Source organism: Lysinibacillus sp. NPDC058147 (assembly GCF_042884205.1).
Classification (GTDB): domain Bacteria; phylum Bacillota; class Bacilli; order Bacillales_A; family Planococcaceae; genus Lysinibacillus.
This window is the reverse complement of sequence record NZ_JBHVUJ010000017.1, coordinates 1-45,416: the sequence shown is the minus strand read 5'-3', so window position 1 is coordinate 45,416 and position 45,416 is coordinate 1. Positions and strand designations below refer to the sequence as shown.

The 45,416-nt window shown below is 37.3% G+C and carries 31 protein-coding genes, 1 rRNA gene and 1 riboswitch; of the genes, 24 read left to right on the top strand and 8 right to left on the bottom strand.

The genetic code is table 11. The annotated features are described in order from the left end of the window. Positions 1–88 (top strand): 5S ribosomal RNA (gene rrf, locus ACFVT8_RS24180); the annotation flags it as partial. Positions 89–264: 176 nt separating this feature from the next. Here rrf and chrR read toward each other — a convergent pair. Beyond that, entirely contained in the window at positions 265–996 is a 732-nt protein-coding gene (gene chrR / locus ACFVT8_RS24175) for a class II chromate reductase ChrR (protein WP_387086318.1), read from the bottom strand. 284 nt (positions 997–1,280) lie between these two features. Here chrR and scpC point away from each other — a divergent pair, with 284 nt between their 5' ends. Then, positions 1,281–2,801 carry a succinyl-CoA:acetate CoA-transferase ScpC gene (gene scpC, locus ACFVT8_RS24170; protein WP_387086315.1) on the top strand — a complete coding sequence of 507 codons (1,521 nt, stop codon included), beginning with the start codon at positions 1,281–1,283 and terminating at the stop codon, positions 2,799–2,801. An 804-nt stretch (positions 2,802–3,605) separates the two neighbouring features. Here scpC and ACFVT8_RS24165 read toward each other — a convergent pair. Then, positions 3,606–5,087, bottom strand: coding sequence for a DASS family sodium-coupled anion symporter (locus ACFVT8_RS24165; protein ID WP_387086312.1), 1,482 nt, complete (start codon positions 5,085–5,087; stop codon positions 3,606–3,608). A gap of 183 nt (positions 5,088–5,270) precedes the next feature. Further along, positions 5,271–5,900, bottom strand: coding sequence for a glycerol-3-phosphate acyltransferase (locus ACFVT8_RS24160; RefSeq protein WP_387086309.1), 630 nt, complete (start codon positions 5,898–5,900; stop codon positions 5,271–5,273). A 367-nt stretch (positions 5,901–6,267) separates the two neighbouring features. Further along, positions 6,268–6,381: riboswitch (SAM riboswitch) on the top strand. 117 nt (positions 6,382–6,498) lie between these two features. Between ACFVT8_RS24160 and ACFVT8_RS24155 the strand changes: the two genes are divergently transcribed. The 3 genes from ACFVT8_RS24155 to ACFVT8_RS24145 all read left to right on the top strand — a co-directional run bounded on the left by ACFVT8_RS24155 (position 6,499) and on the right by ACFVT8_RS24145 (position 10,169). Next, the gene (locus ACFVT8_RS24155; RefSeq protein ID WP_387086306.1) at positions 6,499–7,800 is read left to right on the top strand and encodes an O-acetylhomoserine aminocarboxypropyltransferase/cysteine synthase family protein; all 1,302 of its coding nucleotides are present in this window, start codon (positions 6,499–6,501) and stop codon (positions 7,798–7,800) included. Positions 7,801–8,195: 395 nt separating this feature from the next. Continuing rightward, the gene (locus ACFVT8_RS24150; RefSeq protein ID WP_387086303.1) at positions 8,196–8,582 is read left to right on the top strand and encodes a hypothetical protein; all 387 of its coding nucleotides are present in this window, start codon (positions 8,196–8,198) and stop codon (positions 8,580–8,582) included. Positions 8,583–9,182: 600 nt separating this feature from the next. Then, positions 9,183–10,169 carry a homoserine dehydrogenase gene (locus tag ACFVT8_RS24145; RefSeq protein ID WP_387086300.1) on the top strand — a complete coding sequence of 329 codons (987 nt, stop codon included), beginning with the start codon at positions 9,183–9,185 and terminating at the stop codon, positions 10,167–10,169. Between the two features lie 58 nt (positions 10,170–10,227). Here ACFVT8_RS24145 and ACFVT8_RS24140 read toward each other — a convergent pair whose 3' ends face one another. Continuing rightward, on the bottom strand, positions 10,228–10,458 hold the full coding sequence (locus tag ACFVT8_RS24140) for a MerR family transcriptional regulator (protein ID WP_049667308.1): 231 nt from the start codon (positions 10,456–10,458) through the stop codon (positions 10,228–10,230). Positions 10,459–10,957: 499 nt separating this feature from the next. Here ACFVT8_RS24140 and ACFVT8_RS24135 point away from each other — a divergent pair, with 499 nt between their 5' ends. The 3 genes from ACFVT8_RS24135 to ACFVT8_RS24125 are packed head-to-tail and all read left to right on the top strand — an operon-like array spanning position 10,958 to position 13,992. Beyond that, complete coding sequence (locus ACFVT8_RS24135; protein ID WP_387086297.1) at positions 10,958–11,650, top strand: response regulator transcription factor; 693 nt, start codon at positions 10,958–10,960, stop codon at positions 11,648–11,650. After that, on the top strand, positions 11,628–11,783 hold the full coding sequence (locus ACFVT8_RS24130; protein ID WP_249076186.1) for a hypothetical protein: 156 nt from the start codon (positions 11,628–11,630) through the stop codon (positions 11,781–11,783). The genes ACFVT8_RS24135 and ACFVT8_RS24130 overlap by 23 nt, the downstream gene beginning before the upstream one ends. Positions 11,784–11,799: 16 nt before the next feature. Then, positions 11,800–13,992 (top strand): histidine kinase dimerization/phospho-acceptor domain-containing protein, encoded by a 2,193-nt coding sequence (locus tag ACFVT8_RS24125; protein WP_387086292.1) that lies wholly within the window; start codon positions 11,800–11,802, stop codon positions 13,990–13,992. A 308-nt stretch (positions 13,993–14,300) separates the two neighbouring features. On the opposite strand, the gene ACFVT8_RS24120 is transcribed toward ACFVT8_RS24125, so the two are convergent. Further along, the gene (locus ACFVT8_RS24120) at positions 14,301–15,449 is read right to left on the bottom strand and encodes an acyl-CoA dehydrogenase family protein (protein WP_387086289.1); all 1,149 of its coding nucleotides are present in this window, start codon (positions 15,447–15,449) and stop codon (positions 14,301–14,303) included. 248 nt (positions 15,450–15,697) lie between these two features. Here ACFVT8_RS24120 and ACFVT8_RS24115 point away from each other — a divergent pair, with 248 nt between their 5' ends. The 4 genes from ACFVT8_RS24115 (at position 15,698) to ACFVT8_RS24100 (ending at position 20,562) form a co-directional block, all read left to right on the top strand. Continuing rightward, positions 15,698–16,777, top strand: a complete 1,080-nt coding sequence (locus tag ACFVT8_RS24115) for a metallophosphoesterase (RefSeq protein WP_387086286.1) — start codon at positions 15,698–15,700, stop codon at positions 16,775–16,777. A 125-nt stretch (positions 16,778–16,902) separates the two neighbouring features. Then, entirely contained in the window at positions 16,903–17,736 is an 834-nt protein-coding gene (locus ACFVT8_RS24110; protein ID WP_387086283.1) for an undecaprenyl-diphosphate phosphatase, read from the top strand. 255 nt (positions 17,737–17,991) lie between these two features. Beyond that, complete coding sequence (locus ACFVT8_RS24105) at positions 17,992–19,284, top strand: protoglobin domain-containing protein (protein ID WP_387086280.1); 1,293 nt, start codon at positions 17,992–17,994, stop codon at positions 19,282–19,284. 315 nt (positions 19,285–19,599) lie between these two features. Further along, on the top strand, positions 19,600–20,562 hold the full coding sequence (locus ACFVT8_RS24100; protein ID WP_387086277.1) for a 2-hydroxyacid dehydrogenase: 963 nt from the start codon (positions 19,600–19,602) through the stop codon (positions 20,560–20,562). A gap of 145 nt (positions 20,563–20,707) precedes the next feature. Here the strand turns inward: ACFVT8_RS24100 and ACFVT8_RS24095 are convergent, their stop codons facing one another. Continuing rightward, on the bottom strand, positions 20,708–21,508 hold the full coding sequence (locus tag ACFVT8_RS24095; protein WP_387086274.1) for a TIGR00266 family protein: 801 nt from the start codon (positions 21,506–21,508) through the stop codon (positions 20,708–20,710). Between the two features lie 400 nt (positions 21,509–21,908). Here ACFVT8_RS24095 and ACFVT8_RS24090 point away from each other — a divergent pair, with 400 nt between their 5' ends. From ACFVT8_RS24090 to ACFVT8_RS24070, 5 genes are all read left to right on the top strand, one after another. Next, a complete protein-coding gene (locus tag ACFVT8_RS24090; protein ID WP_387086271.1) occupies positions 21,909–23,387 on the top strand; it encodes an aldehyde dehydrogenase family protein in 1,479 nt (492 codons plus the stop codon). A gap of 26 nt (positions 23,388–23,413) precedes the next feature. Next, positions 23,414–24,586, top strand: a complete 1,173-nt coding sequence (locus tag ACFVT8_RS24085; RefSeq protein ID WP_387086268.1) for a saccharopine dehydrogenase family protein — start codon at positions 23,414–23,416, stop codon at positions 24,584–24,586. A 10-nt stretch (positions 24,587–24,596) separates the two neighbouring features. Then, positions 24,597–25,790, top strand: coding sequence for an acyl-CoA dehydrogenase family protein (locus ACFVT8_RS24080; protein ID WP_387086265.1), 1,194 nt, complete (start codon positions 24,597–24,599; stop codon positions 25,788–25,790). 267 nt (positions 25,791–26,057) lie between these two features. Beyond that, a complete protein-coding gene (locus tag ACFVT8_RS24075) occupies positions 26,058–29,288 on the top strand; it encodes a collagenase (RefSeq protein WP_387086262.1) in 3,231 nt (1,076 codons plus the stop codon). 136 nt (positions 29,289–29,424) lie between these two features. Beyond that, positions 29,425–31,518, top strand: a complete 2,094-nt coding sequence (locus ACFVT8_RS24070; protein WP_387086259.1) for a beta-propeller domain-containing protein — start codon at positions 29,425–29,427, stop codon at positions 31,516–31,518. A 359-nt stretch (positions 31,519–31,877) separates the two neighbouring features. Here ACFVT8_RS24070 and ACFVT8_RS24065 read toward each other — a convergent pair whose 3' ends face one another. Next, positions 31,878–33,284 (bottom strand): polysaccharide deacetylase family protein, encoded by a 1,407-nt coding sequence (locus tag ACFVT8_RS24065; protein WP_387086256.1) that lies wholly within the window; start codon positions 33,282–33,284, stop codon positions 31,878–31,880. A 453-nt stretch (positions 33,285–33,737) separates the two neighbouring features. On the opposite strand from ACFVT8_RS24065, the gene ACFVT8_RS24060 reads away from it, so the two are divergent. After that, entirely contained in the window at positions 33,738–34,490 is a 753-nt protein-coding gene (locus tag ACFVT8_RS24060; protein ID WP_387086253.1) for a threonine/serine exporter family protein, read from the top strand. A gap of 12 nt (positions 34,491–34,502) precedes the next feature. Further along, positions 34,503–34,970: a threonine/serine exporter family protein gene (locus ACFVT8_RS24055; RefSeq protein ID WP_387086250.1), complete on the top strand. Its 468-nt coding sequence runs from the start codon at positions 34,503–34,505 to the stop codon at positions 34,968–34,970. A gap of 51 nt (positions 34,971–35,021) precedes the next feature. Here the strand turns inward: ACFVT8_RS24055 and ACFVT8_RS24050 are convergent, their stop codons facing one another. After that, complete coding sequence (locus ACFVT8_RS24050) at positions 35,022–37,043, bottom strand: EAL domain-containing protein (protein ID WP_387086247.1); 2,022 nt, start codon at positions 37,041–37,043, stop codon at positions 35,022–35,024. A gap of 941 nt (positions 37,044–37,984) precedes the next feature. On the opposite strand from ACFVT8_RS24050, the gene ACFVT8_RS24045 reads away from it, so the two are divergent. The 5 genes from ACFVT8_RS24045 to ACFVT8_RS24025 all read left to right on the top strand — a co-directional run bounded on the left by ACFVT8_RS24045 (position 37,985) and on the right by ACFVT8_RS24025 (position 44,606). Then, complete coding sequence (locus ACFVT8_RS24045; RefSeq protein ID WP_387086244.1) at positions 37,985–39,706, top strand: ABC transporter ATP-binding protein; 1,722 nt, start codon at positions 37,985–37,987, stop codon at positions 39,704–39,706. Then, a complete protein-coding gene (locus tag ACFVT8_RS24040) occupies positions 39,706–41,538 on the top strand; it encodes an ABC transporter ATP-binding protein (RefSeq protein WP_387086241.1) in 1,833 nt (610 codons plus the stop codon). The genes ACFVT8_RS24045 and ACFVT8_RS24040 overlap by 1 nt, the downstream gene beginning before the upstream one ends. A 544-nt stretch (positions 41,539–42,082) precedes the next feature. Beyond that, the gene (locus ACFVT8_RS24035) at positions 42,083–42,949 is read left to right on the top strand and encodes a GNAT family N-acetyltransferase (RefSeq protein WP_387224333.1); all 867 of its coding nucleotides are present in this window, start codon (positions 42,083–42,085) and stop codon (positions 42,947–42,949) included. 713 nt (positions 42,950–43,662) lie between these two features. Then, positions 43,663–44,232 (top strand): S-layer homology domain-containing protein, encoded by a 570-nt coding sequence (locus ACFVT8_RS24030; RefSeq protein WP_387086235.1) that lies wholly within the window; start codon positions 43,663–43,665, stop codon positions 44,230–44,232. Continuing rightward, complete coding sequence (locus ACFVT8_RS24025; protein ID WP_387086232.1) at positions 44,226–44,606, top strand: hypothetical protein; 381 nt, start codon at positions 44,226–44,228, stop codon at positions 44,604–44,606. Before ACFVT8_RS24030 ends, ACFVT8_RS24025 begins: the two co-directional genes overlap by 7 nt. The last annotated feature ends 810 nt before the right edge of the window (positions 44,607–45,416 follow it).

Sequence of the window (45,416 nt, the reverse complement as noted above, 5' to 3'; positions counted from 1 at the left end):
CCGTTCCCATACCGAACACGGAAGTTAAGCTCTTTAGCGCCGATGGTAGTTGGGGGCTTCCCCCTGTGAGAGTAGGACGTCGCTAGGCACTTAGAAAAGTCGAGGATTTATTCCTCGGCTTTTTTGTTTGCAATTTTTTAGTAAGTTGCCGAGTTATAAGTGATAATTTCCCATAATGATCATCGTACAATCCAATCAAACAAAATATAAAAAAAGTGGAGTTACTATCATAAGATAGTAACTCCACGCGGCTTGTTCATGAAGTTATTTCCAATTAAAACCCTTTTTCGCTAAGAAATCTTTGATATGAGGACGGCGCTGTTCAATTAAAAAATCAGCCATTTGCTTTGTCCAGTTATCAATTTTCCGATTGGATGAGCGAGAATTGTAGTATGCTTCCATCGTATCGTTGTAAGCTGGTAAAAGCTCCTCATATTTTTCTGTATTGTATTCATTTTCATGTAATACTGCTGCGACAGGTAAACGAGGTTTTACTTCATTGCGACGAGCAGGAACCCCAATTGTTAAGCCGAATAGTGGGAAAACATAGTCAGGTAGATTGAATAATTCGTTAATTTCTTCAAGCTCATTACGCACCCCTCCAATGTAACAAATTCCATATCCCATAGATTCCGCGGCAACGACAAAGTTTTGCGCGAATAATGATACATCGGCTACTCCAACTAGTACGTTTTCTGCCGAGTCAGCTACAATGTCTACACCTTCTAATTTACCTGCTGATTGAAGACGTTTGAAATCTACACAAAAGACAAAGGCACCTCCAGAAGTTTCGTATTGACGAGGATTACCAGAGAGCAATCCTAATTTTTCTTTTTTCTCCGCATCTGTTACCCAAATTACACTATAAGCTTGTACAAAATGTGATGTAGCAGCCATTTGTGCAGTAGCAATTAATTCTTCAATAATTTCTTTTGAAATCGGATTTCCATCATAAATACGAACCGAAGAGTGGTTCCGTAATAGTTCTTTAACCATTTATAAAATCTCCTTTTCCCCTTTAAATATATCAAGAGCATATCACGCTTCGTCTTCAAAATCGAATTTTTTTGATGTTGAAGTTATTTTCAGATAATTTATAAATGCATAAAATCTCTCGTATAATAAAATATTTCGTTAGTTATAGATTAAAAATTCTAAATAGTTTAAAATTATGTATGGACGGTTTATTTGGTTAGATTTCTAATAATTGGATGGCTATACCAGGGGGTTAAACCGAGTAATTAGTTAAATAAAAATAAAGTGGGACGGAGGAATAAGGGATGACAGAAAAGTTGGCGAAAAAGCTTCGTAATGAACAGCTACGGAGCAAGGTTGTAACAGCGGAAGAAGCAGCATCTTGGATTAAGGATGGTATGGTACTTGGGATGAGCGGATTTACACGTGCTGGTGATGTTAAAGTGGTACCTCTTGCACTTGTAGAGAAAGCAAAAAAAGAGAGCTTCCAGGTAGATGTATATACAGGTGCATCACTTGGCCCAGAAGTTGACCAATACTTAGCGGAAGCGGGCGTTATTCGTAAACGTGGGCCTTTCCAAGCGGATGCTGGTATTCGTAACAAAATCAACAGTGGTGAAATTACATTTGTTGATGCTCATCTATCACATAATGCGGAGTTAGTACGTCAAGGTATTATTGGTCCTATTGATTTTGCTATTATTGAAGCGGCTGCTATTACAGAAGACGGCTTACTAATTCCTACAACTTCAGTTGGTAACTCTCCGATTTTTGTGCAAGAAGCAGACCAAATAATCATTGAGTTGAATGTAGCTCAGCTTGATGCATTAGAGGGTGTCCATGATATTTTTGTACCAGGACCACAGGGAAAACGTGATCCAATTCCATTACAAAATGTATCCGATCGTCTTGGCGCAATTGGCATACCACTAGATTTAGATAAAGTAAAGGGAATTGTGATTTCAGATATTTTAGATGCGCCATCAACGATTGTTCCTGCAGATGAAGAAACAGATATTATGGCCAATCATTTATTAAACTTCCTACGTGAAGAAATTAAAGTAGGCCGTTTAACGACAAGTTTAAGACCAATTCAATCAGGTGTAGGCTCAGTTGCAAACGCCGTTTTACTAGGCTTTAAAGATTCTGAGTTTGAGAACTTAGAAGTATATTCAGAAGTATTGCAAGACGCAGTATTCGAATTAATTGATGCAGGAAAAGTAAACTTCGCATCTGCTACTTCTATTACTCTTTCCGAAGAAGTAGGAAACCGAGTTTATGGTGATTTTGAAAAGTATGCAGATAAGCTAGTATTACGTCCGCAAGAAATCTCTAACCAACCAGAAATTATTCGCCGACTCGGGTTAATTTCTGTTAATACAGCACTCGAAGTAGATATTTATGGGAATGTGAATTCTACGCATGTTTCCGGCACGAAAATGATGAATGGAATCGGTGGCTCCGGAGACTTTGCACGGAATGCACGGTTAGGTATTTTCGTCACAAAATCTTACGCGAAAGGCGGAAATATTTCTAGTATCGTTCCAATGGTATCGCATGTAGACCATACAGAGCATGATGTAGACGTTATCGTAACAGAGCAGGGAGTAGCTGACTTACGTGGGCTTGCTCCAAAAGAGCGGGTTGGGCTCATTATCGATAACTGTGCACATCCGGAATATCGTGAGCAATTATGGAAGTATTTTAACGATGCCAATGAAGCAACAGGTGGGCACCATACGCCACATGAACTAGAAAAAGCGCTTTCCTGGCATGTGAATTACGCCAAAAATGGTACGATGAAGAACCCTGCTTTATCGAAATAATTAAGATAATAAAAGCCTTGAAGGAGACAGTTTATCTGCCCCTTCAAGGCTTTTAATTGCTAATAATGTAAATCAAAAAGCATCACTTGAGAAGTGATCGAGTGATCAGGTAAGCCGGAAAAGTGATCAGGTAACCCCGAAAAGTGATCAGGTAATCCCGGGAAGTGATCAGGTAACCCCAAAAAGAGGTCGGGTAATCCCGGGAAGTGATCGGGTAATCCCGGGAAGTGATCAGGTGGCCTCGAAAAGTGATCAGGTAAGCCGGAAAAGTGGTCAGGTATCCCGAGAAATGATTGGGTAAGCCGGAAAAGTGATCAGGTATCCCGAAAAATGATCAGGTAAGCCGGAAAAGTGATCAGGTATCCCGAGAAATGATCGGGTAAGCCGGAAAAGTGATCAGGTAAGCCCGGGAAGTGATCGGGTAATCCCGAGAAGTGATCAGGTAAGCCCGAAAAGTGATCGGGTAAGCCGGAAAAGTGATCGGGTAATCCCGAGAAGTGATCGGGTAATCCCGGGAAGTGATCAGGTAACCCCAAAAAGTGATCGGGTAATCCCGAGAAGTGATCGGGTAAGCCCGAGAAGTGATCAGGTAATCCCGAGAAGTGATCGGGTAAGCCGGAAAAGTGATCAGGTAATCCCGGGAAGTAATCGGGTAATCCCGGGAAGTGATCAGGTAATCCCGGGAAGTGATCAGGTAACCCAGAAAAATGATCAGGTATCCCGAGAAATGATCGGGTAAGCCGGAAAAGTGATCAGGTAACTCCCCGAAGTGCTCAGGTGTCCAAAGAAAGCCCTAGCTGCTTCTTACAATAAGCCGATCCATTTCCAATACGTTGCGGAGAATAGAAGAACTAGGATGTATCCAATAATCGTTAATGGAACACCAGATTTTAAGAAATCCTTTGTTGTAAAGGCTCCTGTACCATAGGCAAGCATATTTTGCGGTGCACTAATAGGTAAGAGGAAGCCGAAGCTAATAACGAATTGTTGTACGATAACGAAACCAACCTGGTCGACATTAGCCGTTAATGTTGAGGCTAAAACGATAAATACTGGTACAAGTGCAGATGCCAAGCTTGTTGCACTCGCAAAACCTAAATGAATAATAATATTAAATAAAGTAACAAGTGCGATTGTTGCTAGAATTGGCATAGAATCTAAACCGAGTGAACCGAATACCTTATCAGATAACCAAGATGCACCTTTAGTATTAAGTAAGACTGTTCCTAGCATAATTCCTACTGCAAAGACGATAATTGTCCCCCAAGGAATATGAGGTTCAACTTGCTTCCACGAATAGACTCCGATTTTTGGCATTAATAAAATGGCGATCGCAACGATTGTGACGGTTGTCGTATCGAATGGGTGGAGTTTGCCCTCAGCAGCCCAGAAAAATAGTAAAACTACCGATGTGATGATTAATCGAATTTCGGGAGCTTTTAATGGACCAAGTTCCGCAAGTTGTTTTTTGATTACTTCTTTACCACCTTCAATATTACTTGTTTCAGGCTTAATTAGTGTAATCATAATGAAAAATAGAGCCACTGACATGATGATTGAGAAGGGGGCAGCGTAAAGTAACCAAGAACCCCAAGAAATATCTACACCGAATTGCTCTTTGATGAAATTTAAAGCGACCATATTTTGAGCTGCTGCCGTTTTAATACCGATATTCCAAATGGAAACAGCTTGTACAGAGGTAATGACTAGTAAAGCAGCAAGTCGACTATCACGTGGTAAACCAAATGCTGCTACCATTCCGAGTAGTATTGGTACAACTGCGCCTGCACGTGCAGTAGCAGAAGGGACAAAGAATGCGAGTGCAATAGATACTAAAATAGCACCGAATACAATAGCTTTCGTTTTTGTCCCAACTAGTGAAAGTATCCAAAGCGCAAGCCGTTTATGTAAATTCGTAATTTGCATGGCTGCCGCTAGGAAAAGAGCTGCGGCTACTAGCGCAACTGCAGAATTACTAAATCCGCTTAAGGCTAACTTTAATGCATCAGATGTTCCTAGCGTTCTTGTTGGATCTTCCATTGACGGGGCTAGCCCTAGTAAGATTGTAACGAGAGCAATTATCATAGCAGAGCTAACGGGATAGGATACTGCCTCTGTAACCCATAGGATGACCGCAAAAGCTAAAATAGCCAAAGCTCGTTGTCCAGCTACAGGTAAATCGCCGTTGTTAGGTAAAAAAGTAATGATGATTAATGAAGCGAAGGCCAATCCAATCCATAGCGGCTTCAAATTACGTTTTGATTTTGCTTGTTCAGAAGTAGGCATACTTTTTCATCCTTTCTATTACAATTTTCTATAACATCGGCTAGTAAAATGCTTTATTAAGAAAGTTAATTTGTCTATTTATTGTAAAAAAACTAGTATGTGAAATACCCTCTATTTATAGCGATAATGGGCAGTTACGAGAAAATATACGGTCACACTAAAGACAAATATATCCAAAAGATATTATTTTTTCTTAAATGCAGAAGTCACTTTAGGTTCAGTTCCTATCATCAGTCGCTTAATATTTTCAATATGCAAAATGATAGCTATACCAAAAAGTAATAGGGCTAAAATCGTTGGGCCAACTCCAGGAATCCATAAATAAGTGGCTGTACAAAAAACGAGATAAAATTCTAGTACACCAACAATTAAATAGTTCGTCACGAAAGATAAAATAACAAATAAAATGAGTGCAAATAAGCCTATTTTCCAATCAATCGCAAGTAATATTCCTATGATTGAAGCAGTTCCTTTACCGCCATTGAAGCCCATATAAAATGGGAAATTATGACCTAGAATGACACCGGAAGCTACGATATAGATGAAGAGCCAAACTTGTATTTCTGTTAATTGTGTTATATCTGCTAAATACACATGTGCGCCGATTATAGCTGCAACGCCTTTGCCGATATCGATTAGTGCAACTAATATGCCGTATTTCCAGCCAAGGGAAAGTGTTGCATTAGAGGCGCCTGCATTGCCATGACCAGTCTTTTTTAAATCTACCCCGGATAAAAACTGAGCAACTTTAGAGCCGTGAATACAGCCAATTAAATAACCAGCAAGAAGAAAAATAATAACGGCTTTTATCATAAAAATTCTCCTTTCTAAATAATGATCTCATCAATAAAAGTTAGGGATGACAAGCGAGGAGATGGACGAAAGCTAAAAGCATCACGTTCTGTGATAACGCTCGTGACAACATCGTGTTGCTCGCTACGTTTGCACTGCGCTTCCGCACAAACAACATCTTTTAGCCTGACACCCCCAGAAAACGCTCAATAGAAATGGAAATTTAACCCATGTTATGGTGATGTAAATAATAAATATCTAGAATAGTGTATGCGTTCGTATTACGTAAAAAAGCAGACAGAAGTTTCGGAAAAAATAAAATTTTAGTGTTGACAGAGAAAAAGTCTATGTTTATACTTTGTAACAACGATGGAAATTGAATCTCATACTCTTATCAAGAGCGGCGGAGGGATAGGCCCTATGATGCCCGGCAACCAGTAAGTGACGAACTTGCTAAGGTGCTAATTCCTACAGATTCTTACTTGGATCTGGCAGATAAGGGGAGGAAAACTTGCAACCGCAACCCTCTTCTTAGCTGAAGAGGGTTTTTGTTTTCTACTAAAAAAATCCTCCTCATCTCCGGTACCATCGTAAAAAAATAACCATTTGGAGGTATACAATGACAAAATTTAAACCAGAAACATTGCTGTTACACGGTGGCCAAGAGCCAGACCCGGTAACAGGATCTCGTACAGTACCCGTCTATCGCTCAACGGCTTTCGTTTTTAAAGACACTGCTCATGCGCAACGTCTTTTTGCCTTAGAGGAAGCTGGCAATATTTACACTCGTATTACAAACCCAACTGTAGATGTTTTTGAAAAACGCGTCGCTTTATTAGAAGGCGGTACAGCAGCAGTAGCACTTTCATCTGGTGCGGCAGCAATCGCGTTTTCCATTTTAAATCTTGCAGGAGCAGGCGATGAAATTGTTGCAGGTAGCTCTTTATACGGAGGTACTTATAATTTATTCGCAAACACACTACCAAACTACGGTATTAAAACGATTTTTGTAGATGAAACAAATCCAGAAAATTTCCGAGCAGCTATTACTGATAAAACTAAGGCTGTGTTCGCTGAAATTTACGGAAACCCAAGTTTAAAGGTATTAGATATTGAAACGGTAGCAAATATAGCACACGAAAACGGCTTGCCATTAATTATTGATAGCACATTTGCTTCACCATATGGCTCTACACCAATTGACTTCGGTGCAGATATCGTTGTTCATTCCGCAACAAAATGGATAGGCGGCCATGGTACAACTTTAGGTGGAGTTGTAGTAGATGCAGGGAAGTTCGATTGGACTCGTGGGCGTTTCCCAGGCTTTACTGAGCCAGATTCTTCTTATCACGGTTTGCGTTATGGTATTGACACAGCAGAGGCTGCATTTGCCACAAAACTGCGAGTGCAATTGCTACGCGACTTTGGACCAACATTAAGTGCTGATGCGGCATTTAATTTATTACAAGGTTTAGAAACGCTTCATTTGCGTATTCCTAAACACAATGAAAATGCTTTAGCAGTAGCCGAATATTTACGAAACCACCCATCTGTGGAATATGTAAATTATAATGGCTTAGAAGATTTTGCTACGCATGATTTAGCGAAAAAATATTTAAGAAATGGCTTTGGTTCTGTGCTTACGTTTGGCATTAAAGGTGGACGTGAAGCAGGGCGTAAATTGATCGATAGTGTGGAATTATTCTCGCATGTAGCAAATGTAGGGGATGCCAAATCGTTAATTATTCATCCAGCATCTACTACACATCAGCAACTATCAGCTGAGGAGCTAATCCAAACTGGCGTAACCGAGTCGCTCATTCGCTTATCAATCGGTTTAGAGGCAGTAGAGGACATTATTGCAGATTTAGAACAAGCTATTGAACAAGTAACAGCTTCACAACAAAAAGTAGAAGCTTAATAAATAAAACTTATTGGCTAATGCTGTAGCGTTTACGTATTTTCTCATTCGATTGGCCTCATTTGGTAATGCGTCAAACGTTGCTGCATCATCCGCTCACCTCATTTGGTGAAGTAACTGAAATTTTATAAAATTAATACCTAGTAATTTTATAAGTATTATTGACTTACTAAATTCCTTGTTTTATACTAGGAAATAAGAAAAGTGTTCGAAGGGCTACCAACCTAGAACCAATTTAAAGCGCCGACTTGTTGTTCGGTAAAGTGTTTCAGTCAATGCTCAAACTAATTTAGTTTCATAAGTGCTCCCCCACTTTTGAATATATATGAAGAGGAGTAGTTACTCAGCCAGTAGCTACTCTTATCTACAAAACTGATGATAAAGGAGTGTTTTAAATGGGAAATGTGTATAGTGCGCAAAACATTGCATCTTATCTTATTTATGAATTAAATGAAGGTCATGTGTTTGTGAACAACATGTCCATTCAAAACATACTTGCGTCAGTTGAGCTTAAATGGCAAGAGATCTTTGGACATTCTGCTTTTAAGGAAATGGTTTATTTCAAAGAGGAAGGCTATACAGTAAAAGAAGTTTTCGAAGCATATGAAAGCTATGGAGCAAGTCATATTCCTCTACCTGCAACAGAGTATTATTTAAAATACGGCACATTCCAATTAGTTGAACGTACGTATGCAATACCAAATTTTACGCAGGAGGAAATAAGACTGGTGCAACAAGCTTTAACACAATATCGTTATAAATTGCTAGCCAAAGCTAGTTAATTATCCCTCATATATTTGGCTCATTCTCTGCTGCTACAGGGAATGAGCTTTTTAAATTAGACGTGAAGATATACAGAAAAAATTTTTATTAATATATTTCAAAAGAACAATTTTTATGAATGTCTTAACATACATATAATAGAAGAAAGGCATTTATTTTAAGCAAGCACAAAGCCGGACGCAAATATGCCGATGCATAATTGATAAAGAAACGTCAGTATTTGTTCAATTATTATAGATTCAAGTGAAAAAACATATAATAAAAGGGTTGAAAACGATTTCCTTTGCACATCTACAGAAAACAAATGTCCATCCTAGAAAGATTTTTCTTGTGCAATGTATGTATTTACGTTACAATTTTCTTTAAGTTGATTTTTGAATTATTTGAATTTGTTTGTTTCACAATGTATCTTCATTCAGAATGTTTTTTGTAGCGAAAGTGAAACGCCATGACTAAATATCTGTCTGAAGATGAAGTGTTAGAAACACGGCAAACTGACCTGCTTTATATAGTCGGCGCACAATTCAAAATCTGTAAGAATTAAGCTGAGACGAAATAAATATAATGAAACTGCGGAATGTAAGTTGGAGGGAATAGGAATGGCAACTATAAAGGCAGCTATATTAGGATTTGGAACGGTAGGTCAAGGAATTTACCATATATTAAACGAAAAGCGTGAAGAGCTTAAAAATAAATTAGGAATTGAGCTGGAAGTAGCAAAAATTTTAGTTACAGATACTAGCCGTGAACGTGTACCAGGTACAGCGCATTTAATGACAACTAGTATGGATGAAGTTTTAGCAGAACCAGGTATGCAGGTTGTTTTTGAAGCGATCGTGAATGAGGAGCCAGCATTTACTTATTTAAAGCGCGCTGTTGAGCATAAATGTCATGTCATTACAGCTAACAAAGTAATGTTTGCAAAACGAGGCTTGGAGCTACAAGATCTTGCAAAAGCAAATGGCGTTTTTGTAGGCTTTGAGGCAACAACTGCTGGCGGTGTACCAGTTATAAAAACGATGAAAAATATTTTACTGGTCAATAATGTTAATCGTATTCAAGGAGTTTTAAATGGCACATCCAACTATATTTTAACGAAAATGCGTTCACAGGGCTGGTCGTTCGAAACTGCTTTAAAAGAGGCGCAAAATTTAGGCTATGCAGAGGCAGATCCTTTTAATGACATCTCAGGACAGGATGCCTTTAAAAAATTAATGATTTTAAGTGCTTTGGCATTTGGAGAACAACCAGATTGGGCTGACGTCGAAGTAGTAGGTATTGATAGTATTTCGGCAGAGGAAGTAAAAGAAGCATGTGAAAAAGGCTTGCGTTATCGCCACGTTGCTGAGGTTGAGAAACTAGCAGATGGTAAAGTGATCGCAAAGGTTGGACCGCAATTAGTTGATAAGGAACATCCGCTTTATCCAGTTGATGATGTTAATAATGCTGTGGCATTGGACACAAATTATATTGGCACATTAACGCTAATAGGACCTGGGGCAGGTATGTATCCAACAGCAAGTGTAATGGTTGAGGATTATGCAGAAATTATCGGTAAGCGAGCTGGATTTGTAGTAACGATATAATTAGATAGATTATGCCTATCATTCAACAATGTGCTAATTGTTTAATGATAGGCATTTTTTAATCCTCATCTTTAACATCAATATCCTCTGGAATAGGAGTATTACGCCAAATCTCAATTTCCTCTTTAATACGATCTAACTGCTCAAAATAAGTACTGAATTGTCCGCTATTAATCAGTATTTGATCGCCATCGTATACTGAACGGATACGACCCTCATAAACTAGGCGAAGTACTTGATCCTCTGGCATACCAAGTTCGATGGCTGTTTCTTCAATGGTTTTATACATAATTTCGCTCCTTTTATTGTTTTTATTATAACCTCCCTTTAATAGAAAGCCTACTGTGGGTTAATAAATGAAAGAAAAAGGAAAATGATAATTGTTTGATTTTGGATAAATCTGTATTATTAATGTTAATGCATGATGACGTTTGAGGGGCAATAAATGATGTATCCTGAAAAGGTCATGAAAATGAACAAGTAAAGCAGCTACGAGCATTGCGTTATTCCAGTTCTTTTTTTTCATCAATTCGTCTAACAGGTGTAGCTATTAGAGCAGTTGTAACGATTGTAGCGCTCTTGTCTTTTCTGGTGCTTTAGAATAATACTATGGAAATCACAGCTGTAAATGGCAATTCGTTAAGAATGGGGAATGGACTGTCCATACGGGAGAGGTTGGACAAGCCTTTTCTACAAGAAGTTAAAACCTTAAGAAATTCTTCATTTTTATAATAACTGGTTTTTAAGATTTAAAAGGTACACTATTAATTGAGAGCGAGGTGTATATCATGACGAAACTAACAGTTCTTGTTACAGACGATGATCAAGATATTCGTGATGGTATTGAAATCTATTTAAAGAATGAAGGCTACAATGTCATTAAAGCGGCAGACGGCTTAGAGGCACTCGGAAAATTAGAAAACAATGAAGTACATTTAATTATTTTAGATATTATGATGCCAAATATGGATGGAATAACAGCAACGTTTAAAATTAGAGAAGAGCGCAACATTCCAATTATTATGCTTAGTGCAAAAGCGGAGGATGGCGACAAAATTCATGGTTTGTCTGTAGGCGCTGATGATTACGTCACAAAGCCTTTTCATCCGTTAGAGCTGTTGGCTCGAGTGAAATCTCAGCTGCGACGTTATGTACAACTTGGGACGTACAATGAAGGAGCGGCAAAGGTAGAAATCGATGGACTTGTATTAGATGAAGATGCAAAGGAAGTCATTTTAGAAGGCGAGCCTGTTCGGTTAACACCAATCGAATATAAGATTACGGAATTATTAATGAAAAATGCAGGGCGTGTATTTTCGATAAGAGAGATTTATGAACGTGTGTGGAATGAGGAAGCTTACAATGCAGAAAATATTGTGGCTGTACACATTCGAAAAATACGTGAAAAAATCGAAGCAGATCCGAAAAATCCACGCTATTTAAAGGTGGTGTGGGGCGTTGGCTATAAAATGGAAAAATAAAATAGAGCAGTATGCTACGATTGCAGGGTTTGTAGCAGGGGTTATTGGACTAATTTATTTTGGTGTGTATGCCTATCAAATAGTAACTGCACGCTCTTCGGGGATGCTACAATTGCTCGAGAGAATTTTTTAAAAGAGGAGTTAAAAGTATGTTAAAAAATTGGAAACCTCTTCTCGCTCTTATATGTTTAATCTGGGTAATTTTCGGTATATTTACATTCTCTAAAGTTGGGTATCAATATATAGGAAGGTCGTATTTTCAATCTGAAAACTTTCAGCATGAACTAGATAATTTTCAGTCAGAATTAGGGCCATTAGTGTTAAATTTGCCGACAGCAGAGGGATTAAAAAGTAAAATCGTAGTTACTGAAAGCGAAATTGAAGAACATCGAAACTTTTATGGAACATTAGGACAACAAATAGATAATATTAAAACTCAATATGAAAATCGGATTAACGAAGCTGCTAATGTTAATGCAACGGACTTAAAAACAAAGCTTGAGAAAGAACGGGATGCAAAAATTAAAGATATTACAGCTAATTTTGAGAATGATGAGCATGTCCGTAAAAAAATTCTAGTTCAAAAGGAAGAGCTTGTTGATAAATATATAAAGGCCGCTCAAGAAGAAGCAAAAAGTTTTGTAAAAAATAATAATTACTGGTCTTATGAATTAACGAACACTGAAACAGGCAAAACATATCGTTCAGGTGATGTTTCTGATAGTAGTGCGTTCAAAATAGAGTATACTGGACAACATCCATTATCTACTTGGAATATTAGTGATAATTTAAATCAAATTTTTTATCGAACAGATATCAACGTGGATACAGAAAATTTAAGGGAAACTTCTGATTATACTGGTCTCATAACCATCTCAAAAAAATCAGCACAAGCAGTCGATATCATGGGAGGATATGACCATTTTACACGCCAACAATATATATTTTATTTTATATGGTTAACGAGTGTTGTGGCAGCTATTTTTGCATGGAACGGGCGTAAAGAAGTACTGAATATGGTACAAGGTTTAAAGGAAAAAGAAGCTCTTGCAAAGATGAAAATTGATTACCAAATTGGATTATTATTAATAAATGCATTCATATATTTAGTAGCATCTGAAATTGCTTTTGAAGCGATTGAATTTATTTATCAATCCAACTATGTACAGTACTTCACTAGTTCGTTATTTAAAATAGGTGCCATGATCATTATTGCTATGTTGTTCTTTGTACAGCTAATTTGGTTGTATGATCGAGTGAATACAATACAGAAATTAGAGGAGAACTTAAAAGCTAGCTATTTATGGTCACTAGGAGAATCAATCACGGATTTATTTATAAATCGTTCCATTGCATTACATTCCATTGTGATGATTGGGGCAGCATTTTTCGGTGGTGGAAGCCTTGTCGCTTCGATGTTTAGAGGTGGTGGATTCCCCGTTTTAGTATTGGGCATCTGCGCAATGATTGGTATACCAGCTATGATTCTCTTCCTTTCTAGAATGGGCTATTTAAATCGAATTATGAAGGATACAAAAGACATGGCAGAAGGGCGTTTAAATCGTGATGTCAAGGTAATGGGCAAGTCACCACTAGCGGGTCATGCCGAAAATCTTAATCATTTAAGAGAAGGCGTACGTACATCTATGCATGAGCAGGCAAAAAGTGAGCGTTTAAAAACAGAGCTTATTACGAATGTTAGTCACGACTTACGCACACCGTTAACATCCATTATTACGTATACAGATTTATTGAAAAATCCTGATATTTCAGAGGAAGAGCGTAAGCAATACATTCATATCCTTGATAAAAAATCAGAACGTCTAAAATTACTGATTGAGGATCTTTTTGAAGTGTCTAAAATGGCGAGTGGCAATATGGAGCTTCATCGCACTCGTGTTGATTTAACCCAGCTTATACAGCAGGCGGTAGGGGAGCATGAGGAAGATTTAGCCCAGGCTAATTTAGATTTACGCATGACAAAACCACATGAGCCAATCTACGCGTATGTGGACGGACAAAAATGGTGGAGACTGATCGATAATTTAATCGTTAATGTATTAAAATATGCATTAGAGGGCACACGTGTTTATGTAACGTTGAAACGTACGACAGAGGGTGACGCTGAATTTACGGTGAAGAATGTTGCAAAATATGAAATTAGCGAGAATGCGGATGAGTTATTTGAACGCTTTAAGCGAGCGGATGCTTCACGCCATACAGAAGGCTCAGGGCTAGGCTTAGCCATTGCACAATCCATTGTAGATTTGCATGGTGCTCGTATGAGTATAGAGGTAGATGGAGATTTATTTAAGGTTATCGTTCGAATTCCAACAGCATAGACAAAGAACAGCGGCAAACATTTTGCCGCTGTTTTTATTATGTTGGAAAATAAAATATGTGAGAAATTCCTTTTGAATGTTGGGAATTTCAATCCGTCATTTTGGAACTTTCTTCGGTCGCTTTGGGTGTTCTATCCACGAAATTGACGCTTGTATCCGCGACAATGGCGGTTCTATCCACGACTTTGATGGTTCTATCCTTCACTTCGGTACTTTCTTCCGTCGCTTAGGCTCTTCTATCCGTCGTTCCTCTCTTTCTTCCGTCACTTTGGCTACTCGTTGTGCCTGCCGGAAGCCTACTTTTTTAGTTATAACCCTAAATTCTTGGCAATAATCACTTTCATGACTTCGTTGGTACCTGCATAGATGGACATGACAGGAATATCTCGATATCTTCTAGCAATCTTGTATTCCTCCATATAACCGTAGCCACCGTGTAACTGCATACACTGGACAGCAAGCTCGCGTGCATTTTCCGTTATCCAGTATTTTGCCATCGAAACTTTTGTCACAACATCATTTCCTGCGATATGTTCCTCAATTAAAGACTCCAAAAATGATTTGCCGAGTTCAATTTTTGTCGCCATTTCAGCTATTTTAAATTGCGTGTTTTGGAAGTCACTAATTGACTTTCCAAAAGCTTCGCGTGATTTTACATAATCAATTGTTAAAGCCAGCATGTCTTCAGCAGCGGTTTGTGCGGCGATGGCTACTGCTAAACGCTCTTGCTGCAGTTTTTCCATCATATAAATAAAACCTTTACCTTCTTCACCAAGGAGATTTTTTACAGGAACGCGACAATCTTCAAAATATAGCTCTGCTGTGTCCTGCGCATGCATGCCAACTTTTTCGAGTTTGCGACCTTTTGTGAAGCCTGGCGTCCCGTCTTCAATGACAAGGAGGCTAATGCCACGATGCTTTTTTTCAGCCTGAGGATTTGTTTTTACAGCAACAACCGCTAAATTTGTATGAATACCATTTGTAATAAATGTTTTTTGTCCGTTGACGATATAGTGATCGCCATCACGAATAGCAGTAGTTTGGATGTTTGCCAAATCTGAACCTGTGCCTGGCTCTGTCATAGCAATTGCTGTAATATGTTCGCCTGTAACACATTTCGGTAGCCAGCGTGATTTTTGTTCATTTGAGCCATATGCCTCAATATAAGGAACAACAATATCGTTATGCAGACCAACACCAATAAGGCTAGAACCCACACGCTCAAGCTCTTCTTGAATAATAACGCCAAAACTGAAATCGAGTCCGAGACCTCCATACTGCTCTTCTACTTGAGGGCATAGATAGCCCATTTCCCCAAGCTTACGCCAAAATTCAAGTGGAATAAGATGATCTTTTTCCCATTGTGGATAGTTTGGCTCGGCTTCTTCTGCCAAAAACTTACGTAACGTTTTACGAAATAATTCATGTTCTGTTGATTCGAATTTATATTTTGCCATATGAACAACACCCCTTTTTCCCTCGTGCATGCGTAAAATTTACTCTTGCAATTATAATGTTACTTAAATATTCAGAAAAATTAAAGTATATTAATCATAGTTTTTTTACGTAATCTTAAAAATAGATTGATTTGCAGGAATATGTACAGTTGATATCATGAGCTGATTGGTGTCCTTTTGCACTTACTTTCTATAAGAGAATGTTAAGTATATAATCAACTAAGACTATATGAAAGTAGGGGACTGAAATGCCTAAAGTAATTGGCGGAATTCTTTTATTAAGTATATATAGTGCATTAACTTTTTACTTAGGATGGGGATTGAGACATTGGCTTGTGGCAATGGGATGGTTCCGTTATCCAATTTTATATTGGTTAGTGCTGTATATCATTGCGTTTAGTATAATGATTAGCAGATTGCATGAGTCTTTACGGGTGTTTTCAATTATCCATAATTACTGGATGTTTATTTTTGAATACGGATTACTACTTTGTTTGGTAGCACACTTAATTCTTTGGCTAAGTCCTTTTAAAAGTGTACAGATAATTGGTGGTATTGCAGTTGCTATGTTATTTGTACTAAGTATTGTGGGGACTTATTTAGCGTATTCACCTGTTGTTCGTCATTTAGAGATAACGATGGATAAAAAGAGCAGTGAGCTAGATTCGATGAGAGTTGTGGTTGCATCAGATTTTCATTTAGGTGTTCTCTCAAATAAAAGACATTTACAGCGCTTTGTTACGTTATCGAATGAAGCTAAACCGGACATCGTCTTTTTAGCTGGAGATATTGTGGATGACGACCCTAAATGGTTTGTTAAAGATGGAATGGCAGATGCGATGAAACAATTAACATCTACATATGGTGTGTATGGTGTACTGGGTAATCACGAGTACTATGGCAAGAAAATTCCTGAATTTATTAAAGAGATGGAAAACGCTAATGTAAAAGTTTTGTGTGATGAAACTATTAGAATCGATAATGTGATAGTATTAACGGGGCAAGAGGATATTACAAACAAGGAAAGAAAGCAACTAGATACATTGAAGACAACAGATGACTTACCTTGGTTTGTTATGAATCATACCCCAAATGATTTAATTACACCCGCAAAAATGGGTGTAGACTTCCATATGTCAGGTCATACGCATAAAGGACAATTATGGCCTAATCAGTATATAACGGCTCGTGTATTTGAGCTCGATTATGGTTATAAAATGAAGGAGAAAATGCATACACTTGTTTCATCAGGTTTTGGCTTTTGGGGTCCTCCAATGCGAATAGGCAGCCGTTCCGAATTATGGGTTGTAGATATAAATTTTCGTTAGTTGGTAAGTTGGCCATATGAATTAGTCTGCTCATAACTGAATGCTATAGTCATAGTATATGAGTATATGAAAAAGTGTATTTTATAATATGTTGGTATTTAATTAATAAAAGGTAAGGTGACAACGTGGATATCATTGAATTATTAAAGGCGCTTATTTTAGGCTTTGTCGAAGGGATGACAGAGTTTGCACCAGTGTCGTCAACAGGTCATATGATTATTGTAGACGATATGTGGCTGAAGACAGAGGAATTTTTAGGGATGTATCCCGCTAATACATTTAAAATCGTTGTACAGCTAGGCTCCATTTTAGCCGTAGTCGTTGTAATGTGGAAACGAATGTTAAATTTAGTTGGACTCTATAAAATTGATGGCCAAGCGAAATCAGTGAAAGGTCACTTCAACTTATTACATGTGATTGTGGGTATGTTACCAGCGGTTATATTAGGTTTTGCGTTCAAAGATTTTATCGATGATCATTTATTTAAAGTAGAGCATGTTATTTATGCTTTAGTAGCTGGGGCACTTTTAATGATTGCTGCAGATAAATTAGCACCAAAAAGACCAAAAGTAGATTCACTAGACAAAATTTCTTATGGTTTAGCATTTAAAGTAGGGTTAGTACAATGTTTATCACTTTGGCCAGGGTTCTCCCGTTCAGGTGCAACAATTTCTGGTGGTGTACTATTTGGAATGAGTCACCGAGTAGCGGCAGACTTTACTTTCATTATGGCAGTACCAATTATGGCGGGTGCTAGTTTAGTGTCTGTACTAAAAAACTGGGATACGCTATCTATGGATTATTTTGGATTCTATGCAGTGGGTTTCATTAGTTCATTTATCTTTGCATTACTCTCAATTAAATTCTTCTTAGCACTTATTTCAAAAGTGAAGTTAATGCCATTCGCTATTTATCGCCTTGTACTAGCTGCTGTATTAGCTGTTATTATCTTTATGTAATTAATAAAGTCACTCTTCTGGGGTTCACTACAGAATGAGTGGCTTTTTTTAGCGTTTTCATCCTGCTTTAGGGAAAAATAAATGGTTAATAAGTATTGTTTGAAAGTAGGGTGGATCAAATCTTATTACGAAAAAAGATATTTTTTACCTATATATTGTCATTACAATTGTAAAGAACATATAATTAATTCAGAGGTTTTTTTGTTTTCAGATTATATTTAGTAGAATCGACATAGACACAGCGAGGTGGAGAAAGTGTTTCAAATTGGAAATAGGTCTAAGAAAAATACAATTGAGATTACGGATGAATCAAGTATAGGCGTTATTATTCAAGATCAGGAACGTTTACTACAGTTAAATCTCGTAAATTTAACTAGAGAAGATTTGCAATTGATCAGGAGTTTAAAACCGTATATTGAACAAAATGTTGTAGAGGTTGTGGCTGCATTTTATCATGCAATTGAAAGTGTGCCAGCCTTACGTGAGGTTATTGAAAAGTATAGCTCTAGTGAGCGGTTACGCCAAACATTACGCCATCACATTATAGAAATGTTCGAAGGGCGTATAGACGATGCATTTTTAGAGAAGAGAAGGCGAGTGGCAAAAATGCATGTGAAGATTAACTTGTATCCTAAATGGTATTTAGCAGCCTTTCAAAACCTTGAAAAATTTTTAAGAAAGATTGTTTATAACCTTCAATTAACGAGGGTTGAAGAAGAGAAATTTTGTGAAGCCATTAGTAAAATGTGTAATATTGAACAACAGATTGTCTTAGAGGAATATGATAATTATGCTAATACATTAATTGAGAAGCAACAGGATAGTGTTCGAGCACATGTTAAGGAAATTATAGGTGGGATATCTACGCAGCTAGAGACTCAATCTCATTGTACCAATGAAACAGTGAACGAACTTGTTTATAATGCCAAGGAAGTGAATGAATACTTGAAGGAAAGTATAGATGAGGCAAAAATAATGCAAAAGGTATCGTCTGAAGGCTATTCTAAAATAACATTAATTAATGAGCAAACAGGGAAAATTCATCATAAGACAGTTGAAATGTCGAGCATGGTGGAGCAATTAGATCACTCTTCCTCAAAAATCAATGCTGTTATCGAAATAGTAAAAAGTATTTCGGGCCAAACAAATTTACTGGCTTTAAATTCGGCTATTGAGGCGGCTCGTGCAGGGGAGCATGGAAAAGGCTTTGCTGTTGTGGCAAGTGAAGTTCGTAAACTTGCAGATCAGACGAAAAGTTCGGTTGAACAAATCGCGGATCTCATAACAATGTCTAATGGAATTACAAACCAAGTTGTTCAAGCGATTCATGAAATTCAAGAGCTGGTGAACAATAGTATTGAGCAAAATGCAGAATCTTTAAAAGCATTCGATGCCATATCTGGCTCAGTAAACGGTTCTATCTCAAACTTCCAAAATGTAGGACAAAAAATAACGGAATTGTCAGGAATTATAGAATCAATTGGAGAATCTTCCGAGGAATTAAAACAAGCTGCCAATCGTTTAGACACAACAATCAGAGACTTCTAAAACTATGCATAAAGCCTATGCATAGTTTTTTTATATCACAGAAAGCTGAGGGTGACAAATGTGAGGATAAGTTGATTTCCGTTCCGACAGGACGCCCCAGGAAGCGGCCTTTTATGATGATTAGCCCATTTAATATTATTTTTAATAAATAGGACAAAATCGCCTTTCTGAAGGATAAAACATCAAATAGACGGATGAAGTTTGTAGAGTGATAAAAAGGACTAGCGATTACATATGTAAAGATAAGAAATCCCTAGAAAATACTTGTTCTAAGTGTTACGCTATAGGCGAATTAAATTGAGGGGTGTTCGGAATATGAAAAAGAAATTATTTATTACTCGAAAGTTCCCAGCGCATATAGTTGAACCGTTGAAAGAGTATTATGATATCAAACAATGGGAGGAGGAGGAAATTGTTATACCACGGGAAAAACTATTGGCAGGTGTTGCAGAATGTGAAGTATTGTGGGTAACGATTGCTGACCAAGTCGATGACGAGTTATTATTACATGCACCCAATCTAAAACTCGTGACTAATTTAGCAGTTGGATATAATAATATTGATGTCAAAGCTTTGCGTAAGCGTGGAATAATGGCGACTAATACTCCAGGAGTTTTAACAAATACGACTGCAGATTTAGTATGGGGATTATTGCTTGCGACTGCTCGAAGAATTCCAGAAAGCGAACGATATTTGCGTGAGGGTAAATGGAAAAGCTGGTATCCGATGCAATTAGTGGGTAAAGATGTTTCAGGATCCACTATAGGAATTATTGGTATGGGACGAATTGGCCAAGCTGTTGCAAGACGAGCAAAAGGTTTTGATATGAAAATTTTATACAACAATCGTAGACGCCGTCATGAGGTAGAAGAAATGTATGGCTTTCAATATGTGTCGTTGGAGGATCTTTTAAAACAATCGGATTTTGTTGTGATTATGACACCTTTTAACAATGATACTGTAGGACTTATAGGAGCAGAAGAACTTGCTTTAATGAAGGATGACGCGGTATTAATTAACGCATCACGTGGTGGAATTATCGATGAGAATGCACTGTATGATACGTTAAAAAACGGTAAGCTGTGGGCAGCAGGACTAGATGTCTTTGAACAAGAGCCTATTGCGCTGGATCATCCATTGTTGACGCTTCCAAACGTTGTAGCACTTCCGCATATCGGTAGTGCTTCGTTGCAAACTAGAACTGCAATGCTGATGCTGAACGTTAAAGAGCTTACCGCATATGGACAGGGCAAGGCTGTAACGAATCGAATAGATTAATGACAGGGAAGATAACAGAAGAGTATCTTTTGTGATAAAGCGGCAAAGATTTGTTTGTATCTGAAATAAATGTATAAATCAGCTGTGATTATAAAAACAGAGAGCACATCGTATTAAGATGTGCTCCTTAAATAAATAGCGTCCATTATTTATTAAACATATCAAATAAACCGCCAATGCCACCTTCACCTTTAGATTGACCGCCTCCGCCTTGAGAAATGGGTGCTGCAGCAAAGACGCGGCTTGCTAATCGGCTAAATGGTAAGGATTGAATCCATACTTTACCCGGACCTTTTAAAGTAGTGAAGAAGATACCTTCACCGCCAAATAATGCAGTTTTTACACCTTTGACCATCTCGATATCGTAATCTACATCAGATGTCATAGCAACTAAACAGCCTGTATCAACACGTAATACTTCACCGGGTGCTAGAGTCTTTTCGTGAATAGTTCCACCTGCATGTACAAAAGCCATGCCGTCTCCTTCAAGCTTTTGCATAATGAAGCCTTCACCACCAAAGAAGCCAACACCGATTTTTTTCTGGAATTCAATACCGATTGAAACGCCTTTAGCAGCAGCTAAAAATGCATCTTTTTGACAAATAATCTTTCCATTCAATTGGCTTAAATCCATTGGAATAATCTTACCAGGGTATGGAGAAGCAAAATACACATGGCGTTTACCTGAACCAACGTTCGTAAATGTCGTCATGAATAAACTTTCACCTGTAATTAGACGTTTTCCAGCTCCCAATAATTTACCCATAAGACCACTATCTAGGCTTCCTCTTGAACCATCGCCAAAGATAGTTTCCATATGGATAGAATCATCCATCATCATTAAAGCTCCAGCTTCAGCTACTACTGTTTCTTGAGGGTCAAGCTCCACTTGCACGTATTGCATATCATCGCCATATAATTTGTAGTCAATTTCGTGATTATTCATAAAGGATTCCTCCAAAAAATAATTTTGTTATTATATACGATTATAAGTTGCATTAGTTTCATTGCATAATTAAATATTTTAGAAAAAAAGGGAATAAACTAGTAAATGTCGAATATAAAACACTAGAATGAGTATTTTTATTTTCGTTTAGCTGGGAATTTGTGATTGTTTTTCAATGCTCACAAAGACTTTCATGCATAACTGACATCAAGTTCAGCTAAAAGAAAATAAAGCCTCTGACGATTGGTACTTATATTATCGGACCTCTATATATTAAAAATTCGGAATTTTGACATATTTAATTTTATATAATATAGAGTAATAGATGATATCTGTCTAAAGCAATGCGATTAGTAACAATGAGGCAGAGGCACAATAGATAGTTCAGGGGGTGTTTGTAGTGGAAATAAAAAATTATATCGGCGGTGAATGGGTAACACGTTCACATTTACAAAGTATAGTAGTGACCAACCCTGCTAATGGGGAGCAGCTAGCTACAATACCGCGTTCTACTGCAGGTGAGGTAGATGAAGCGGTAGCGGTTGCGAAACAGGCACAAAAAAATTGGGCATTAGTACCCGCGCCTAAACGTGCAGACTATTTATATGCCATCGGTCAAAAAATGAAAGAGAAAAAGGAACATTTAGCGACCGTTTTAACAAAAGAGATGGGAAAGGTTATTGAAGAAGCAAGAGGCGAGGTACAGGAAGGGATAGACATGGCCTATTATATGGCTGGTGAAGGGCGACGGTTATTTGGGGAGACAACGCCGTCTGAGCTAGCTAATAAATTTGCCATGAGTGTACGGGCACCTATTGGCGTTGTAGGATTAATAACTCCGTGGAATTTCCCTGTAGCTATTGCTACTTGGAAGTCATTCCCTGCAATTGTTGCTGGCAATACATTCATTTGGAAGCCTTCTAATGAGACACCAATGATGGCGTACGAAATGGGTAAAATTTTTGAAGAGGTTGGCTTACCGAGCGGAGTAGCAAATATCGTCTTTGGTACAGGGCCAACAGTTGGAACAGCATTGATTGAACATCCAGACGTTAAGGTCATTTCATTTACTGGCTCTACAACAACAGGAAGTAAGGTAGCGGAGCTAGGTGGTAAACACCTAAAGAAGATTTCCTTAGAGATGGGTGGTAAAAATGCAGTTATAGTTATGGATGATGCCGATTTACAACTAGCTACTGAAGGCATCTTATGGAGTGCATTTGGGACTGCTGGTCAAAGATGTACAGCATGTAGTCGCGTGATCGTGCATAAAGATGTAAGAGAGGAACTAGAAAAACGTCTATTAGACGAAATGCAAAAGCTAACAATTGGGGACGGCCTCGATGAAAGCGTAAAAATCGGACCTGTGATTAATAAAGCTGCATTGGAAAAGATTAATCACTATGTGCAAATCGGCAAACAAGAAGGGGCGACGTTGTTAGCTGGAGGTAGAATATTGTCTGAACCACCTTATGACAAAGGGTTTTATTATGAGCCTACACTATTTACCAATGTGAAGCCTGACATGATTATTGCACAGGAAGAAATCTTCGGTCCGGTCGTTTCTCTCATTGAAGTAGCAAGTTTGGATGAAGCAATCGAAGTAAACAATGGCGTAAAATTTGGCTTATCCAGTTCAATTTTCTCACAAGATGTGAATACGATTTTCCGCGCACAACGAGATTTAGATACAGGTATTGTTTATGTGAATGCTGGCACAACAGGTGCTGAAATCCATTTGCCATTTGGTGGCACAAAAGGTACGGGGAACGGTCATCGTGACTCGGGTGTAGCTGCCTTAGATGTTTATACAGAATGGAAAAGTATTTATGTAGACTATAGCGGTAAATTACAAAGAGCACAAATCGATACAGAATAACAGATCAATGAAAGGGGATGTTCTTGATGAAAGTTGTTGTATTAGGTGCAGGTTTAATGGGGAAAGAGGTAGCTCGTGATTTAATAAAAAATAGCAAAGTGGAGCGTGTATTTTTAGGGGATATAGACGTGAATATAGCGCAGAACTTTGTGGACTCGTTAAATACAGATAAGATTGAGGTTGTAGAGCTTCATGCTGAGCGCGACGACTCGTTAATGGAAGTTATCTCAAAAGGCAATGTAGTCGTTAATGCATTATTCTATTCCTTTAATGAGCGTGTAGCAAGAGCGGCAATCGCAGCTGGTGTTCATTCTGTGGATTTAGGTGGTCATATTGGCGGTGTAACTGAAAAAATATTAGATCTTGACGAAGAGGCAAAGGCAAAAGGTGTAACCATTATTCCGGACTTGGGTGTTGCCCCAGGTATGGTCAACATTTTAGCGGGTTACGGCGCTTCGAAATTAGATGAGGTAGAATCTATTAAACTATTTGTAGGTGGTATTCCTACAGAGCCGAAACCACCTCTTCACTACACACGCGTATTTTCTCTAGATGGTGTCTTTGATCATTACACAGAGCCATCAAAAGTGATTCTAAAAGGTAAACTTCAAGAAGTTCCGTCGTTATCAGGCGTTGAACCTATTTATTTCAAAGATTTTGGTGTGCTTGAGGCATTTTATACATCTGGCGGTATATCGACGTTGGATAAGACATTCCCAAATGTCCAAACACTAGAATATAAAACAATTCGTTATAAAGGACATGCAGAGAAATTTAAGCTATTAGCAGATTTAGGATTCCTTGATGCTAGTAATAAGGTAGAGGTAGAAGATCAAGAAGTTTCTGTGCGTCCAGTTGTTCGTGAGGCACTTAAAAAGAAACTTGAGCTCGGTACAAAACCAGATGCAGTGCTACTGCGCGTAATTGTAGCGGGTGAAAAAGCGCAACAACAAGTGACTTATGAGTTCGAAATGGTTGTGCGTAAAGATATGACAATTAATGAAACGGCTATGGCTCGTGCAACAGCTAATACAATTTCTGTCGTTGCTCAAATGATTGGGGAAAATAAAATTACAGAGCGCGGTGTATTTGCACCTGAATCAATTGTACCGGGCGATATTTATATTCAAGAGATGGCAAAACGTGGTGTTGTCATTAAGGAGACGTCTCATATATCTGCAATGATTGTGAAATGGTAGGTGCTTGGTCATGAATTTCGAATTTACCACTGAGCAAAAAATGTTACGTAAAACAGTCAGGCAGTTTGTGGATGCCGAGATTATTCCACATATCGCGAAGTGGGATGCTGAGGGTGGCTTCGATCCGAAGATTTGGTCAAGACTTGCTGAGCTAGGCTTAATGGGTGTTTGTGTACCAGAGCAATACGGTGGCATTGGGATGGATTACAATGCACTTGCCATCGTTTGTGAAGAACTGGAACGTGGAGATACAGCGTTTCGTACAGCTGTTTCCGTTCATACAGGCTTGAATAGCATGACCTTAATGCAATGGGGAACAGAAGCTCAAAAACAGCAGTATCTTGTTCCACAGGCAAAAGGAGTTCGGATTGGGGCATTTGGTTTAACAGAGCCAGGGGCAGGGTCAGATGTAGCCGCAATGTCTACAACCGCTGTAAGGGATGGAGACTTTTACGTGTTAAATGGACAGAAAACATGGATTTCCTTATGTGATATAGCTGACCATTTTATCATTTTTGCCTACACTGATAAATCGAAGAAGCATCATGGCATTAGTGCATTTATCGTAGAGCGTTCCATGGCGGGCTTTACATCGAAGGCCATTAAAGGGAAATACGGTATTCGTGCTGGTAATACGGGTGAGCTCTTCTTTGAAAATCTACGTATACCTGTAAAAAATCGCCTTGGAGAAGAGGGGGAAGGCTTTAAAATTGCGATGTCTGCGTTAGATAATGGCCGTTTTACAGTAGCTGCAGGCGCGGTTGGTCTTATTCAAGCGTGCCTCGAGGCGAGTGTGAAATACTGCCATGAACGCGAAACATTTGGTAAACCTATTGGTGAGCACCAGCTAGTTGGGCAAATGATTGCCAAAATGGAAGCGGGCTATCAAATGAGTCGCCTACTTGTATATCGTGTTGGAGAGTTAAAAAACAAAGGTATACGCAATACGCGCGAGACATCATTAGCAAAGTGGCAGGCTTGTGATTTTGCCAATAAAGCCGCGGATGATGCGGTCCAAATTCATGGAGCATATGGTTATTCGGATGAATATCCAGTCGCTAGATATTTACGTAACTCGAAAGCACCGGTTATCTACGAAGGCACGCGGGAGATTCATACAATTATGCAGGCTGACTATGTATTAGGAAAACGTCAAGATAAGTCATTGGCAAAAATGTTACCCAAATGGCCGTTTGAAGAATAAGCATTTTATCCAAAATTAAACATAAAAAAGAATCCGAATTCCGGGTTCTTTTTTTATGTTTCAGCAAAAAATTCATTTTGTTACAATTAAACCGTTTTTTACGCTCCAATTGTGTCCTAACGTTCAAATTATACAAGAAAATATTGTTATAAAATAACATTTTATATTGCTTTACTCTCATAATATGGTATTTTTAAAAAGGTAATATAGTTCTAAATAATCAACATATTATCAAGTTATATATATAGTACAATAGGAGGACTTGTTATGAAGAAAAAGTTAAAACTCAATCAAGTGTTAATTGGAGTAAGTACAATGGCACTTTCTTTTGGAGCATTACAAGCAGAGGCATCAACAGCAGAAAAAACACCTTATAATGTATTACAAATGAAGCCTGTTGGCATAGTGAAATCGAATGATGAAGTTACACATTCTACAAAGGTTGATGAAACATTATCATTTGAAAAACGCTTGGAAATGGGAGATTTTTCGGAACACCCAGCTCCAACTATTAAACTTGCTGAAACGAAGCAATTGCAGCAACAGTACTCGATGGCGGAGCTTAATAGAATGAACGATAGTGAGTTAATTAATACACTAGGAAATATTCGCTGGGATCAAATTACAGACTTATTCCAATTCAATGAGGACTCAAAAGCTTTTTATCAAAATAAAGAACGTATGCAAGTGATTATCGATGAATTAGGGAAAAGAGGAAGTTCATTTACGAAAGATGATTCAAAGGGTATTGACACTTTTGTTGAGCTATTGCGTTCTGCATTTTATGTAGGATTTTATAATAACGAACTATCGTATTTAAACGAGAGAAGTTTCCATGATAAGTGTTTACCAGCATTAAAAGAAATAGCTAATAATCCGAACTTTAAACTTGGTACAGATGAGCAAGATAAGGTAGTATCCGCCTATGGTAAATTAATAGGTAATGCTTCTAGTGATGCGGAAACAGTTCAAAATGCTACGAAGATTTTAAAACAGTATAATGAAAATCTTTCTACATATGAAAGCAAGTATTCAAAAGGACAAGCTATCTATGATTTAATGCATGGGATAGATTTTGACTTGCAGTCGTATTTGCATGATGAACGTAAAGAAGCTAATACGTCGATATGGTATGGAAAGATTGATAGTTTCATAAATGAAGTGAATAAAATTGCACTTTTACATAATGTGACAGATGACAATGGTTGGTTAATCAATAATGGTATTTATTATGCAGGGCGTTTAGGAAAATTCCATAGCAATCCGAATAAAGGTTTAGAAGTTGTTACACAAGCGATGCATATGTATCCATATTTAAGTGATGCTTATTTTGTGGCAGTAGAACAAATTGCTACAAATTATGGTGGAAAAGACAATAATGGAAATACAGTAGATTTACAAAAGGTACGTGAAGAAGGGAAGAAGGAGTATTTACCAAAAACATATACATTTGATGATGGATCAATTGTATTTAAGACGGGTGATCAAGTAACAGAAGATAAAATTCAAAGATTATACTGGGCTGCAAAAGAAGTGAAAGCACAATATCACCGTGTAATTGGAAATGATAAGGCATTAGAACCAGGCAATCCTGACGATGTATTAACAGTTGTCATTTATAACTCTCCAGATCAATATTCATTAAACCGTCAATTGTACGGGTATGAAACAAATAATGGTGGTATTTATATTGAAGAGACTGGAACATTCTTTACATATGAACGTACGCCAGAGCAAAGTATTTATAGTTTAGAAGAGTTGTTCCGCCATGAATTTACTCATTATTTACAGGCAAGATTCGAGGTTCCTGGTTTATTTGGAAGAGGAGATATGTACCAAAATGAGCGACTAACATGGTTCCAGGAAGGAAATGCAGAATTCTTTGCAGGATCAACGCGAACAAATGATGTTGTTCCACGTAAGAGTATTATTAGTGGATTATCAGATGACCCATCACAACGCTTTACAGCTAAACAGACATTGTTTGCTAAATATGGATCATGGGATTTTTATAACTATTCATTTGCACTACAGTCTTATATGTATACTCATCAATTTGATACATTTGATAAAATTCAAGATTTAATTCGTGCGAACGATGTGAAAAATTATGATGCGTATCGTGACTCTTTAAGTAATGATCCACAACTGAATGCGGACTACCAAGCGTATATGCAGCAATTGATTGATAATCAAGAAAAATACGAGGTGCCACAAGTAGCAGAAGATTATTTAGTGCAACATGCACCAAAAGCGTTAAACGAAGTGGAGCAAGAAATTGTCGATGTTGCTAACGTAAAAGATGTGAAAATGACAAAACATAAGTCTCAATTCTTTAATACATTTACACTCGAAGGTACGTATGTAGGTAGTGAAACACAAGGTGAATCTCAAGATTGGAAAACGATGAGTAAGCAAGTGAACGAAGTACTGGAGCAACTGTCACAAAAAGAGTGGAGCGGCTATAAAACAGTGACAGCGTATTTTGTCAACTACCGTGTGAATGCAGCAAACCGGTTTGAATATGATATTGTTTTCCACGGCGTTGCGACGGATGAAGGAGATCATCAAGCACCTATTGTAAATATCAATGGTCCATATACTGGAATCGAAAATGAGGAAATTCAGTTCAAGAGCGATGGTTCAAAAGATAATGATGGAAAAATCGTTTCTTACCTTTGGAATTTTGGTGATGGCAAAACAAGTGACGAGGCAAACCCTACTCATGTATACGAAAAAGAAGGCACATATAATGTGACATTAACAGTGAAAAATGATAAGGGAATAGAAAGTAAAGATCGTACAATTGTTTCTGTAAGGAAGGATGAACAAACAGAGAAACCTCATCCAGAAGAAGCGAAGAACATTCCATTTAATACGCCTCTAAAAGGTGATTTGATTGGGGATGATGATACGGATGTATACACATTCGATGTAACGTCTCCAGAAGAAATCGATATTTCTGTCTTAAATGAAAATCAAATTGGCATGACATGGGTGCTTTATCATGAGTCTGATAAGAAAAATTATGTAGCATATGGACAGGAAGATGGAAATAGTATAAAAGGTAAACTTCATGCAGAACCAGGAAAGTATCATCTATATATTTATAAATTTGATAATGAAAACGGGACATATACAGTAAATGTACAAAATGGAGCACAAACAGAGCTAGAACCAAATAATCTTCCAGAAGAAGCGAACATAATTCCGTTTAATAAGGCACTAAAAGGTAGCTTGATGGATGATGATCATACGGATGTATACACATTCGATGTTTCATCTCCAAAAGAAATCGATATTTCTGTCCTGAATGAAAATCAAATTGGCATGACATGGGTGCTTTGTCATGAGTCTGATATGCGAAATTACGTAGCGTATGGACAGGAAGATGGAAATAGTATAAAAGGCAAATTCAATGCAGAACCAGGAAAGTATTATTTATATGTTTATAAATTTGATAATAAAAACGGGACATATACAGTAAAAGTACAATAACATAAAAAAGAGCAGTAAAAAACGAGAGGGATTCAGTTCCTCTCGTTTTTTACTGAGAAAAAATTTTGAATAATGTAACTTTTTGGCTTTTTGAAAGTCTAATTAATAAACAAATATATGAAAGCGAGGAAAAATGATGAAGAACAAGTGGATAGCAATTTTGATCATTACCGTACTAGCAATTTTGCCAGGAATTTTTATGTTGATGTCGGTCCCAAAAGTAGAGGCACAGACTACAAGTGCGAGTATAACAACTCATAGCTGGCAAGTATCCTTTACTCAGACACTAAATGAAAGCAAAATAACGGAAGACAATGTTTACGTAACAAATAGCAAAGGTCAAAAGGTAACAGCAACAGTAACATTGGGAGAAGATAATAAGACAATGATCGTGAGCGATTTAGCACCTGGAATTTATAAATTACATGTGAAGAAAGAAGCGTTTGTACTAGGTGGATCTAACACAACATCGCAAGTAATAGCGTTTACCATCATTGAAAAACTTGAACCTGTAAAATCAGAAAAAGAGTTACAACAATATTTCGAAACACTTTTAGCTAACTCACCAAAAGAACTGAACTATGAAGCAACCGCAGAAATTGCAAAGAGCGAAGACAAAGCGAGTGCTGACAGCTCCTCTACAACGAATAATCAAGTCGAAGGAGTGGAGGAAGGGGATATAGTCGTTGTTAAAGATGGCTTTATTTATGCTGTAGAAGATCATGGTATTACTGTAGTAGATGCTAAAGATCCGAAAAATTTAAAGCTAGTGACTACAATCAAGTCGAAGGAGTCGCAATATATTTCGAAGCTTGCAATATATGATAATTTATTAATAGTGATTGGGGATAAATATTTAGAAAAAGTAGGCACAAGCATGTCGACAGCTACTTTGTATAATATTGCAAATCCAAAAAATCCGAAGCTCATACGTGAAGTGGGGCAAGAGGGATATTTACAAGATATTCGAATTACAAATGACACATTATACTTAGTCGGTAATATGTATCCGAATTATTGGATGCTTAGAGAACAAAAAGCGCCGGATTTAAAACCGAAAACATATGATAGTGTTGAAGGAAATGAGTACAAAAGTTTACCTCTAAAGAAAATTTCTATTTTACCAAATACAATGGATGGAACATATAGTTTAATTACGGCAGTAAATTTAAAAAATGGTGCAAAGACAGCTGCGAATACTAAGGGGTACTTAGGTGGTAGTAATGGAATGTATATGTCGGAGAATGCACTTTATTTAACAACACCAATTTATGATAGAAATCCAGTGCCTGCTGCTGGTCGTATTATGGATATGATCTGGATGCCAAGAGTTACTGATACACAAGTTTTTAAATGGGATGTTGATGGAACTGCTATGAATTTTGTAGGTACTACGGAAGTAAAAGGATCAGTGTTAAATCAGTATTCAATGGATGAATATAAAGGTAATTTCCGCATCGTTACAACTGAAGGAAATGCGTGGGATGATCAAAAAACATCACGAAACCACCTATTTATTTTAGATAAAAATTTACAAGAGCTCGGTGCAGTAAAAGATTTAGCTCCTGGTGAAAAAGTGTATTCTGCACGCTTTATGGGTGAAAAAGCATATGTGGTAACATTTAAGCAAGTGGACCCATTGTTTGTTATTGATGTGGCAAATCCGAAAAAGCCAACTGTGCTAGGTGAGCTAAAGATTCCAGGCTTTAGTAACTATTTGCATCCATTAGACGACACACATTTAATCGGCATTGGCTATGATACCGAAGAACGTTATGATGCATATTCGAAGCGTAATTTTACGGTGACAACTAATATGAAAATGTCTTTGTTTGATGTTTCAGATTTCAAACATCCAAAGGAACAATCACATGTGAAAATCGGTGGAAAAGGCTCTTATTCCGATGTTCAATACAATCCTAAAGCGTTATTCCGCAATAAGGAATACAATTACTTTGGTTTCCCAGTTGTCCTTTATGATGCAGGGAAGGGTGATGAAATTGTCTACAAAGGGCAAGGCGCACAAATCTATGAAATTACTGCGGAAAAAGGAATCGTCCTAAAAGGAAATATCGTTCAAAAAAGCGAAGGCGATGAGTATGAAAATTGGGAGCATCGTGTACAGCGAGTAGTTTATATAGATGACGCTCTCTTCACAGTAGCTAACAATGAAGTAAAGAGCTATCAGTTAAAAGACTTCACACCACTTGATACATTAACTATTAAATAAACAAAAAGTCCAATAAACTCAAAGTGGAGTTTATTGGACTTTTCATGTTGGATGACATACGTTTGTCATCCAACTTTTGATTTTTATCGAAACACTTTTACGTTTTATCGCCCAACTTTTGAATTTTATCGACTAACTTTCACGTTTTATCGCCCAACTTTTAATTTTTATCGACATCCACTTGCCGAAGAAGCGACAGCAGCAAGGTTTTATCTGTGCGGAAGCGAGTAGCCACTTGGAACGGAAATCGCCCACATTTAAAGTGCCACAACAATCACAAAGATTTAGTTAACTATTTTGTTTGTAAACACAAGAAAGTCCAATAAACTCAAGGTTTATTGGACTTTTTCTTTGTCTAGTTATTTTTGACGATATGGAAGAATTTCCGATACTGTCACGAATTCATAGCCTTGCCCTTGTAAATAAGCAAGCACGGAATCAAGACCATCAGCAGTCGATTGATGAATATCGTGCATTAAGACAATGGCGTTATTGTGTAAATTATTTTTGACATTAGGTAGTAACTGTTGTGCATTGCGATACTTCCAGTCTAACGTATCGATCGTCCATAAAACAACAGGAATTGGAATTTTGGCGTTAATCGCTTCGTTTGTTGCGCCGTATGGCGGTCTAAATACAGTTGGTTTTTGATTAATGGCCTTTTCTATCTCCGCAACTGTAGATGTGTATTGATTCACTGCCGAATCTAGTGGCAGTTTTGTTAATACAGGATGGTTCCATGAATGATTACCTATTTCATGTCCTCGTGCAAGAACGTCTCTTGCGATATCAGGGTAATATTGGACACGACTACCGAGCATAAAGAAGGTAGCTTTTGCATGATATTTATCAAGCGTATCTAAAATCTGTTCTGTGACCTTTGGATGTGGGCCGTCATCAAAAGTTAAGGCAATACGTTTTTTGTTTGGGTCACCTGTATTAATTGGCTTTGTCGGCTTTTCCATAACAATTTGGAAATTAGAGGCTAACAACGGATTGATAAGTGAAAGGGGAAGCTTCACAATTGGTGAACCAGCTGCTCCGCTAGCAATCTCATACTCATCAAAATAGAATTGTAACGAATCATCAACGATAGCAAAGCGATTGAAGTTTGACCACTTTGGTTCAGTTGATTTTATTAAATCATCCTTGAAAAGCTCATCCTTTAACTTGAGGTTTTGTTGTAAGTCATTACGTACATGAGTAGCTAATGCCGTTAAGTTGTTTTCATCATTATTCAACAATGTTTTAATGGAAATTAGTTTACCAGTTTCATGATTGATGAAGAATGTTTTTGTTGAAACCTCGGGATTGGCTCCACCTGTATACAGCATTTTTGTTAGTACAAAAGAATAGTATTGTTTTTGATATGGGAAAGTTTCAAAGCTAATATTAAGCTCACCCATTACCTCTTTATCTTTAATTTCTTTCATAGATGACAGATAGTTTTCTTTTGACTCCGTTATGTACTGTAATACAGCATCGTTAAAAGCTTTATTATCTGTTTCTGGGTAGTGAATAGCAAAAGGAGTTCGCTTATCATTAGAAACATCTGTTACAATACGTATACCTGGAAACGCAGAGCTTTCTGTGGATAGATTACTCTTTATTGAATCTGAATTTGTCTCTTTTGAGGCACTAATTTTTTGAAACTTAAAGTCATCCTTTGATAGGATAATAACTAAAATAATAGTCGTTAATGTAATGATGAGGCCAATTAATAGGAAATCAATCATTGGGCCGCGTCTTTTTCTGCGTTCCGGCATTTTGATGGATACGCTCCTTTCCATATTTATTTTTCTATACAATCAGACGTGTTAGTCATTGAAAAAGTTATACGAATCTACGAAGTTTTGCTATCAATTTATGGGAAACCATTCTTCATAAATAAAATACCCATTAGCTTACCATTTCTAACTTATGAAAGCCCAAGTACTTTTGTTAAAAGTAAAAATTTTTTTGTTGAGTTTTTATTTGCAGTTCGATACTATTGGCAAGGAACCTTAACTTCTTTCAGCGGGTGCCAAACACCCGCTGAAAGAAGTTAAAGCCTCCGGCGGATGTCATGGGATCGGAAAGGAGTTCTTAGGGGATGTTAGCCTAAAATCATCGCATCCATGCGATAACGGCTAACTGACCTGCGTCATGCAGGCCCAAGCACAAAGCCGATTCCAGACGCAATTATGCCGAGGCATAATTGAGGGAGGTAGATAACTGTAATGGTTTTACATGAAGTGGATAATGAATTTACGATTGACTGTTTATTACTTGCAGGGCGAATTATGATTGAAAGTGGTGCAGAAACATATCGTGTGGAGGATACAATGCTACGCATGGCACATTCTCAAAATATGCTGAACGCGCAATGTTATGCCACACCTACAGGAATCATTTTTTCGTTAGGCAAGACACAGCCAACGAGAATTACATCGATTTCCAACAGGGTAACAGATTTACAAAAAATAGCCTTGGTAAATTCAGTATCTCGGAGACTCACATCTCACATGATAACATTAGAAGAAGCTTATGACGAGCTAAAGTCGATACAAAAAACAAATTATTTTTTACCAACATATATTCAAGTCATATCAGCGGCTCTCGCGAGTGGTTGTTTCCTTATAATGTTTAAGGGGGTATGGTCTGATTTCCTTTTTGCCTGTTTGGCAGGGGGGTTAGGCTTCCTAGTGCTTTTATTGATAAATGATTTAACAAAAGTAAAATTTTTCTCGGAATTTACGGCTTCATTAGTAGTAGGGTCTATTGCTGTCTTTTCAGTAAAATATGGCCATGGTACGGAAATAGATAAAATTGTTATTAGCTCCGTTATGCCACTAGTACCAGGTATTTTGATTACGAATGCAGTTCGGGATTTAATGGCAGGTCATTTTATGTCAGGGATGGCAAAGGGCGTAGAGGCCTTTTTAACAGCTTTTGCAATTGGTGCAGCTATTGCCGTCACTCTATCGTTTTAGGAGGCAGACGACATGGACTATATCGTACAGTTGATTCTTAGTTTTTTTGCGACTGCAGGGATCGCAATTATTTTTAATGTACCTAGAAGAAACCTAGTTTATTGTGGTTTTGTTGGGGTAGTAGGCTGGATGATTTATTTCATCCTAACAGAACATGGCATGGATATAGTATATGCTTCATTCTTTAGCGCTTTCATAATTGCTATCGTTTCTCATTTGTATGCTCGACGCTTCAAAATGCCGATGATTATTTTTATTGTTGGTGGTATTATCCCGTTAGTTCCGGGAGGCATGGCTTATAATGCAATGAGAAATGTTGTAGAGGATGATTATATACAAGGGTTACAGTATGGATTGAAGGCATTTTTAATTACAGGTGCCATCGTTATAGGACTTGTTTTTGCTGAGGTGTTAATACAGCTTATTTTCCGTTCTATACGTAACAGTAAGGCGACAATCAAAAAGGTCTACAAGAAATAAGGTAATAAAGAAGGAGGTTACGTCTTAAACGTAGCCTCCTTTTTAAATTAACTATTTAACTAGTAGCACTTCAATTTCCTCTGCATGAACTGGTTTACTAATATAGTAACCTTGAATTGCATCACAGCCATAAGAAATCAAAAGGTCTGCTTGTTCAGCAGTTTCGACACCTTCTGCTACAACTTTAAGTTCCATAGATTTTCCGAGCTGTACCATACCATGCATTAGCTTTTGAGTTTTTTCAGATTTTAATAAAGAACTTGTAAATGCTTTATCGATTTTTAATGTATCTATCGGTAGAATTTGCATATATCTAAATGAACCATACCCGGTACCGAAATCATCTAGTATAAAGGCGATCCCTTCATTTTCAAGCTTACGCATTTGCTGTGTGATAAAGGTAGCAGCTTCTGCTTCTAGGGCAAATTTCTCTGTAATTTCGATTTGAATAAGGCTTGCAGGGCAGCCAGTTTTCGCTAACGTTTCAAGAATGGACTTTGCCATATTTTTATCACGGAATTCGCGTACAGAAGAGTTAATGGATACTTTTAAATCAAGACCAGCTTTTTTCCAGATTAGTGCTTGTTCACAAGCTTTTTCTAACATAAAGGAACCAATATTATTAATGAGGCCAGTTTCCTCAGCAATTGGAATAAGCTCATCTGGTGAAACAACGCCTATTACTTCATCTTCCCAACGAACTAGTGCTTCTACAGCTGTGATTTTACCTGAAGTAACATCAATTTGTGGCTGATAGAGGACTTTTAAGTTTTTTTGGTCAAGAGCTTGAAGTAAACGTTTTTCAATTAAAGCTTTACGATTTAATGCCTTATGTGTTGCTTTTGATAGTGAGACGACTTTATCGCCACCTGCTTCACGGACAGTTGTAATAGTAGCAATGGATGCCTTCATTAGTTGGGAGAATGTAGTTTGATCCTCTGGATAACGTGTAATTCCGCCACTAATAGAAATAGGGACCGCAACATTACTGTTATAAATTGGATGTTGTTGTAAGTAAGACAGGAAGCCTTGAATAAACCATTCACTTAATGGTGTAATCACGACAAAATCATTTTCATTAATACGTGCCATTGTGCTATCTTGGAAGTACATTTTTATACGATTGGTAAACTCTACAATAAGACTTTGATCGATTTGCTGATCATGTAACTCTTTTAACGTATAAAATTTATCTATACTTAAATAGACAAAAGAGAAGTTTCTTTCTTCCTCAATCATTTTGGATATCACTCTTTCGAGTCGGTGTGCATTCATGAGGCCTGTTTCTGTATCGATATAAGCGATTTTTTCAAGCTGATGTTGTATTGTCTTGGACTTCGTGATGTCCTTTTCAATTAAAAAGAATTGTTGTTCATTTGTTTCAATATCAAACGTTGGGATAGCAGTTAGAAGTACCCAATAAGACTGACCTGTTTTTGTAACTTTTTCGACTTCACCTTGCCACGTATAGCCATTGTTTAAATTACGCCAAATAGTATTTGTGATCTTTTCACTTTCTTTATTATCAGGGAACAGCTGCCAAAACGTTTTACCAATAACGCGTTTTGGTGTCCATTGACTCGTTTTTAGAAATTCAGCATTACATTCTAAAATGAACCCATCATGATCAAGTGTTATTGTCATAAATGTCGAGTCTAATCCCTGTTTTAAGTCTAAGAGAGTGCTGCTATTTGAGACAGAATTAATCATTAATTCCGGTAGCATAAACATCATAAGAATGAAACGCTCTCCTTGTTCAGTAAATGGATTAGCTAGCAGTGCTGTTGTAATTTCTTCATTTGTATATGTGTTCAGTTGAATTTGATTGATATACGTACTGCCATCATTTTGTAAAAGGGTTTGAAACTTTTCTAAAGAAAGCTGACGTAGTAAATTTTCGTGAATAAATGAAGCGATATGTTCTTTAATAGTAGTAGCTGAAAAACCAAAAAGTTGTTCAGCAAGCTTTCCCAATTTTATAGCTTGTCCATCTTGATTCATGACAATTGCTGGAAAAGGGAGTGAATTTAAATAATGTTCATCGATCGTAAATGATTTATGCATATGACTCATGATTATTCGATCTCCTTGAGTAATCTATATATACTATTATTATAGTTAATTATCAGGAATTAGTCATTATGAATATGATTGTAAATATTTGATAATGAAAAAATTTGGGACTTTTTTAGTGAGAAATAAGGGAGGGATTGACTGAAAATAACATTATTTAGTATTTATATAGTGAATGGGAATTGTATGAAACAATTAAATGGAATAGTATTTATCTTCTCCGGAGCGATTTTACGAGGAGCAACTGGGCTTTTATGAAGTGGTTACTCAACCATACACCATTGATAGTTTCCTTTGTGTTAACAATTTGTTTATCGGATTATATTACTTACATATTGATTGTTAACTAGAAAAAATATTTTCGGCATTTGGAAATAAAAACTATAGAGTAGACAATTTCTTGTGTTTGAGGTAGCAGGAATGTTGGGGTACAGTTTACTTTCATGGCGTCAATCAATGAAAGTAATGCTGTATTGGCTACCTTATTACAGTTTTTAGCACGCTATTTGTTGTTGCTTATGTCTCTCTTAGTTTAAAGAAATGGCCACCGAAATATCAAGTGTTAAGGATTATTGGTACACTTAAAGATCTTTTTCTCCTACTAATGAACGCTTCATTTGAGGCTTTGCAAGTTAGTAGCAAAGCCTTATTACGGGGAGTAGCTGTTGGTCTTTCGTTTGCCTTCTGCACATTGTACCCTGTACGTTTGATGAAAGAAGGAAGGTACTACTTATTAATGAACCGTTAACAGCGATGGTTATTTCAGTTATCATGTTTGATACATCGTTAGGTTTTGGCAATTAGTTGGTGTATTCGTTATGTTTGTTTGTGTAATGAGGCTTTCTGTAGGTGGAGGAAAAGCATAAAAATACTATCTATATAGGAGTTCTTCACTATATTTGAATTTTATGGAACTTCTATTGAGAACAAGGGGGAAGAATGTGAAAGAAATTTTTTCCTATGTAAAGCCTTATAAATGGACTGCATTAATTGCGTTTTGTTTAATGTTGGTGGAATTGTTTGTGGAACTCGCTCAGCCACTTATCATGGCTAAAATCATAGATGATGGAGTTCGAGCTCAAAATCAAGGGATGATTTGGCAATGGGGAATTGTTTTACTTGGCCTATCCTTCGTAGCCTTTATAGCCGGTGTTGTTAATTCATATTTTTCATCGCATACAGCACAGAGTTTTTCCTATGATTTACGAAATGCATTGTTTGAAAAAATACAATCCTTTACTTTAGCTACTTATCAAAAATTCTCAACGGCGTCTCTTATTACAAGGTTAACGAATGATGTTACGCAAGTTCAGACAGTGCTGTTTATGAGTTTGCGTATTATGCTTCGTGCACCACTTGCCGTTGTTGGTAGCATCGTTATGGCTTTTATTGTAAATGCTAAACTAGCGTTGTTTTTAGTAATTGGCGCACCGATTATTTTACTATTTCTTATTTTTATGGTGGCAAAAGGCGTGTCCTATTTTGGACTTGTGCAAAAGAGAATTGATCGTTTGAATCGTGTACTACAGGAAAATTTACAGGCTATTCGATTAGTGAAGGCTTATTTACGCGGTGCATATGAAGCCTCTCGCTTTGATGAAGTTGCCTCACGCTTAAAAATAGATACTGTAAAGGCTCTGCGTACAATGGAGTATATTATGCCCGTACTGTTATTCATCATGAATATGAGTTTACTTGCAGTGCTGTGGTTTGGAACGAAGCAAATAGCTACAGGTACAACACCACTTGGAGATGTTGTTGCCATTGTCAATTATGCAATGCGCATGACAGGCTCGTTCTCGATGTTTGCCTTTATTATTATTTTTTATGCGCGTGCCAAAGCCTCGGCGGAGCGTATGGCAGAAGTCCTTTCAACTGAAAATGAGATTGAGCTACCATCATCTTCAGAGAAAACATCTAATGGCATGAGTTTTGGCGAATTAGCTTTTGATCATGTGAGCTTTACTTATCCTGGGGAAGACTCGCCTGTCCTCTCTAATGTAAGCTTCCGCGTGAAATCGGGTGAAAAGTTAGCCATTATGGGGGCAACAGGTGCAGGGAAATCTACGTTGCTACAGCTTATTCCTCGTTTCTACGATGTCACAGAAGGCACAATAGTAGTAGAGGGGAAAGATGTACAGCAATGGGATTTACAAGAACTGCGCGAAATCATCGGCTATGTTCCACAACAATCTTTATTATTTACAGGAAGCATTGCTGATAATGTTCGTTGGGGCGATACAGAGGCTGAAATGGATGCTGTGCTACAAGCTACAATGCAAGCGCAAATCCATGCTTCTGTGGAGGATTTCCCGAATGGTTATGAAACAAGAGTCGGCCAGAAGGGTGTTAATCTTTCGGGTGGTCAAAAACAAAGATTATCGATTGCGAGAGCGTTATTAAGAAAAGGGCATATATTAATGCTCGATGATAGTACAAGTGCGCTTGATGTTAAAACGGAGCAGGCATTATGGGAGGCATTGAGTGAAGAACAAGCAACGATGCTAGTGGTTACTCAAAAGATTCGAACAGCTAGAGGAGCAGATCGCATCTTACTCATCGATGCAGGAAAAGTGATCGCATACGGGACGCATGAAGAGCTTTTGCAAACTTCAGCGCTTTATAAAAAAATAGCAATCTCCCAACAGGAGGTGGAGGAATAATGGGATTTTTCCAAAAACCTTTTGGCTATGAGCCGATTTTGACGAAAGATGATATGAAGCAGGCTGTTAAGAAAAAGAAGGGACCTCGTGCGACAGATTGGAAAAGTACACTACTACGTTTATGGAAAATAGTTGACGAACAACGTGTACTATTAATTATTGTGCTGTTACTTGTCTTGGCGAGTTCCGTTTTGGCTCTCCTTGGTCCGTATTTAATCGGTAAAATGATTGACATGTATGTAACGCATGGAGAGCTTGCAGGACTAGAGAAGGGGATTATGCTGTTAATCGGCATTTATGCTCTGTTAGCAGTATCATTATTTTTGCAAAACTATTGGATGATTGGTATTGCTCAACAAACCATTTATAGATTACGAACGAGTGTATTTGCTCATTTCCAAAGACTGCCGATTGCCTTTTTCGATCGCCGTCAACATGGGGAATTAATGAGCAGGATGACCAATGATATTGAAGCAGTTAGTTCAACATTAAATAGCTCCTTTATCCAAGTTTTTTCTAGTGTATTAACACTTACGGGAACAGTGATCATCATGTTAAGTTTAAGCCCTTTACTTACGGTATTAACGATGACGATTATACCGATTATGTTTTGGGCGATGCGTTGGATTACACGAAGAACCGCACCGTTATTTAAGGAACAGCAAGCAGCTATAGGAGCTCTAAATGGCATGATTGAAGAAACGATTTCGGGCCAGAGAATCGTGAAAGCTTTCTCACAAGAGGAACGCATGAAAGAGGAGTTTCGTGAGAAAAGTTTGCGATTAAAAAGTACCGGCTTTTGGGCACAGACATACTCTGGTTATATACCAAAGGTCATGAACTTTTTAAACAATATGAGCTTTACAATTGTGGCTGGTATTGGCGGTGTGCTTGCTTTTTATGGGCATGTGTCAATCGGGGTAATTGTTATTTTTACAGAATACGCAAGACAATTTACACGACCGTTAAATGATTTGGCCAATCAATTTAATACCGTGCTGTCAGCGATTGCTGGTGCTGAGCGTGTATTTGCGTTACTGGATGAACAGCCTGAAGAGGAAGTTGTTTCAGTGCAGAAACACAAACTATTAGGACAGGTGAGCTTTCAGCATGTGTACTTTAAATATGAACAAGCAGAGGAAGCTTACACTTTGAAAGACATTAACTTTAACGTAGAGCCCGGACAAACGGTAGCTCTTGTTGGGGCAACTGGAGCAGGAAAAACAACGATCTTGCAGCTTATTGCAAGATTTTATGAAGTATCAAAGGGTGAGGTTTTATTTGATGGTGTAAACATTCAGCAAATAGAACGACAAGCATTGCGCTCGCAAATGGCCTTTGTCTTACAGGATCCGTTTTTGTTTGAGGCATCTGTACGTGAAAATATTCGTTATGGTCGATTGGATGCTAGCGATGAAGAGATAGAGGAAGCGGCGAAGCGTGCAAATGCACATGAATTTATCATGACACTAAAGGATGGCTATGACACAGTACTTGCTGCAGATGGTAGTGGAATATCGCAAGGTCAAAAACAGTTATTGTCAATTGCACGGGCGTTGATTGCCGACCCGAAAATTTTGTTGTTAGATGAGGCGACAAGTAGTATTGATACTGTTACGGAGCTAGCGATACAAGAGGCTCTTGACATGCTAATGCAGGGACGCACAAGCTTTGTTATTGCTCACCGGTTAAATACAGTGCATAATGCTGATATTGTGCTTGTTATGCACAAAGGTGAGTTAGTTGAAGCAGGCCCTCAACAAAAATTAATGGAATCCGGTGGCATCTATGCACAGATGTTACAATCTTCATCCCATCATCTTGATGACTAATATGGAAGTAACGATGTAGATGTAAATCACATTCCTCAAAAAAAAAGAGCGATTTCGAAATAATTGAAATTGCTCTTTTTTTAGTTTGGAATATATTATTTTAATTAAATTAAATGTAATCCATCTATAAAAATAGTATAATTATGGATAATAATCAAAGGGAGTTATTGACAATTGACATATTGGAATAGAGATAAGGCTTCTATTGAACTTGACGATAAGCGAAGGCACAAAGAGAGAAATGCTGATGCCCTCCATTGTCTAACATCTTTTGCAGCATTGTGTATCATCAAATACCTTTAAAAATCCTAAAGTTATGGTGAGGGGGATCCGATTAATAAGTGTGTAGAATGATTGATTTCTATCTATTAATTATAGTAATTTTCAGTCATTATAACCGTCAACAATCATATATAACCTTTTAATTTCACTATATTTGGAGTAAAATTGTTAATAATTAGGAGTGTCTAGTATAATTTGTTGCCAGCTTATTTTCTTTCTTGCTACAATAGGGCAATAGTCAGATACAAGAACGGAGTAAATGATGAATATTTCAGTGATGACAGTGTCTTTTCCGTTAGATGGGGAAACATTAAATGAATTAAAATTATTGTGTGAGGAAGCGACCACGCACGATTATCGTGTATATGAAACTGTTATGGGTTTGCCTATGGCGAGCTCCTTTGAATCGAAGGGCTTTATGGTACTTGCTTATGAGGATGATATAGATGTATTAGTTGGTGCAGCTAGTGCAATAGATCTAATGGGGCTGCATACATATGAATGGACTTTAGTTGTATCACCTCCGTACCGTCAAAAGGGAATTGGAACAACTTTAGTAGAAACTTTACAGGCCGGCCTCGAAGAACGTGGAGCAGAAGGGCAATTGGCGGTAGTGATAGATGGATCACCTTTTGGACACACGTTTATTGAAAACAAGGGCTTTGCATATAGCTTTTCAGAAGCCACTTTAGAAACAAGAGCAGAGTCAGTAGAAATAAAGAATGATATCGAAATCATTCCTTATACAGATGAACAGGTAGAGCTGATTGCTATTTATAGTGCAGCGTTTGGAGACCTACCTGAAGAGTCTGAGGAGCTAATCACTTTTAATACTTCTACAACTGGTAGAAAGCTATGGGTAGCGCGTAAAGATGGAAAAATTGTTGGTACAGTGACGACTGCCCAGGAAAATGAAATTCAATGGGTTACAGCGTTGGCAGTACATCCAAACTGTGAGGGGCAGGGAATTGGTACTGCGATGCTTTCGTTTTCAAAAGATTATGCGAGCAAAATTGGCGCGAAATTCGTCATGCTGGATGTAGAAATTGACAATAGAAAGGCGCTTTCTGTTTATGAGAAGGCAGGCTTTATGAAGGCTCAGCAAATAGACTATTTTGTAAAACAATAAGTGAAGAGTGAGGAGTGTGCTTTAGGCATCGCTCCTCACTTTTTTGTGTTCAGCAATGAAGCTCAAACACCAGAGATAAGGAAGCGGGAGCTTTTCGGATAGAGAGACGAACTACATAAACGGGTGTGTAATTCCGTTATTTCAAAGGAAGTTCCAAGGAAACAAGGTTCAATCCCATAAGATAAAGTTGAAAATAAATCCATAATGATCCAAAGAAATTTATCAAATTATGTTCAAAAGTGAACGAAAGTTGATTTGTAATTTTGAGGGATGATTATTGCTTATTAAAGATGTTGCAAGTAAGACAGAAGAGGCACTATCTAACTCTACTCTAGGATATGACATTTCATTAGATTCAATAGTGCTAATAGTTTTCAATAATGCTCGTTGGAAATCATTCAAATCAAGTCCGAATTTTAAAAACTCATTAATTTCAAATTCACTATTATAAAATTATGTTAGAAAAACAACGAAAGTTGATTTTCATCCTTTTGTAAAATGCGATACAGTGTGTGATTGTAGGAAATGAAAAGTAAAAACGGATATCAAATATAGCAGACCTGTAGCGTAAGCGATATGGTATGAAGGGTTTGACTAAAATTCAATAGACCTAGTTTTTGGATAACTTTTTTATTTAAGTCATGGTTATGGTGCTATATCGATGCGGGATATCCTTATCTTTTACCCAAAAATGTTTTTCAGGAGGAAGAAGGATGGGAAGCAAAATGAAATTAGGTATGTGTAGTGCATTATTAGTGAGTGGTTTAGTATATGGAACTCTAGGGTCTAGTGATTTAGTTGCTAATGCATCTGGTAACAATATAAACACAAAAGTAGCACAGCGAGTAGGAAGTCAGTTTAAAGACCTGAATGTTAATTCCTATGAGGCGGTAAACTGGGCTAGAGGTAAAGGTATTATTCAAGGGTATCCTGATGGTATATTTAAACCTAATAATCCAATCACAGAAGCACAATTCGCTAAAATGTTAGTTACCTTTTTAGGTCTAAAAGATGATAAAGGTGATTTAATTAAGTACACTCCGAAAGCGATGGAATATGACACGTATTATGATGCATTAGCTGCATACGGTACACCGCTTAATGGTTATTTTGATAATAATATAAGAAACAAACCTGTAAAAAGAGGAGTAGTGGCGAGTGCAATTGGGCATCTTACAGGTGATTCTATTAGTTTAAGTGACTCTATGACTCTATTAATTTTATGCTTGCGAAAGGAATTACAACAGGTCAAAACTCGCAATATGAGGGGAAAGATTTGTTAAAACATTTTGGAACACACAGTATTTTAACACGTAGTCAAGTAGCGACATTTTTATACCGCATGCACAATGGAGACATAGAAGCAGCTACAGGAATTGCTCTTGTAGTTCATAAAAATAATGAAGGCTTTAGTTTAGTAGGACTTGCTAATAAGGGAATGTCCAAACTTGATAGTTCATTAAGGTTTGGTAGGCAAGGAAGTGAAACTCCTGTAACTAGTGGAGGAAATAACAATTACGGTGGTAATGTAGAACCTCCAGCAAAAAATTCTAAATTACCTGTAAGTGATACTGCTACTAAGAATGTTAACATGGTTGAGTTGGATAAGATTGCTTCGAGATTTTCTAGACAAAACTATCAATTTGATAAAAAATGAAGGCTATGAAGTAGTATTAGCTAAGGAAGGACGTTTGAAATTCTCAAAAGATAATTTAATGGTTACTTTCGTAAATAATAGCGATAAAACCAATATTACTTATTCTAAAAATGTTAATGCTGATTTAGTAGTTAGTTGAATAAAAGATGTTACTGGTTATACGGTTGATAAGTCTAACTTATATCCATCACACGGGAATGTAATAAATTCTGATTTGACAATAAAAGGTGGTTCTGATGGTAATTACACTTTAATTTATTTTACAAAGAAATAATGTTGTTAATTAACTATCTAATAAGACAGCTTAAAAAGGTTTCTCAATTATAGGGTACTTTATTCAATGTTAATTTGAGATACGAAAGTTATTAAGTATGAACGGGGCTAAATAAAGTAGACAGTTTAATAAAAAAGGGAGTGCCATACTATTCGGCATTTAGATGACTTCGATATGCTTGGCGGAGTCATTTTTTTATTCATTGTTTTATATCCCAGGCTTTTTTTAATAGCAATGTATGAAAAAATGATATGTTAAATAACAATAAACATTAAATATACTTCAGATTGTAAGTCTAATATTAAACTGTTTTCTTAATTGTTATATAGGAAGTTTCTCGATGAAGTGAAAAAATATAATTTTTTTTAGAAATAGTATTGACCTTTTTAAAATACGGGTGTAATATTATACAAGTCGTTAAGACAACTACTAAAAAACAACTAAATTAGTTGTTGACATAGAGTTTACGACATGATATTATATAAAAGTTGCTGTTGAAGAAACGGCAACGAAATGAACCTTGAAAACTGAACAAG

Excerpts from the sequence above, each read along its gene's own strand:
- chrR (WP_387086318.1), bottom strand. The coding sequence starts at position 996 with ATGGTTAAAGAACTATTACGGAACCACTCTTCGGTTCGTATTTATGAT.
- scpC (WP_387086315.1), top strand. The coding sequence starts at position 1,281 with ATGACAGAAAAGTTGGCGAAAAAGCTTCGTAATGAACAGCTACGGAGC.
- ACFVT8_RS24165 (WP_387086312.1), bottom strand. The coding sequence starts at position 5,087 with ATGCCTACTTCTGAACAAGCAAAATCAAAACGTAATTTGAAGCCGCTA.
- ACFVT8_RS24160 (WP_387086309.1), bottom strand. The coding sequence starts at position 5,900 with ATGATAAAAGCCGTTATTATTTTTCTTCTTGCTGGTTATTTAATTGGC.
- ACFVT8_RS24155 (WP_387086306.1), top strand. The coding sequence starts at position 6,499 with ATGACAAAATTTAAACCAGAAACATTGCTGTTACACGGTGGCCAAGAG.
- ACFVT8_RS24150 (WP_387086303.1), top strand. The coding sequence starts at position 8,196 with ATGGGAAATGTGTATAGTGCGCAAAACATTGCATCTTATCTTATTTAT.
- ACFVT8_RS24145 (WP_387086300.1), top strand. The coding sequence starts at position 9,183 with ATGGCAACTATAAAGGCAGCTATATTAGGATTTGGAACGGTAGGTCAA.
- ACFVT8_RS24140 (WP_049667308.1), bottom strand. The coding sequence starts at position 10,458 with ATGTATAAAACCATTGAAGAAACAGCCATCGAACTTGGTATGCCAGAG.
- ACFVT8_RS24135 (WP_387086297.1), top strand. The coding sequence starts at position 10,958 with ATGACGAAACTAACAGTTCTTGTTACAGACGATGATCAAGATATTCGT.
- ACFVT8_RS24125 (WP_387086292.1), top strand. The coding sequence starts at position 11,800 with ATGTTAAAAAATTGGAAACCTCTTCTCGCTCTTATATGTTTAATCTGG.
- ACFVT8_RS24120 (WP_387086289.1), bottom strand. The coding sequence starts at position 15,449 with ATGGCAAAATATAAATTCGAATCAACAGAACATGAATTATTTCGTAAA.
- ACFVT8_RS24115 (WP_387086286.1), top strand. The coding sequence starts at position 15,698 with ATGCCTAAAGTAATTGGCGGAATTCTTTTATTAAGTATATATAGTGCA.
- ACFVT8_RS24100 (WP_387086277.1), top strand. The coding sequence starts at position 19,600 with ATGAAAAAGAAATTATTTATTACTCGAAAGTTCCCAGCGCATATAGTT.
- ACFVT8_RS24095 (WP_387086274.1), bottom strand. The coding sequence starts at position 21,508 with ATGAATAATCACGAAATTGACTACAAATTATATGGCGATGATATGCAA.
- ACFVT8_RS24085 (WP_387086268.1), top strand. The coding sequence starts at position 23,414 with ATGAAAGTTGTTGTATTAGGTGCAGGTTTAATGGGGAAAGAGGTAGCT.
- ACFVT8_RS24080 (WP_387086265.1), top strand. The coding sequence starts at position 24,597 with ATGAATTTCGAATTTACCACTGAGCAAAAAATGTTACGTAAAACAGTC.
- ACFVT8_RS24075 (WP_387086262.1), top strand. The coding sequence starts at position 26,058 with ATGAAGAAAAAGTTAAAACTCAATCAAGTGTTAATTGGAGTAAGTACA.
- ACFVT8_RS24070 (WP_387086259.1), top strand. The coding sequence starts at position 29,425 with ATGAAGAACAAGTGGATAGCAATTTTGATCATTACCGTACTAGCAATT.
- ACFVT8_RS24065 (WP_387086256.1), bottom strand. The coding sequence starts at position 33,284 with ATGCCGGAACGCAGAAAAAGACGCGGCCCAATGATTGATTTCCTATTA.
- ACFVT8_RS24060 (WP_387086253.1), top strand. The coding sequence starts at position 33,738 with ATGGTTTTACATGAAGTGGATAATGAATTTACGATTGACTGTTTATTA.
- ACFVT8_RS24055 (WP_387086250.1), top strand. The coding sequence starts at position 34,503 with ATGGACTATATCGTACAGTTGATTCTTAGTTTTTTTGCGACTGCAGGG.
- ACFVT8_RS24050 (WP_387086247.1), bottom strand. The coding sequence starts at position 37,043 with ATGAGTCATATGCATAAATCATTTACGATCGATGAACATTATTTAAAT.
- ACFVT8_RS24040 (WP_387086241.1), top strand. The coding sequence starts at position 39,706 with ATGGGATTTTTCCAAAAACCTTTTGGCTATGAGCCGATTTTGACGAAA.
- ACFVT8_RS24035 (WP_387224333.1), top strand. The coding sequence starts at position 42,083 with ATGAATATTTCAGTGATGACAGTGTCTTTTCCGTTAGATGGGGAAACA.
- ACFVT8_RS24030 (WP_387086235.1), top strand. The coding sequence starts at position 43,663 with ATGGGAAGCAAAATGAAATTAGGTATGTGTAGTGCATTATTAGTGAGT.